We start from the raw sequence: 45797 nt of genomic DNA, 5'->3' as shown, positions 1-45797 counted from the left end.
CAAGTAGTGAAGCTGACACTCACATCATCGGGTTTCCCCTAGTGAGCCGATATGCTAGCGATTGCGACGCCGATGCGCGACAGACCGCCCGCATATCCCTTCATGAACCAATCATGTCAAAGAGCCATCGTCAGACAAAAAACGTGTGATCCGCCAACTTCCTGGCGTATCCCCTCGCGCCTTGCCTTCAGATTTTCCAGAGTTCCGCGTCGTCTTGCCGCCGCTTCCGTCCGTCACCGTCACGTTCCCGCTTCGGTGAGGGGGTATTTACGCAGCCGACCCGGAACCCGCAAGAGCAAAAAGTGCCTCCGTCACGAAAATTTTGCATTGCGCAGAAAAACTCGCAAAATCTGGTGGTTGGCGCAACAAACCCCACAACGGACGCGGCGTCGCGGCAATTTTCTTGCAGGCGCAGCAGGGCCGGACCGGCTTCAGGCCGAGGCGCGGCGCGCGGCAGAGGCCTTCGGGACCAGCCGCAGCGCCAGAAGCGCCAGCGCAAGGACCACATAGACCAGCACCTCGGTGGTCCAGACCTTGGACAAGAGCGCCAGATGCGCCACTCCAGCCAGAATCGCCACATAGGCCAGCCGGTGCAGCCGGCTCCAGGCCGCTGCCCCCATCCGCCGGATCGCCCCGTTCCACGAGGTCGCCGCCAGGGGAATCATCACCACGAATCCCACCATCCCCAGGATCACATAGGGCCGCTTCACCAGGTCCGCCGCCATCTCGGACCAGCGCAGGCCCATGTCGAGCCAGACCCAGGCCACCAGGTGCAGCGCCACATAGAGGAAGGCCAGGAGGCCCAGCGCCCGGCGGAAGCGGATCAGGTTCAGCCCGGCCCGGCGCAGGGGTGTGATCGCCAGCGAAGCCAGCAGGAACTGGAGGCCCAGCTCGCCCAGCCGATGCTCGATCGCCTTCACCGGATCGGGGCCGAGCGTGTTGGCCACCGCCCCCCAGACCAGAAGGCCCAGCGGCACCAGGCCCAGGAGATAGACCACCCAGGTCGGCAGGGCACGGGCCAGCCGGTTCAGCCGGTCCATCAGTAGTTCGCCTTCAGGTCCATCCCGGCGTAAAGCCCGGCCACCTCGGCCTCGTAGCCGTTGAACATCAGCGTGTCCTGCCGCCCGCCGAAAAGGCCGGATCCGATCACCCGTTCCGAGGCCTGGCTCCAGCGCGGGTGGCTGACGTTGGGGTTCACGTTGGAATAGAACCCGTATTCCTGCGGTTGCAGCATGTTCCAGGTGGTCGGCGGCATCTCGGCCGTCAGGCTGATCCGAACGATCGACTTGATCGACTTGAATCCGTATTTCCAAGGCACCACAAGGCGGATCGGCGCGCCGTTTTGCTTTGGCATCTCCTCGCCGTAAAGTCCGGTAGCCAAGATCGTCAGCGGATGCATCGCCTCGTCCAGGCGCAGCCCCTCGCGATAGGGCCATTGAATGAACGGCGAGGCCTGGCCCGGCATCTCCTCTGGCCGGACCAGCGTCTCGAAGGCCACGAACTGCGCCCCCGGCTGCACGCCGACCCGGTTCAAAAGGCCCGCGAGTTCAAAGCCGATCCAGGGCACGACCATCGACCACGCCTCGACGCAGCGGAAACGGTAGATGCGTTCCTCCAGCGGCTGCCCCTTGATCACATCGGCCAGATCATAGGTGCCGGGACGCTCCACCAGCCCGTCGATCACGATGGACCAGGGGTCCACGGTCAGCCCGCCCGCATAGCGCGCCGGATCGCCCTTGCCGGTGCCGAACTCGTAGAAGTTGTTGTAGCTGGTGATGTCCTCCAGGCTCGTGGGCGCGGCATCGGTGGAATAGCGGCTGGGCGCGGCCTCGATCCGGGCCAGGGCGGGGCTTGCGGCAAGGGCCGCGGCCCCCGCGATCAGCTGGCGGCGGTTCAGCCACTGGGCTTTCGGCGTGACTTCGGACCAGGTCAGGCGCATCGGCGGGCTCCATCAGGGTTTCGCCAAAGATGCGTCATCCTGCATGAAAGGCAAAGCAATCCGCGTCACGACTGCGGGACGGCGTTGAAACATGACGCGCAGATGTTCACGGTCGATGAACATTCCTCACGCCAGTTTGACTGGAAAACTGAGAACGGCGCGGCTTAGCGCAAGTCGCCTTCCGGTCAACCGCCCCTCACACGAATTTACCTCTGATCCGATGTCGCATCCCGGGCCTATCAGCCCGTGCCAATGACGGCATACCGATCATAACGGGAGTGACACCACATGATCCGCAGAACCTTTCTTGCGCTGACCGCCGCCACCGCCTTCGCCCTGCCTGCCTTTGCCGACGGCCACTCGAAGGACATCGTCGATACCGCCGTCGCGGCGGGCTCGTTCAACACGCTTGCGGCGGCCCTGACCGCTGCGGGCCTGGTCGAGACGCTGAAGGGCGAAGGCCCGTTCACCGTCTTCGCGCCGACCGACGCCGCCTTCGCCGCCCTGCCGGCCGGCACCGTCGAGGACCTTCTGAAGCCCGAGAACAAGGACAAGCTGACCGCGATCCTGACCTACCACGTCGTCCCGGGCAAGGTGATGTCCACCGACCTGACCGAGGGCATGAAGGCCGCCACCGTGAACGGAAAGGAGATCACCATTACCCTCGAAGGCGGGCCGAAGGTGAACGGTGCGGTGATCTCGGGGCCGGACGTCGAGGCCTCGAACGGCGTGATCCACGTCATCGACAGCGTGATCCTGCCGCCGGAAGGCTGACGCATCGGATCGGGGGCGCCAAAGGCGCCCCCGTCTTCATTGATCCAGCAGAGGGACAACACATGAACCGCCGCACGCTTTTCCGCCTTGCCGGGGCCGTCTCGATCGCCTCGCTGATCGCCGCCTGCGTTCCCGCGCCCAAGGAACCCGACATCATCGACATCGCCGCCTCGAACCCGGACTTCTCGACCCTGGTCGCCGCGGTCAAGGCCGCCGGGCTGGTCGAGACCCTGAAGGGCGATGGCCCCTTCACCGTCTTCGCGCCCACCAATGCCGCCTTTGCCGCCCTGCCGAAGGGCACGGTCGAGAACCTGCTCAAGCCCGAGAACAAGGACCAGCTGGTCAAGGTGCTGACCTACCATGTCGTCCCCGGCGCCGTGACTTCGGATCAGCTGGCCGGCAAGCGGATGGACGTGGCCACCGTCCAGGGCCAGACCGTCCACATCGACGGCCGCAACGGCGTCAAGGTCAACCGCTCGCGTGTGACGACCGCCGACATCATGGCCTCGAACGGCGTGATCCATGTCATCGACCGGGTGCTGCTGCCGAAATGACGAAAGGCCGCCCTTCCGGGCGGCCCCTTGCTGCACGGATCGGGGCGGGCCCACCGGCTCGCCCCGTTTCGCTTAGTGCACCACAGCCTCGGCCGGGCGTTCGCGGCGGCTGGCCACCACGCGCTCGCCGATGATCAGACCCTCGGGGCCTGCCGTCACGCGGATGGTCGAGCCGTCCATGACCTCGCCGGCCAGCAGCATCTCGGCCAGCGGATCCTGCAACTGGCGCTGGATCACCCGCTTCAGCGGCCGCGCCCCGAAGACCGGGTCGTAGCCCTCGTCCGCCAGCCAGGCCTTCGCGTCCGCATCCAGATCGAGCGTGATCTTCCGCGCGGCAAGCCGCTGTTCCAGCCGCTTCAGCTGGATCTCGACGATGCCCGCCATGTCCGCCCGGTTCAGCCGGTCGAAGATGATCTGCTCGTCCAGCCGGTTCAGGAACTCGGGCCGGAAATGGCTGCGCACCGCCTCCATCACCTCGGCCTTGGCCGCGCTGGAATCGGCACCTTCCGGCAGTTCCGACAGGGCCCGCGCGCCCAGGTTCGAGGTCAGGATGATCAGCGTCTGCTTGAAGTCCACGACCCGGCCCTGCCCGTCGGTCAGGCGACCGTCGTCCAGGACCTGGAGCAGCACGTTGAACACGTCGGGATGCGCCTTTTCCACCTCGTCGAACAGCACGACCTGGTAGGGCCGGCGCCGCACCGCTTCGGTCAGCACCCCGCCCTCGTCATAGCCGACATAGCCCGGAGGCGCGCCGATCAGCCGGGCCACGGAGTGCTTCTCCATGAACTCCGACATGTCGATCCGCACCATCGCACTGTCGTCGTCGAAGAGGTATTCGGCCAGCGCCTTGGTCAGCTCCGTCTTGCCGACGCCGGTCGGGCCGAGGAACAGGAAGCTGCCGAGCGGCCGGTTCTCGTCCGACAGCCCTGCCCGCGCCCGGCGGACGGCACGGCTGACGGCTTCCACCGCGGCCTTCTGCCCGACCACGCGCTTGCCAAGCTCCTCTTCCATCTTGAGCAGCTTTTCCTTCTCGCCTTCCAGCATCTTCGAGGTCGGAATGCCCGTCCAGCGTTCCACCACCTCGGCGATCTGCTCGGGCCGGACCGATTCCGACACCAGCGCCTCGCCCTCGCGGCCCTCGGCCTCGCCCAACTTCTTCTCCAGTTCCGGGATGCGGCCATACTGAAGCTCGCCGGCCTTGGCGAAGTTGCCCTCGCGCTTGGCCTGCTCCAGCTCCGCCCGGGCGGCGTCCAGCTGTTCCTTCAGGCTGCGCGCCGCCTCCAGGCTCGCCCGCTCGGCCTGCCACTTCGCCGTCAGTTCCGCCGATTGCTGTTGCAGGTTGGCAAGCTCCTTCTCCAGCTTCTCCAGCCGGTCCTTCGAGGCAACATCGGTCTCCTTCTTCAGGGCCTCGGCCTCGATCTGCAACTGCAGGATCTGGCGATCCAGCGCGTCCAGCTCCTCGGGCTTGGAATCCACCTCCATCCGCAGACGGCTCGCCGCCTCGTCCACCAGGTCGATGGCCTTGTCGGGCAGGAAGCGGTCGGTGATGTAGCGGTGGCTCAGCGTCGCCGCGGCAACCAGGGCCGAGTCGCTGATCTTCACCCCGTGGTGCAGCTCGTACTTCTCCTTGATCCCGCGCAGGATGCTGATCGTGTCCTCGACCGTCGGCTCGCTGACGAAGACCGGCTGGAAGCGGCGGGCAAGGGCCGCGTCCTTCTCCACATGCTTGCGATATTCGTCCAGCGTGGTCGCGCCGATGCAGTGCAGCTCACCGCGCGCAAGGGCGGGCTTGATGAGGTTCGCCGCATCCATCGCGCCTTCGGATTTGCCCGCGCCGACCAGCGTGTGCATCTCGTCGATGAACAGGATGATCTCGCCGGCCGCGGCCTCGATCTCCTTCAGAATGGCCTTGAGGCGCTCCTCGAACTCGCCGCGATACTTGGCGCCGGCGATCAGCGCGCCCATGTCCAGCGCCATCAGCCGCTTGTTGCGCAAGGACTCCGGCACGTCGCCGTTGACGATGCGCAGTGCCAGCCCTTCCGCGATCGCCGTCTTGCCGACGCCAGGCTCGCCGATCAGCACCGGGTTGTTCTTCGTGCGACGCGACAGCACCTGCATCGCGCGGCGGATTTCCTCGTCGCGGCCGATGATCGGGTCGATCTTGCCGTCGCGCGCCTGTTCCGTCAGGTCACGGGCGTATTTCTTCAGGGCCTCCATCGTGTCTTCCGACGAGGCGCTGTCCGCCGTCCGCCCCTTGCGGATGTCGTTGATCGCGGCGTTCAGGCCCTGGGCCGTCACCGCCCCCGCCGTCAGCGCATCCTTGGCGCGCGTGTTCACCAGCGCCAGCGCCGTCAACAGGCGCTCGACCGGCACAAAGCTGTCCCCGGCCTTCTTCGCCACGGTCTCGGCCTCGTCCAGCACCCGCACCAGCTGCGGGTCGATGTAGGTCTGGCCGTCGCCGCCCGAAACCTTCGGCAGCTTGGCGATCGCGGCATTCACCGCCGCATTGACCTGCTCGGGGCTGCCGCCCGCCTTGCGGATCAGGTTCGCCGCAAGTCCCTGGTCGTCATCCATGAGTGCCTTCAGCAGGTGATCGGGCAGCACGCGCTGGTGGCTTTCCCGCATCGCGATGGTCTGGGCGGCCTGAAGGAAACCGCGCGACCGCTCCGTGAATTTCTCCAAATTCATTGGTCATTCTCCTCTCGTGAAGCGCCCTGCCTGCGGTGCCCGGAACCCCAGCCCACCGCGTGAAGGCCTTGCCTCTCATCTGGGCAGGCCCGACAGTCTTTGCAATCCCCGGCTGCGCAAAAACCACAGGTTCGGAAAACCTGTCGCAGACACGGGCCTTCGGCCTTTCCTTGCCGATGCCCCGGCCGGCCATCGGCGACATCGGGCCGCCCCGTCCGGGGCCGGGTCCGGCAGCTCTTGCATCGTGCGGGCGCGGTCTCACATGGTCAGTGCTTCCGAACCCGAAAGGTGCCGCCATGAGCGACGCGAAACTGCCCCTGATCCACAAGGCCCCGGTCGAGGGCCTTGCGATCCATGTCGCCCGCACCGGCCTGTCCATCGGCGACCAGGCCCGTCTCGACCGGCTGTCGGACGGGCGGATCGGCGTCTTCGCCCGACTGCGGAAACCGATCCTGGGCCTGATCCCCCATCACCGCGAAGGCCTGGTCGGCCATCTCGGCCCGGTCGCCGAAGAGATCGTCTCCCCCAGCCTCGCCCATGGCGACGAGCTGCGCGTGCGCATCATCGACCTCGTGCCCGAGCATCTGGCCAACGGCTACCCGCCCGAAGTCTACATCTCGGTCTGGGGCGACCCGCGCCACCTGCACAGCAGCCTGCCCCCGATCGACCTGCCGCCAGCCCCGGACCCCAAGCCCCGGTCGCCGAAGGGCCTCAGCGGTCTGAGACCGGCCTAAGGTTCATAGCGCACATAGGCGAAGGCACTGCCGTCGGGCGCCCAGCAGGGCACGTTGATGGTGCCCTGCCCGCCGGTGAACTCCCGCACCCGACGCCGGTCGCCGCCCTCGGGGTCGCAGAGGACCAGGGCCACCTCAAGGTCGGCCGGATGGCCGGTCGTCCCCGGCGGGTAGGCCAGATACAGAAGATGCCGCCCGTCGGGCGAGGGGTGCGGGAACCAGTTGACGAACCCGTCCGCGAACAGCTGCCGCTGCCCCGACCCGTCCGCCGCCATCACCCAGATCTGCGCATGGCCCGTGCGGTCGCAGTTATAGTAGATGCGGCCGCCGTCCGGGCTGAAGTCCGGCCCGTCGCAATGGCCCTCTCCGCGGGTCAGCCGCCGCTCCGCCTGCCCCGGCACCACCGTGTAGACATCGATCACCCGGCTCCCGCCGCGCGCCGCGACATAGGCCAGCACCCGCCCGTCCGGCGAGACGCCATGCCACCAGCTCGGCGCCTCGGCGGTGATCCGCTCCGGCGCGCCGCCAGTCACCGGCACCACATAGATCCGGCTGCCCTCTCCCTCGTGATGCGAGGACAGGATGATCGTCGTCCCGTCCGGGCTGATCCCGTGATCGTTGTTGCACTGCACCGCCGCGCCCGTCTCCACCGGCTCCAGAGCCGGGGCATCCAGCGGCACCCGGAACAGCCGCCCCTCCCCGTTCACCAGCAGCCAATCGCCCGAGGGCGCCCAGTTCGGCGCCTCGATCCGCCCCTCGACCGCCAGCACCTCGCGCACCCGGCCGGTCGCCACCGCATAGGTCTCGATGATGCTGCGCACGACGGAAGCCCCTCGAATTCGATTCAAACCTGCACTTGCCCTTTCGGAAATACTCCGCAGGGGGTCCGGGGGACGCGAAGTCCCCCGGCGGCCTGCCAGTGGCACTTACCCCCGGTCCTTCGCGACCAGAAGCTTCCTCGGCCGCAATGCCTCCGCCGCCTTGAACAGGCTGAAGGTCTGGTTGACATAGTTCACCACGCCCGAGACCTTCTCCAGATAGGCCTGCAACTCCGCCGTCCGCTCGGCCTCGACCAGCTGCACCGGGCGCGAAGGGTCCATGCCCTCGAACTGCACATAGAACAGGGGCTCTCCCCGCCGCAGGATCAGGTCCTTCTGCGGCTCGTGCCATTCGAAGGCCCACATCAGCGGCCGCGGCCAGATCGAGATCGGGAAGCGACCGCCGAAGATCGTGCCGGGCAGGGGGTCGGACCGGTAATGCGCGAAGGCCGACAGCTGGCTCAGATAGACCATCTCGTCGGCGATGAAGTAATAGGGCAGGTGCAGTTGCACCGTCGGCCGGTCGGGAAAACGCCACTCGGCCTCGCTGACCAGCGTCAGCACCTCGTTCAGCTTCGACGACCGGATGGGCGAGGAGGCCCCGGCCTTGTTCACCAGCACCGGCTTGCCCTTCTCGTCGCGCTGAAAGCCTATGTGCAGGTCGAAGGGGCATTTCACCATGAAATACCGGCTTTCCAGCTGGATCACCGCCGGACAGCGGCTCGCCGACTTGGCATGCGCCTTGTTCGGCGGGCGGATCTGCACCCGCTCGGGCGGATCGTAAAGGACGGCCCCCTTGTCCTGCGCCAGGAACCAGCCCACCACCAGGGGCCCGGAGTCCGGCCCCTCCTCGGGCCGCTCGTAACTCAGGGTGATGTCCATCGCCTGCTCCTATTCCAGCGCCCTGCGCAGGGCACGCACCGCCTCCGCATCGGTCCGCCGCAGCACCGGCGGGGCAAAGCCCATCTCGACCGCCCGGCCCGCGACAGGGACCGAGGCCGAACATGAGGCATGAATCTCGGCAATGCCAAGCCCCTTGAAGAGCGCCGCATTTGCCGGCGTGACACCCGACCCCGGCATCACCGTGATCCGCCCCTCAGCCCTTGCCAGCAGCGACGCGATCCGCGCCGCCCCGGCCTCGGCCGTGACCGCGCCGCCTGAGGTCAGTATCCGGTGAAAGCCAAGGCCCACCGCCTGCTCCAGGGCCTCCTCCATGTCCGGCGCCAGATCGATGCAGCGGTGCAGCACCAGTTCCATGCCGCGCGCCGCCGTCACCAGGCGCCTCAACACCGGCACATCCAGCCGCCCGTCCGGCAGCGACGCGCCCAGCACCACCCCCGCCAGCCCCGCCCCCCGGACGGCGGCGATCTCGGCCTCCATCATCGCGACCTCGGCCGCCGACCAGACGAAATCGCCTGCCCGAGGCCGGACCATCGCCACCACCGGCACGCTGCAGCGCGCCGCCGCGGCGATCAGCCCTGCCGACGGCGTCAGACCGCCCAGGGCCAAGGCGGCGCAGAGCTCGATCCGGTCCGCGCCACCCGCGACGGCCTCGATCAGGCCCTCGGCGCTGTCCACACAGACCTCCAGCGTCACCCCCAAGCCGCCACCCCCGCCATCGCCGCGCCCAGCAACCCCGCATCCGCGCCACACTCCGCCGGCACCAGCAACGGCCTGCGAGAGCGCCGCAGCACGCGGACCCGAACCGCCTCGTCCAGGTACTCCACCAGCCCCGGAGCCTTCGACAACCCACCGCCCACCGGCACCACCTCCGCGCCGACCACATTCACCACCATCGCCAGCGGGCCTGCCACCAGCTCGCGCCACAGGGCCATCGTCTCGCCAGCCTCCGCCTCGCCCGCGATCCAGCCCGCGACGATCGCCTCGGCGCCGAGGAGCTCGGCCGTCCGCTTGCGGTGCAGGCGCTCGAGACCCCGCGCGCTGCCCACCGTATCGATACAGCCCACCTGCCCGCAGCCGCAGCGGAAGGCGAACTCTCCCCGGATCACGGGTCCATGCCCCCATTCCCCGGCATAGCTGCCCGCTCCGGTCATCACGCGCCCGCCGACCACCAGCCCGCCGCCGACCCCCGAACCCAGGATCACCCCGAAGACCGTGGACCGACCGCGCCCGGCCCCCATTTCCGCCTCGGCCAGCGCAAAGCAGTCGGCGTCGTTCAGAACCCTGACCGGACGCCCGGTCGCCGCCCCGATCCGGCATTCCAGCGAAATGCCGTCGATCGCCGGGATGTTCGCAACCCTGCCAATCCCGCTGACCGGGTCCACGACTCCGGCGATCGAGATCGCGATGCCTTGCTCATGTCCGGTCACGAAACCCGTTACGGCCGCCAGGAAGGCACCCGGATCGTCACCGGGGGTCGGCACCTCGCCCAGGGGCCGCAAGGCCCCATCCCAGGCGGCCGCCCGGATCCGGCTGCCGCCGATGTCGAATGCCAGGATCATTCTGTCCCCGTTCTGACGCCGTTCCGGCCCCGTTTGCCGCCAGTCTTGACAGCCCATCCCCGCCCCGTCAAACCGCCTGCAACGCAGGAGACCCCGATGACCGCAGATGATCGCCTGATCGTGGCGCTGGACGTTGCAAACGTGGTCCAGGGTCTGGACCTTGTGGCCCGGATCGGCGACGCGGCCAGCTTCTACAAGATCGGCCTCGGGATGCTGACTGGCGGCGGTCTGGCACTGGCCAACGAGCTCAAGCACGAACAGGGCAAGCGCGTCTTCCTCGACATGAAACTCTTCGACATCGGCGCCACGATCGAGGCCGCCGTCCGGGGCCTGGCGCAATACGACCTCGATTTCCTCACCGTCCACGGCGACCCGCAGGTCGTCACCGCCGCCGCCACCGGCAAGCGCGGCACGGACCTGAAGATCCTTGCCGTCACGATCCTCACCTCGCTCGACCGCGCCGATCTGGACGCGAACCTCATCAAGCCCGGTGACATCCACGAGATTACCCTGGAACGCGCTGCCCGCGCGCTGGCCGCCGGAGCGGACGGCGTCATCGCCAGTCCGCAGGAGGCGGCGATGATCCGCGCGCTACCCGAAGCGGCGGGCAAGCTGATCGTCACCCCCGGCATCCGCCCCGCCGGGGTAGCCACCGGCGACCAGAAGCGCATCGCCACCCCGCGCCAGGCCATCGCCGACGGCGCGGACCACATCGTCGTCGGCCGCCCGATCTGGCAGGCCACCGATCCCGCCGCCGCCGCCCGCGCCGTGATCGCCGAACTGCCCTGATCGCGCCAAGGGACTACCTTGCCAGAGGGCCCGATCTGCTCTTGCCCTTTTCGGAAATACTCTCGGGGGGTCTGGGGGGCGAAGCGCCCCCAGCGCCCGCCCAGCAGCATGCCCGATTCCTTTCGGAATCCTTTACGAAAATTTTCAACGTATTGATTTTCAAGTATTATCGGCTCTTGTCCACCGTGGACAGGTCAGGCCAGCAGCCGCGCCCCGTCCCGGCTGGTGATCCGGACCTCGAGGATCGCCCCCTCCGGCTGGTCCGCGGCGAAGGCCACCTCGGCGAATCCCTCGGTCCGTCCGATCCGGGGTCCCTCGGTCAGCACGCGGTGGACCTGCCCCACCTGCGCGGCGAGATGGGCGGCCAGCACCGCTTCGCCCAGCGTCCGCAACCGGGCGGCGCGCTCGCGGATCTCGGCCCCCGGCACCTGCGGCATCCGGGCGGCCGGGGTGCCCTTGCGGGGCGAGAAGGGAAAGACATGCAGGAAGGTCAGCCCGCAGTCCGCGACCAGATCGAGGCTCTGCCGGAACATCGCCTCGGTCTCGGTCGGAAAGCCCGCGATGATGTCGGCCCCGAATACGATGCCGGGCCTCAGCCGCCGCGCCTCCTCGCAGAAGCGGATCGCGTCGTCGCGCAGATGCCGCCGCTTCATCCGTTTCAGGATCAGGTCGTCCCCGGCCTGCAGCGACAGGTGCAGGTGCGGCATCAGCCGCGGCTCGGTCGCGATCGCCTCCATCAGCGCCGGGTCGGCCTCGATCGAATCGATGGAACTGATCCGCAGCCGGGGAATCGCCGTCAGCTTCAGGATCCGCCGCACCAGATCGCCCAGGCGCGGCTGGCCGGGCAGGTCGGCGCCCCAGGAGGTCAGGTCCACCCCGGTCAGCACCACCTCGTTGAAGCCGCGGTCCACCAGCCGGCTGATCTGCTCGACCACCACCCCCGCCGGGACCGAGCGCGAATTGCCCCGGCCGTAGGGGATGATGCAGAAGGTGCAGCGATGGTCGCAGCCGTTCTGGACCTGGACATAGGCCCGATGCCGGCCGAACCCGTCGATCAGATGCCCGGCCGTCTCGCGCACCGACATGATGTCATCGACCTGCACCTTCTCGGTCGCGCCGATCAGGTCCGGCGCGGCAAGGCCCTTCCAGGTCTCGGGCTGCATCTTCTCGTGGTTGCCGACGACACGGGTCACCTCGGGCATGGCGGCGAAGGTCTCGGGCTCGGTCTGCGCGGCGCAGCCGGTCACGATGATCGGTGCGCCCGGATTCTCGCGGGACAGACGGCGGATTTCCTGCTTGGCCTTGCGCACCGCCTCGGCGGTGACGGCGCAGGTGTTGACGATCACCGCGTCCGACAATCCCGCCGCCGTGGCCAGTTCCTTCATCGCCTCGGTCTCGTAGGCATTCAGCCGGCAGCCGAGCGTGGCAAAGACCGGAGGTTTCACCGGATGGGCGGGCGCGTTCATCGGTGGGCCGCCAGGTAGTCGGGCGACAGCACCCCGTCGAAGACCCGCGCTACCGGGCCGGTCAGCCAGACGCCATCCTCGCGCCAGTCCACCTCCAGCGTGCCGCCGTCCGCCTCCAGCACCACACGCCGCCCGGTCAGCCCGCGCAGATGCGCCGCGACCGCCGTGGCGCAGGCGCCGGAGCCGCAGGCGAGCGTGATCCCCGTCCCCCGCTCCCAGACCCGCATCCGCAGGTGGTCGGGGCCAAGCGGGCTTGCGAACTCCACATTCGTGCGCTGTGGAAACAGCGGGTCATGCTCGATGCCGGGGCCGAGCGTGGCCAGGTCCACCGCCTCGGCATCGGCGACGAAGTGGACGCAATGGGGGTTCCCCATGCCCATAGCCGCTGGATCGCCCGGCAGGGGCAGGTGCAGCGGATCGACCGCGCGTGCCAGCGGGATCGCAGCCCAGTCGAGTTGCGGCGGCCCCATGTTCACCGCAACCCGGCCGTCCTCCAGACGCTCCGCCCGCAACCCGCCGCGCGCGGTGACCAGCGAGACCCGGTCCCGCCCCAGACCGCGCATCACATGGTCCGAGACGCAGCGGGTCGCATTGCCGCAGGCCCCGGCCTGGCTGCCGTCGCTGTTCCAGAACACCAGCCCGAAATCGGCGCCGGGCGCATCGGTGATCTCGGCCAGCTGGTCGAAGCCCACGCCCCGGTGCCGATCCCCCAGCGCCCGCGCCAGCGCAGGCGTGACCACCGCCCCGCGCCCGCGCGAGTCGATCACCACAAAGTCGTTGCCCGCGCCATGCATTTTCATGAACGGCAGGCCGGTCTGCGCCCAGGTCTCCATCATGCCCCGGCATATACGCCCGCACCCGAAGATTTGCCAGTGCCGCTCGTTTTTGCCCTTGACCCTGTGGGCGGGCTTGCCTAATCAGCCGCCTCGTGGGGCCGGTAGCTCAGTTGGTAGAGCAGCTGACTTTTAATCAGCGGGTCACAGGTTCGAATCCTGTCCGGCTCACCACCACTTCCTGAAAGCCGTGGACTGTATTGCGGGTGGACCCGACGGACCGGGCTTTACCCATCTGGCACGGCATGGCCTGCTTTTGGTCAAAGTTGTGCTCCAATTCATCGGCTCTGCTTTCGATTGTAACCGTGCAAGGAGTTCCCGATGAACCGTCGCCAGATCCTGTTGTCCTTTCCCGCAGCCCTGATCCTGCCGGCGCCGCTGCTCGCCGAGGGCGACGCGCTGCAATCCGCCTTCGAGGGCCTGTCCCCCGCCGCCCGCCGCGCCGCGCAGGAGCAGCTGGCCATGGCCGGCTTCTATTCCGGTGGCATCGACGGCGCCTATGGTCCGGGCACGCGCCGCGGTCTGGTGCAGGCGGCCGCGTTCATTGAGCAGAACAGCTATGGCCGCACCCGATTCGATCTGGGCTCTGCCAAGGGCGCTGCGGCCTTTGTCCAGGCGCTGGCAAGCGGGGATCTGGGCAAGTATCTCTGGGGCGAGGGCGACGAAAGCGACGGCGGCTGACGGTCGGATGCGGCGGGGCAAGGCCGGTCAGATCATCTTGATCGTGTCCTTGCCCACCGCCAGCATGTAGCCCCGCCGGGCGATGGTCTTGACCAGCAGTTCCGACACAAGCTGGTTGCCCAGCGCGTCGCGCAGCCGCTTCACGCGGGTCGCCCCGGCGGCCTCGTCGCAGTCGGCCTCGTTCCGGCCCGAGATCACCGCCTCGATCTGGGCGCCGGTCAGGACCTCGTCGTCCATCCGCGCCTCGGCCAGGACCGACAGCGTTTCCAGCGCCGCCTCGGTCAGCTGGAATTCCATGTCGTTGATGTAGACCGCCCGCGCCTCGCGGGAAATCATCAGGCTTGCGACCTGGATCCCCGACCGCTGGATCGCCGAGATGCGGCGGTTCAGCGCGATGATCATGACCAGGAACACCAGCGCCGCGATCAGGAGCGCGGTCGAGAACACCAGAAGCACGAAGATCACGCTGCGATAGCTGACCAGCACCTCGGAAAAGGCGGTGCCGGATTGCGCGAGGATCTCCAGCAGCTTGATCTCGGCGCCCGAGCGCAGGTCGTCGTTCTCGACGAATATGCGTTCGACACGCGCATTGAAGGCGTTCGCGTCCGGCAGGTTCAGGAACAGGAACAGGGCCGCCGCCAGCAGGATCAGGACGATGGCTGCGATACCGAAGGCGACGACGCGGTTGCCCGCCTTGAGACTCTCAGTAACGGAGGAAGAAGTCTCCGGCACTCGCTTTCCTTTCCTCAAGCCCTTCGGGCCCGAATGTGGACAGAACGGTCAGCAAGGTCCAGCCACCCGATGCAAGCCTCGGCGCGAGTTCGCCTTCGGCCGCGCCGGGGCTGCAATTGCCGTCCGACACCTGCGAGACACCGTAGATCAGCTTGAGCGGTTCGTCACGCTTGGCCTTGTAGTCGGCATAGCATTCGGCCGAGGCCGGCCCGGCTAGGGCCAGGGCAAGCGCAACTGCGACAGAAGCGGTCAGTCTTTTCATTTTTCCGGCTCCGGAAAGGAGGCTGCTCGATTTGCCCTCGGACAATGCGCGCGGGCGCGCTGATATTCAATATCAGGCAAGAAGTTGCGGCCTTGTTATCGGATAGCAAGTCAGGTCTGCCGCACCGCTATGGCCTAGCAGGCGGACGATATTGCTTACCCGGGAGGCATGGGTCGAGCGTGGGTCATCGAGGTCGCGGACCATCGGCAGCGACCGCAAAGACCAACAGACCCCCAGCAGGAGGCACGCATGTCCGTCGAATTCAGAAGCAAGTCGCATCGCATCGCGTCGCATGGCATATCGGAAAGCACGCTGACCGGACGCCGCTTTGCCGCAATGCTGACCGGCGGCGCCGCGGCGCTGGCGCTGGTGCTGGCCACCGCGATCCCGGCCAAGGCCGACAAGAAGGACGACCTGGCCAAGGCGCTGATCGCGGCTCTTGTCGTCGGCGCCATAGCACATGAACTGAAGGACCGCGACCGGCCGGCGCCGGCGCCAGCCCCCGCACCCCTGCCCGAGCCGGTGTCGTCCAGGCGCGTTCCATCTGTCTGCGCAATATCGATCGACGGGGCGGACCGTTCGGTCTCGCTCTACCCCGAAAGCTGCCTGCGTGCGGAAGGCTTTCGCCACCGCCTGCCGCGCGGCTGTTCCAATGGCGCGACGATCTTCGGCGAACGGGACCGGGTCTATTCGGCGAAATGCCTGCGCGACGCCGGTTTCCGCGTGCAGGGCAACTGACATCCGGGCCGCCGAGGCGGCCTTGACCGAGACGGGACCGCCCTGATCCCGTCTCCTGCTGGGGGTGGGAGGGTGAGCAGCTCCCGCCCCCTTTTTCCGGCGCCGGTTCCGCGCTAGGTGGACACATGGCCCGCAACCTTCCCGATTTCCTGCACGAGACCGAGGCGCTCTGCACCGGCGCCCTGCGGGTGGTCGGCGTGGACGAGGTTGGGCGCGGACCCCTGGCCGGCCCGGTGACCGCCTGTGCCGTGCGGCTGGACCCCGCCCGGATCCCGGCGGGCCTGCGCGATTCCAAGATGCTGACGGCTGCGCGGCGCGAGGCGTTGTTCGACGAGATCATGGCGCTGGCCGAGGTCTCGGTCGCGCATGCCAGTGTCGAGGAGATCGACAGCCTGAACATCCTTCGCGCCAGCCACCTGGCGATGGAGCGGGCGGTGGCGGGCCTTGACGCGGACCACGCCCTGATCGACGGCAACCTGGTCCCGCGCGGGCTGGCCTGTCCGGCGACGGCCATCGTCAAGGGCGACGCGCGCTGCCTGTCGATTGCGGCGGCATCCATCGTGGCCAAGGTCACGCGCGACCGGATCATGGTGGATTTGGCGCAACAGCACCCCGGCTACGGCTGGGAAGCCAATGCCGGCTACCCGACCAAGGCGCATCTGGAGGCGCTGCAAACTCTGGGCGTCACCCCTTGGCATAGACGTTCGTTCCGCCCCGTCCACAACATATTGTATCAAGCGAATTCTGTAAGTTCTTGATTCAAAAAAGAATTTGACGACGAATCGGCTGTGACTCATGATTCCCTGCAACATCGGCACGCAAGATGCCGGGGGCAGAGGCAGAGACATGACGACCAGGAATACCGCGGCGGAAGGGGCGCTTCCGCTGAACCAGATCCTTGCCGGCGACTGCGTGGAGGTGATGAATTCCCTCCCGCCTTCCTCCGTGGACCTGATCTTCGCCGACCCGCCCTACAACCTGCAGCTCAAGGGTGAGCTGCACCGGCCCGACAATTCGAAGGTCGATGCGGTGGACGATCACTGGGACCAGTTCTCCAGCTTTGCCGCCTACGACGCCTTCACCCGCGACTGGCTGGCGGCCGCAAGGCGCCTGCTGAAGCCTCACGGGGCGATCTGGGTGATCGGCAGCTACCACAATGTGTTTCGCCTGGGGGCCGAATTGCAGAACCAGGGTTTCTGGCTGCTTAACGATGTCATCTGGCGCAAGTCGAACCCCATGCCGAACTTCAAGGGCAAGCGGCTCACCAACGCGCACGAGACGCTGATCTGGGCCAGCCGCGACGAGGCGGCGAAATACACCTTCAACTACGAGGCGCTGAAGGCGCTGAACGACGGCGTGCAGATGCGGTCGGACTGGGTGATCCCGCTCTGCACCGGGCACGAGCGGCTGAAGGACGAGAACGGCGACAAGGCCCATCCGACGCAGAAGCCCGAGGCGCTGCTGCACCGGGTGCTGGTCGCCACCACCAATCCCGGCGACGTGGTGCTGGACCCGTTCTTCGGCACCGGCACCACGGGTGCGGTCGCCAAGATGCTGGGCCGCGACTTCATCGGCATCGAACGCGAAGCCGCCTATCGCAAGGCTGCCGCCGAGCGGATCGCACGGGTCCGCCGCTTCGACGCCTCGGCGCTGGAGGTCTCGGGCTCGAAACGCGCCGAGCCGCGGGTGCCCTTCGGCCAGGTGGTCGAACGCGGGATGCTGCGGCCGGGGGAAGAGCTTTTCAGCCTGGGCAACCGCTTCAAGGCCAAGGTGCGGGCCGACGGCACGCTGATCGGCAATGACGTGAAGGGCTCGATCCACCAGGTCGGCGCGGCGCTGGAAGGCGCGCCCTCCTGCAACGGCTGGACCTACTGGCACTTCAAGCGCGACGGCAAGCTGGTCCCCATCGACATCCTGCGGCAACAGATCCGGGCCGAGATGGAGGCCGACGGCAGCCGCACGCACTGAGATTTCGGAACACGCCTGTCCCCCGGTCCGCCTGGGGGACACCTTCACCCCGCCGGGATGTCCTGGCGGGGTTTTTTCCGTTCCTTGGCCTCGAGTTGGTTGATCCCGGCCCCCAGGTTTCCTATCCCGGTTCTGATATCGGGATGGAACACGGATGGTCTTTCGCCGACGCAAGCCACTCAGCCTCTGGCAAAAGCTGCGCGCCCTGGTGCTGCCGCGAGGTGGCTGGGGCCGGGCGTTCCGCTATCTGCGCCATCGCGCCAGCCGCATCCCCGACGCACCGCACCGGATCGCGCGGGGGATCGCCTGCGGGGTCTTCGCCTCCTTCACGCCGCTGTTCGGGCTGCATTTCTTCCTGGCGGTGTTCCTGGCCTGGATCATCCGCGGCAACATCATCGCCTCGCTGATCGGCACCGCGGCAGGCAACCCCCTGACCTTCCCGTTCATCGCGATGCTGTCGATCGACCTCGGCCAGACGATCCTGGGCACCAGGGCCGATGGGGTTCCCATGTCGCAGGTCATGACGGCCTTCGGACAGGCGGGCGACGAGATCTACCGGAATGTCCGTGCGATCTTCACCGCAGAGGAGATGCGCTGGGACCGGCTGGAGCGGTTCTTCCGCGGCGTGTTCCTGCCCTATCTGGTCGGTGGCATGGGCCCCGGCCTGGTCGCGGCGATCGCGTCGTACTGGCTCAGCCTGCCGGCCCTGAACGGCTATCAGAAACTGCGGGCTGCCAGGCGCGAGGCGCGGGCACAGAAGCTGTCGGCGAAGGCCGAGGCGACAGATGAAGGGAACGGGAAATGAACGGTGCGAATGCCCTGGTCGAGACGCTGCTGGCCTCGGGTGTCAGGGTCTGCTTTGCCAATCCCGGAACGTCCGAGATGCATTTCGTCGCGGCGCTGGACCGCCACCCCGAGATGCGCTGCATCCTCTGCCTGTTCGAGGGCGGAGTGTCCGGCGCGGCGGACGGCTACTACCGAATGGCGGGAGAGGTGGCAGCGACGCTTCTGCATCTGGCGCCCGGCTTCGGCAACGCCTTCGCCAACCTGCACAATGCCCGAAAGGCGCAGTCGGGTGTCCTGAACATCATGGGCGACCATGCCGACTATCATCTGCGCTTCGAGGCGCCGCTGAAGGGCGACACGGTGGGCGTGTCGCAGGCCGTGTCGCACTGGACGCGCGTCTGTTCCGAGGCAGGCAAGGTTGCGCAGGACGCTGCCGAGGCGGTGCAGGCCGCACGGGCGAAGGGTGGGCAGATCGCCACGCTGATCCTGCCGGCAAACACCGCCTGGGAGCCGGCCACGGGCCACGCGGTCGCCGCCCCTCCGCCAGCGCTGCGCCGGCCCTCCGAGGCCGAGGTGAAGGCCGCCGCCAGGGCGCTGCGCCAGCCGGGGGCGGTGCTCCTGGTCGATGGGCCGGTGCTGTTCACTGACCTTGGCCTGCTGGCGAAACGGCTGACCAAGGCGGCGGGGGCGCGGCTGATGCAGCCCTTCTTCGTCAGCCGTTTCCGCCGTGGGGCGGGCGCGGTGAGGATCGAGCGCATGGCCTACCGGATCGAAGAGAACCTGAAGCTCTTGCAGGGCGCCCCGGCGCTGGTCCTCTGCGGCACGACCCGTCCGGCGGGCTTCTTCGCCTATCCCGGGCTTCCCTCCACCCCGGACGACCCCGACACCCGGCTGATCGACCTGTGCAGCCGCGACATGGACATCGCCTGGACCCTTCAGGCGCTGGCCGCCGAACTGGGCGAGGCCGCGCTTGGGTCGGAGGATTTCGTGTCCCTCGACCTGCCCGCCCTGCCCGAGGGCGAGCTGACCGTTACCAAGGTCGGCGAGGCGATCGCCGCGCTTATGCCCGAGGACGCGGTGGTGGTGGACGAGGGGATCTCGGCCTCCTACTTCCTTGCGCCGGGGCTGAAGCGGGCGCGGGGGCATGATGCGCTGACGATCACCGGCGGCTCGATCGGCTTTGGCCTGCCCAATGCCGTGGGCGCGGCGGTGGCCTGCCCGGACCGCAAGGTCGTGGTGCTGGAGGGCGACGGGTCGGGGATGTACACGCTGCAGTCGCTGTGGACCATGGCGCGCGAGGGGCTGGACGTGACCGTGGTGATCTTCGCCAACCGCGGCTACCAGATCCTGCGCGACGAGCTGGCGGCGATGGGGGTGAACGAGGTCGGTCGCAACGCGCAACGCATGTTCGATGTCGAGGGGCCGGCGCTGGACTGGGTGGCGCTGGCGCAGGGGCATGGCGTGGCGGGAGTGCGTGTCGCCGACATGGCCGGCTTCAACACCGCCTTTGCCGAGGCAATGGCCCAGCGCGGCCCGCGGCTGATCGAGGTCGTCTGCTGAGCCCGCTCAGCCTGCGACCGGGTTCAGCGCCTTGTTGTAGGGGTGCCAATCGCCGATGTCGGGGTAATGCCGACGCCGCCAGGCGCGGACGCGGGGGTTCATGATCCGCTTCCACAAGGGCGGGACCATCGCTGCCATGGTCATCAGCGGATAGCCGAAGGGCAGCTGCGGCGCCTCTTCCGGCGGGTAGGTCTGCAGGACCGGAAAGCGCCTATCGGGTTTGTAGTGATGGTCGGAATGGCGCTGGAGATTGATCAGCAGCCAGTTCGAGGCGCGCTGGTCCGCGTTCCAGCTGTGGCGCGGCAGGACATGTTCATAGCGTCCCCCGCCGAGATGGCGGCGCGTCAGGCCGTAGTGTTCGATGTAGTTCACCAGCTCCAGCTGCCAGATCGCGGTGACGGCCTGGACCAGGAACAGCCCCAACCCCTCCCAGCCGCCCAGCCCCAGTGCAAGCGCGAGAAACCCTGCCTGCAAGGCGGCATAGCGCCAGAACGGGTTTGTCCGGTGCCACCAGGGCAGGCCGCGCCGGGCCAGCATCACCACCTCGGCCCGCCAGGCCGAAGGCGGGCATTGCCGCAGCACGCGGGGGAAATAGCGATGGAAGCCCTCGTTGTAGCGCGCGGTCACCGGATCGCGTGGAGTGCCGACATGGATGTGGTGGACGCGCAGATGTTCCGACCGGAAATGCGAATACAGCACCGAGGCGAGGAGCAGGTCGGCAAGCCAGCGCTCCAGCCGCGACCTCTGGTGCATCAGCTCATGCGCATAGTTGATGCCGATGGTGCCCGAGACGACCCCCATGCCGAAGAACAGCGCCAGCTTCTCGCCGGCGTCCAGGTGGTCGGCGCGCGGGACGAACCAGAGCATGGCCACCAGCAGCGCAAGCTGGATCGGGAACCAGACCAGCGTGACCATCCGGTAGGCGCCCAGCTGCGCCTCTGGCGTCTGCGGATCGGGATTGGCTGTGTTGTGGCCGGTGATTGCATCCAGCAGGGTGAAAAGCCACCAGGTCGAGAGAGGCAGGAGCGCGATGGTCCAGCCGCCGAACCAGAGCCCGATGACCGCGAGCGGCGGCAGGGCAAGGGACAGCCAGAACGGCAGGACGGCGGGCAAAGGGCTCATGCCGGCAGTCTAGATCAAGCTCGACCGGCATCAAAGTCGCCAACGGGCGGGTGGCCAAGATTTTTCGTCGAAGAATCTTGGCTTTGTTCCGGATCATCCTGAAAGCTGACCCCGGGCGAGATCCCAGGCCTTGCGCATGACCGTGGGCAGGTCGGCAGGGCGGAACTGGTGGTGCGGGATCATCTCGCCCCGGTCCGGGGGGCCGTCCAGCCGGGCGACCCGGACCGACAGGATCAGGTGGAAATGGGTGAAGGTGTGGCGCACCTCGCCGATATCCTGCCAGTCGGCGACGGCCGGTGCCGGCCCCCCCTGCCCGTCCCAGCCGTCCCCGGGAAAACCCAGCATCCCGCCGAGGAGGCCCTTCTCCGGGCGGCGTTCCAGGAGGATGGCGCCGTCCCCGTGACCAAGCCAGAGCGTGCCGCGCCGGATGGGCTTGTCGGGCTTCGGGGTCTTGCGGGGAAGCTCGGCCTGGACGCCCCTTGCCCGTGCGCGGCAGGCATCCGACCACGGACAGATCCCGCAGGCCGGAGAGCGGGGGGTGCAGATGGTGGCGCCGAGGTCCATGATGGCCTGGGCATAGTCGCCGGGGCGGGAGGTCGGGGTCAGCCGGGCGGCTAGCGCCGTGAGTTCCGGCTTGGCGGCGGGAAGCGGGGTCTCGACCAGGTGAAGGCGCGCGATCACGCGCTCGACGTTGCCATCGACCACGGTCGCGGGTTCGTCGAAGGCGATGGCCGCGATGGCGGAGGCCGTGTAGGGCCCGATCCCGGGCAGTGCCAGAAGGGCGTCGCGGGTCGCGGGGAACCGGCCACCATGGTCCGAGGCGACCGCCCGGGCGCATCTGAGCAGATTGCGGGCGCGGGCGTAGTAGCCCAGTCCCGCCCATTCGCCCATCACCTGCGCATCCTCGGCGGCGGCAAGGTCGTTTACCGTGGGCCAGCGCGCGGTGAAGCGGTGGAAGTAATCCTTCACCGCCGCGACGGTGGTCTGCTGCAGCATGACCTCGGACAGCCAGACGCGGTAGGGGTCGGGGCGGATGCCCGCTGCACGGTCCTGTGGCGGGACCCGCCAGGGCATCGCGCGGGCGAAGCGGTCGTACCAGGACAGGAGCCGGGCGGAAAGGGATTCGGGGGCCTGCATCGGGGCGAAGATAGCGGACGCGACGCCGGCGGCCAGAGGGCGCGGCCGCGCCGGGCGTCCGGGCACCGGGTAACCATCCGCTGACGCAATGTTTATTCCTGTTTCAGCCTTGCCTCTGGCGAGGGGCCGCGCATCAGGTAGAATGGGCGCAAAGGACAGGAGCAGATGAGCCGCCAGCCCCTCCCCTCACCCAGTGCCGAGCACCGGATGCGCGGGTTCGAGCCTGCCTTCGGACTGATGAAGGACGCGCTGCGCGTGGCCGGAGAGTCGCGCGGCTTTGCCGTCGCGCGTCTGCTGACCCACTGGGCCGAGGTCGCGGGCGAGGACATGGCGCGCCGGACCCGGCCGGTGAAGATCGGCTATGGCAAGGGCGGGTTCGGGGCGACGCTGACCCTTCTGGTCAAGGCCAGCGAGGCGCCGATGGTGCAGATGGCGCTGCCGCAGTTGAAGGAACGGGTGAATGCCGTCTATGGCTATGCCGCCATCCAGCACATCCACCTGACCCAGACCGCCGCCACCGGCTTTGCCGAGGGTCAGGCCGAATTCACCCCTGCGCCCAAGGCAGCGAAGCCCGCCGATCCGGCCGTGGCCGCAAGGGCCGCTATCGTGGCCGAAGGTGTCTCCGATCCGGGCTTGCGCAGCGCGCTTGAACAGCTGGCGCAAAACATCTTAACTCGCCCCCGACCCAGAACTTCGGGCTGAAAAGGACGCCGACCGATGATGAAACTTAACCGCCGGGCCATGATCGCCCTTGCCGCTGCCGCCACCGCGGCCATGACCCCGGCGCTGGCCCAGGAAACCACCACCGAGGCCGCCGCCCCCGCAGTCAGCGACTATTCGCTGGGATCGCCCGACGCCAAGGTCAAGATCGTCGAATATGCCAGCTTCACCTGCCCGCATTGCGCGGATTTCCACGACAACGTCTTCACCCAGCTGAAGAAGGACTACATCGACACCGGCAAGGTGCATTTCACCCTGCGCGAGGTCTATTTCGACCGCTATGGCCTCTGGGCGGCTCTGATCGCTCGCTGCGGCGGCGAGATGCGCTATTTCGGCATCCAGGACATGCTGTTTTCCAAGCAGAAGGAATGGGCGGCCGCAGAAAGCCCGCAGGCCGTGGTCGAACAGCTCAAGACCATCGGCCGCGCGGCGGGGCTGGAGGATGCCGCGATGGACGCCTGCCTGAACGACGCGCCCCATGCCGAGGCGCTGATCAAGCAGTTCCAGACCAATTTCGAGGCCGACGGGGTGCAAGGCACGCCCACGCTGTTCATCAACGGCACCAAGCATTCCAACATGACCTACGCCGACCTCAAGGCGATCATCGACGCCGAGCTGGCCAAGGAATGACCACACCTCTGCAAGGGATCCGTGTCATCGAACTGGCGCGGATCCTGGCCGGGCCCTGGGCAGGCCAGACGCTGGCCGACCTCGGGGCCGAAGTCATCAAGGTCGAGGCGCCCGAGGGCGACGACACCCGGCGCTGGGGGCCTCCGTTCCTCGAGGTGGAAGGGGAACGCTCCGCCGCCTATTTCCACGCCGCGAACCGCGGCAAGCGCGGCATCACCTGCGATTTCCGCACACCCGAAGGGCAGGAGACCGTGCGCCGCCTGGTCGCTGACGCCGATGTGGTGATCGAGAACTTCAAGGTCGGGGGCCTGGCGAAATACGGGCTGGACTACGACAGCCTGCGCAAGGTGAACCCGCGGCTGATCTACTGTTCGATCACCGGCTTCGGCCAGACCGGCCCCTACGCGCATCGTGCGGGCTATGACTTCATCATCCAGGGCATGTCCGGGTTGATGAGCGTGACCGGCCCCGCCGACGGCCAGCCACAGAAGGTGGGCGTGGCGGTGACGGACGTGTTCACCGGGGTCTATGCCGCGACCGCGATCCTTGCCGCCTTGATCCAGCGTGGACGGACGGGCGAGGGCCAGCACATCGACATGGCGCTGCTGGACGTGGCGACCTCGATCATGGCGAACCAGGCGATGAACTACCTCGCCTCGGGCAAGCCGCCGGGTCTGATGGGCAACGCGCATCCGAACCTCGCGCCTTACGCGGTGTTCGACTGCAAGGACGGCTGGATCATCCTCGCCACCGGCAACGACGCGCAGTATCAGCGGCTCTGCGCGATCCTCGGGCTGCCGGAGCTTGCGACCGATCCCGCCTTCCTGACCAACGCCGACCGCGTGACCAACCGCGCCGCGCTGACGGAAAGGCTGACCGCCGCCACGCGCCGGTTCGCCAAGGCCGACCTTCTGGCCGCCTGCGAGGCCGAGGGCGTCCCCGCCGGGCCGATCAACGACATGGCCGAGGTCTTTGCCGATCCGCAGGTCATAGCGCGGGGCATGCGGATCGCGCCAGAGGGCGTGCCGGGCGTGCGCAGCCCGATGACCTTCTCGGCGGCCGAACTGGCGCTGGACCGCCCCGCGCCGCGTCTGGGCCAGCACCAGGCCGAGGTGCTGGGCAAGAAGGGCTGACAGCCAGGCTCAGGCCTCGCCCGCTGGCACCGCTTCCAGGATGTCGCCGGGCTGGCAGTCCAGCGCGGCGCAGATCGCGGCAAGCGTCTCGAAGCGGATGCCCTTGACCTTGCCCGATTTCAGCAGCGACAGGTTCTGCTCGGTGATCCCGATCCTCTCGGCCAGCTCGCGCGAGCGCATCTTGCGCCGGGCCAGCATCACGTCCAGACGGACGACGATCTGCATGCTGCGGGGAGGCATCAGACGAAGCCCTCGTTCTCGGCCTTGACCCGCGCCGCCTCGCGCATTGCCCAGCCGATCACGGTCAACAGCCCGGCCGCCATCAGGAAGCCCAGCGTGCCGCCGTCAAGCCCGATCGCGAGCACCTTGTCCGGCGCGGCCCAGCTGAGGATCAGGGTCTGCGCCGTGGGCACCAGGATGGTGAACAGCGCCACCAGGACCAGCGCGCGGCCGATCCGCAGGATCGTCTCGGCATTGCCGGCCTCCAGCACGGTGCCCTCGGCATAGCGGCCGAACAGCCGCGCCATCCCGCGCAAGGCTGCGACCATCGGCAGGACCGAGAGGATGCCCAGCGCCCCGACCAGCCCGGCCTGAACCTGGCTGACCGGCGTCCCCGCCGGCACAAGGGGCGCCTGGGCCAACAGCGAGGACGGGTCCGTCACCCCCTTGCCAGCATAGATCAGCACCACGACCGGCAGAATCGCCGACAGGGCCAGCGCGACCCCATACAGGATGCCCGACAGTTTCCGCAGACGCGCGATTTCCTCCATTGACATTCTCCCTTTGCGACGATGTTTTATCGTAAAATAGTAAAATCTGGCTGTCAAAGGTGACTCTCATGCTCTCTGCCCTGCGCGCCTTCCTTGGCCTTCTTGCGCTCTCCGCCTGTGCCTCGGTCGTTCCCTCCACGGCGGCGCGCCTTGCCGCGTTCGACCCGCTGACGGCCGATCCGGCCGCGCTGGAACTGGTCGTGATCCTGCCGCCCGGCCTTGCAGTCACGCCCGGCAGCGCCCGGCTGGATCTCTCCGCCTCCCGGGGGAAAGATCGGCTCTCGGGCAGCTTCCGCCTTGCGGACCGCCCCGCTCCGCCCGGCGTCGCCCTGCCGGCTGGCGCCACCGCCCGCGGCTTTGCCATCGCCGAGGCCGAGGTCGCCCGGATGCGCGCCTTTCAGGCGGAAATCGCGGGGTGGAAGCGCGAAGGGGCGGCGCGGGGGCAGCTCGGCCTCGGGATCGGCGGCTGCGCGATCGGCGATGGACCCGCGCCAGAGGCCCGGGGCTCGGTCCTGCTCCGGGTGGCGGCGGATGGCCCCTTCCTGCCGCTGGTCGCCGACGGGCGGCTGTCCGACCTGCTCGGTCCCGAGGTCCTGCGCGCGATCAAGCCTTGCCAAGCCGCCGAATAGCGCGTAGGCGCCCGCCTTCGGTTGAGATTGCGCGTCCCGGATGCTACTCTTTTCCGAAGCCCCGGCGCGGGGGCCATCGGCCGCGCCTGTCTCTGGAGGACCCGGTCCTGTCGCATTCTGATCCCGCCACCGGCCTGCCGGTCGGTCCGCGTCTGAAACCCGCCGATGCCCAGCAGGACCATGCGTCCGAGGATGTCCTGGCCCTGGTGCTGAAATCCGTCGATGACGACAAGGCCGAGGACATCGTGCAGATCGACCTGCGCGGCCGGTCGGACGTGGCCGACTACATGGTGATCTGCTCGGGCCGGTCGTCGCGCCAGGTCGCCTCGATCTCGGAAAAGCTTGCCGACCGGCTGAAGCAGGAGATGCGGATTTCCGTCCGCATGGAGGGGAAGGAAACCGGCGACTGGGTGCTGATCGACGCGGGCGACGTGATCGTCCATGTCTTCCGCCCGGAAGTGCGCGACTTCTACCAGCTGGAAAAGATGTGGCTGCCCATGGGGGCGGGCGCGGCCCGCGCGGCCAAGGCCTGATGCGGCTGCACCTCTGCGCCGTCGGCCGCCTGCGGGCGGGGGCAGAGCGCGATCTGGTGGACGACTACCTGCAAAGGCTCGACCGCAGCGGGCGGCCCCTCGGCCTCGGCCCGGTGGCCGAGCACGAGGTCGAGGACCGCAAGGGCGGCGGCATGGCGGCCGAGGGCGCGCTGCTCGCGCGCGCGATTCCCGAGGGTGCGGCGCTCTGCGTGCTGGACGAACGGGGCAAGCTCCTCACCAGCCCCGAGTTCGCCGCGCAGCTTGCCGGCTGGCGCGACGGGGGGCGACAGGATGCGGCCTTCGTGATCGGCGGGGCGGACGGGGTGGACCCGGCACTGCGCGCCCGGGCCGACCTGGTGCTCAGCTTCGGCCGCATGGTCTGGCCGCACATGCTGGTCCGGGTCATGCTGGCCGAACAGCTCTACCGCGCCGCGACCATCCTTGCGGGTTCGCCCTATCACCGGGTCTGACGGCAGCCTCCTCGCTTCATCCGGTCGCTCCTCGGCCGGGCGCAGGCGAGGAGTGCCCGAAGGGCTTCGACGAGCCGCCCCTACAAGAGCGCCCGTTCCGCCGCAGCACCCAGCCGCAACAGCCGCGCCTCCTGCCCCGGCCCGGCCATGAGGCCGATACCGCAAGAGGGCTGAGAGGTCGGCAGGCTCAGCGCGCAGCCTCCCATCAGGTTGCCGATCCGGGTGTTGCGCAGCGCCAAGAGGTTCTCGGTCACATAATAGGCGTCGTCGGTCATCAGCCGGTTCGCATCCGGCGGCAGGATCGGCGAAGAGGGCAAGAGCACCGCATCGAACTCGGCCACCCGGTCGGACCAGACCCACCGGATCTCCTCCAGCCGGCGCCAGGCAGCGATGTAGTCCGTGGCCGGAACCCCGGCACCCGAGCGGAAACGTTCGAGGATGCGCGGAAACATCTTCTCGGGCGCGCGCTCGATCGTCTCGCGCCAGATGGCATAGGCTTCGGGGGTGAACAGAACCCCGGCCAGACCCATCGCCTCGGCCACTTCGGCCAGGGCGAATCGCTCGATCCGCGCCCCGGCCCGCGCCAGCCGCGCCACCGCATCCTCGAAACCCTGCGCCGGCCGCGCGCGCATGTCGTCCAGCGCGACGGTCTCCAGCACCGCCAGCCGCATTCCGGCCAGCGTCGCACCACCCAGGTCGGTCCGCGCCCCGCCCATGGCCTCGAGCAGGAGGGCGCAGTCCTAGACCGAATGGGCCAGCGGCCCGATCGTGTCGAAGCGTTCGCAGAGCGGCACCACCCCTTCGGTCGGCAGGCTGCCGAGCGCGGTCTTCAGCCCCACCAGGTCGTTCCAGGCCGCCGGGATCCGCACCGAACCGCCGGTGTCCGACCCGATGGCCGCCGGCGCCAGCCCGAAGGCCACCGAGGCCGCCGCGCCCGAGGACGACCCCCCAGGCACCGCGCGGTCGTCGTTCAGGCAGGGCGGCGTCGCCGTTACCGGGTTCAGGCCCAGCCCGGAAAAGGCCAGTTCCGACATGTGCGTCTTGCCGAGGCACACCAGCCCGTTCAGAGTCACTGTCGCCAGCACCGCCGCATCCCGCTCGGGCACCCGGCCCTTCAAGAGCGCCGACCCCGCCTCGGTCGCCACGCCCGCCGTGTCGAAATTGTCCTTCCAGCTGAGCGGCACCCCGTCGAGCGGCCCCCGGCGCAGGCCCGCCTTGGCGCGGGCGGCGGCGGCCATCGCCTCGCCCCGCGCCCGGGCCGGCGTGGCACGGGCATAGATCCGGGCGGCGAGGGGATGCGTGTCGATCTCGTGCAGGAAGGCTTCGGTCAGCTCGACCGGATGGATGCGACCCGCGTCGATCTCGCGCCCGAGTTCGGCTGCGGTCATGTGCGCCCAGGTTCCGGTCATGGCATCCCCCGTTTTCCGGCGACCGTAGCGGCTTGGCGACGCATGGACAATCCGTCGGCGCGGGGTATGTAGGGGGGCATGGAACGGGACGCCGACATCCTGATCGCGGGCGGAGGGCTGAACGGCACCGCGCTGGCCCTGGCGCTGGCACAGGGCGGCTTCCGGGTGACGGTGATCGACGCCCGCCCCGCGCCGGCCCGGGCCGAGGCGGGGTTCGACGGGCGCGCCTATGCGCTGGCCATCGCCTCGGTCCGCCTGCTCACCGCCATCGGCATCTGGCCTGCGGTCGCCGACCGGGCGCAGCCGATCCTGCAGATCAAGGCCTCCGACGGCCGCCCGGGCGAGGGGGCGGCGCCCTTTTTCCTGCAGTTCGACGCTGCCGAGATCGAGGAAGGCCCGATGGGCCACATGCTGGAGGACCGCCACCTCTACGCGGCCTTCCTTGCCGCGATGCAGGCCGCGCCGGGGGTGACGCTACTCTCGGGCGAAAGCGTCGTCGCGCAAGAGGCCGGGCCGGCGGGGGTGACGGTGACGCTCGCCTCGGGGCGCCGGCTGACGGGGGGACTGCTGGTCGGCTGCGACGGGCGCGGCTCGGGCGTGGCCGCCCGCGCGGGGATCCGCCGGGTTGGCTGGGGCTATGGCCAGACCGCGCTTGTCACCGCGATCCGGCACGAAGGCGACCACCAGGGCATCGCGCATCAGTTCTTCATGCCCTCGGGTCCGCTGGCGATCCTGCCCCTGAAGGGCGGCCACCACTCCAGCATCGTCTGGAGCGAGACCGACGCCACCGCCGCCGCGATCCAGGCCCTGCCGGATGACGCCTATCTCGAGGCGTTGCGCCCCCGCTTCGGCGATTTCCTGGGGCAGATCGCGCTGGCCGGGGACCGCTTCACCTATCCCCTGTCGCTGTCCCTGGCCGAACACTTCATTGCCCCCCGCGTGGCGCTGGTCGGCGATGCGGCACATGGGGTGCATCCGATCGCCGGGCAGGGGCTGAACCTCGGCCTGCGCGACGTGGCGGCGCTGGCCGAGGTGCTTATCCTCGCCCGCCGCCGGGGCGAGGACCCGGGCAGCCCCGCCGCGCTGGAGGAATACCAGCGCTGGCGCCGGTTCGACGCGACGGCGCTGGCCCTGGGCATGGACGGGGTCAACCGGCTGTTTTCCAGCGACAATCCGCTGTTGCGCCTGGCGCGCGACCTCGGGATGGGGGTGATAGGCGCCCTGCCCGGCCTGCGCCGCGGCTTCATCCGGCAAGCGGCGGGGCTGACGGGCGAGCTTCCGCGCCTTCTGACGGGGCGTCCGGTGTAGGTTCCGCCGAAGGCTCGTCGATGCCTTCGGCACTCCTCGCCGCCGCCTCGCGAGGAGGAGCCGAAGGCGAACGAGGAGCCGCCGCCTTGCGCGCCTCGCGCCGGTCGAGCAGGTGGAACAACAGCGGGTTGGCCAGGATCGACAGGATCGCGCCCGCCACCACAAGGTCGCGCGCCTCGGGCGGGACGATGTCCAATTTCGCGCCCATGGTGATCAGGATGAACGAGAATTCGCCGATCTGGGCGAGACTTGCCGCGATGGTCAGCGCCATGTCGCGGCCCTCGCCCAGAAGCCGGACCAGATAGAACCCGGCCGCCGCCTTGACGCCGACGATGATCGTCACCGTGGCCAGCAGCGCCAGGGGTTTCGACATCAGGATCGCCGGGTTGAACAGCATGCCCACCGAGACGAAGAACAGCACCGCGAAGGCATCGCGCAGCGGCAGGGTTTCCCGCATGGCCTGCTGCGACAGGGTCGAGGAGGACATCACCATCCCGGCGAAGAAAGCCCCCAGCGCGAAGGAGACGCCGAAGAAATGCGTCGCGCCGTAGGCCACGCCCAGCGCGATGGCGAGGACCGCCAGCCGGAACAGTTCGCGCGACAGGGTATGGGCCACGAAATGCAGGATCCAGGGGATGACCCGGCGGCCGATCACCAGCATGAGGGCCACAAAGGCCGCCGCTTTCACCAATGTTATCAGTACTGTAGCCGCGATCGGGCCGATACCGATGTTCTGGGTGACTTCGGCGACGATCTCGGCATCCTCGCTGACCGGCATCGCCGTCCCGCCCAGGAGGCCCGCCAGCGGCGGGATCAGCACCAGCGCCAGCACCATCACCAGATCCTCGACGATCAGCCAGCCCACGGCGACGCGGCCCTTGTCGGTCTGGATCAGTTCGCGGTCCTGCAACGCGCGCAGCAGGACGACGGTCGAGGCGACCGACAGCGCGATGCCGAAGATCAGCCCGGCCCCGAGGCTCCACCCCATCGCCCAGCCGACCCCGGTACCGGCGAGCGTCGCCACCGCGATCTGGCCCAGCGCGCCGGGCAGCGCGATGCCCTTCACCGCCATCAGGTCGCGGGGCGAGAAATGCAGGCCGACCCCGAACATCAAGAGAATGACGCCAAGCTCGGCCAACTCGCCCGCAAGGTCGGTATCGGCGACGAAGCCGGGGGTGAAGGGGCCGATCACCACTCCCGCAAGCAGGTAGCCCGCGATCAGCGGCAGCTTCAGCCGCTGGGCCATCAGGCCAAACAGGAAGGCCAGCCCGAAGCCGGCGACAAGCATGGTGATCAGGGGCGTTTCGTGCGGCAAACCTTCTGCATCCTTTCCGGCCGGCAGCCCCGAGCCACGGGGTCCGGCCAGTCGCCAGTCGGGAAATCCTGTCAGGAGACAACAGGATAGTAGGCAAGGATCGACGCGATGCAATCGGCTGAGCCGTTCCGGAAGGTCACGATTCGCGCATTTGCCGAAACAGTTTGCAATGTTACGCCTTGGGAATGACTCCGCTGATCCCGAACCCCCGCGCCCGCCGCCTGTTCCTGCACCGTCATGCGCTTGCCGAGCCGCCCCGGGGTCCAGCCTCGGGTCAGGCGCTGCACGACCTGATCGCGCGGATCGGGTTCGTCCAGGTGGACAGCATCAACACCGTCGCGCGCGCCCATGACATGATCCTGTGGTCGCGCCGGCAGTCCTATCGCCCCGCGGCGCTGAAGCGTCTGCTGGAACGGGACCGGGCCCTCTGGGAGCACTGGACGCATGACGCCTCGATCCTGCCGGTGGCCTTGCACGGGGTCTGGCAGCATCGCTTCCGGCGCGATGCGGTGCGGCTGGAGGCGAACTGGAAGCGGTGGTTCCGCGAGGGGTATGAGGCGCAATTCGACAGCATTCTCAATCGGATAGCCAGAGATGGGCCGGTCGGCACCGCCGATGTCGGCGAGGGGGAGGAACGCGGCAAGGGTGGCTGGTGGGACTGGCATCCCTCGAAGACCGCGCTGGAATGGCTGTGGCGGACGGGCAAGCTGGCGATCACCCGGCGCGATGGCTTCGCCAAGATCTACGACCTGACCGAACGGGTGATCCCCGAGCCGCATCGCGCCCCCGTCCCCGCCGAGACGGTGACGGACTGGGCCTGCCGCTCGGCGCTGCGGCATCTGGGCTTCGGCACAAGCGGAGAGATCGCGGCCTACTGGAACGCGGTCGGGCCGGAGGCCGCAAAGGACTGGTGCCGCACGGCGCTCGGCCAGGGCGAGATCATTGCGGCCGAGGTCGAAGGCGCCGAGGGTCAGCGGCGCAAGGTCTTCATTTTCCCGGAGATTCTGGAGGAGACCCCGCCAGAACCCACCCCCCGCCTGCGCATCCTGTCGCCCTTCGACCCGGCCTTGCGCGACCGCGACCGGGCCGAGTTCCTGTTCGGCTTCCACTACCGGATCGAGGTCTTCGTGCCCGAGCCGAAGCGGGTCTATGGCTATTATGTCTTTCCGGTCCTGGAGGGCGACCGGCTGATCGGGCGGATCGACATGAAGGCCTTCCGCGATGTGGGCAGCCTGCGGGTCAAGGCCTTCTGGCCCGAGGCCGGGGTAAAGCTGACCAAGGGCCGCCGGGCGAAGCTGGAGGCAGAGCTGGACCGGCTGGCGGCTTTCGCGGGCTGCGAGAGGGTCGAATTCGCGGATGGATGGGAAAGGGAGACCCTGATCCGGTCAAGCCTTTGAGAACGCTGTGTTAAATCAGGCCATTTCGAACAGGTTGACGGTCTGGCATCCGTCTGGCATGCGTCGGCTTTTCGTCCCGACGCGAAGCGGGCAGATGCGGGATTTACCATGCCGGGCGAATCGGCTGTGCGCCGCTTGGCAGACGACATCGCGCGCGGCTAGACTTTGCCAATCAGCGCGTTGCGGACCCTGGAAGATTGACAGACGACACGATCCTCTACCTCGCCCTTCTTGCTGCGGCCCTTGCGGCAACGTTTCTGGTCCTGTGGCTGCGACGCCCCAAGGGCGAGCGGTCGCAAGTCGGGCCGGAAGCCTGGGTCCTGATCGACGGGTCGAACGTCATGCATTGGCGCGAGAACGCACCCGACCTTGGGGTGGTGCAGGAGGTGGTGCGCGCGGTGGCCGGCCAGGGCTTCGTGCCGGGCGTCGTCTTCGATGCCAACGCGGGCTGGAAGCTGTTCGGCCGCTACCTGCATGACGGCGAGTTCGCACGCCTTCTGGATCTGGAGGAGCGGCAGGTCCTGGTGGTGCCGAAGGGCACGCAGGCCGACCCGTTCCTGTTGCAGACGGCGCGCGAGTTCGAGGCCAGGATCGTGACCAACGACCGGTTCCGAGATTGGGCCGAGGCCCACCCCGAGGTGCGGGAGCCGGGGTTCCTGATCCGGGGCGGGGTCCGCGAAGGGAAGGTCTGGTTGCAGGGGCTGGCCGGGGTCGGTGCGCTGTAGCGCACCCTACGCTGGTAACGGGGTCAGGTCGGCACCTCCCAGCCGTCGATCACCGCGACCGCCTCTTCCGCCGTCTCGACCATGGCGAAAAGCGACAGGTCCTCGGGGCTGATGACGCCGGCATCGGCAAGCTGCTGCCAGTTCACCACGCGCTCCCACCAGTCGCGGCCGAACAGGAGGAAGGGGACCGACTTCATCCGGCCGGTCTGGATCAGGGTCAGGCTTTCGAACATCTCGTCCATCGTGCCGAAGCCGCCGGGAAAGACCACGACGGCCTTCGCCCGCATCAGGAAATGCATCTTGCGGATGGCGAAGTAGTGGAAGTTGAACGACAGGTCGGGCGTCACGAAACCGTTCGGGGCCTGTTCGTGCGGCAGGACGATGTTCAGGCCGATCGACTGGCCCCCGGCCTCGTCCGCGCCGCGGTTGCCGGCCTCCATCACGCCGGGGCCGCCGCCGGTGCAGATCACCCATTCGCGGCCATAGCTGGCAAGACTGCGCTCCGTCATCAGCCGGGCAAAGCGGCGCGCCTCGTCGTAGTAATGCGACAGGCTCGCCAGGACCGGGGTCGCCGCCCGGTCGCGGTGCTCGGGGGCCGGGATGCGGGCGCCGCCGAACATGACCACGGTCGATTCGATCCCGCGTTCGTCCATGACCATCTGCGGCTTCAGAAGCTCCAGCTGAAGCCGCACCGGGCGCAGTTCGTCGCGCAGCATGAAGTCGCGGTCGAGGAAGGCGAGCCGATAGGCCGGCGCGCGGGTCTGGGCCGTCTCGGGGATGCGGTGGACGGCGGCGGCGTCCTCGATCGAATCGCGGAAGGGGTGGCTGCGGTGGTCTTCGGTCATCAACTCGCTCGGATTGCGTGGCACTGGTGCAAGGCTTATAGGGTCGGCTGGCCCGTGACCAACCGAAAAGGGAATTTCGCATGACCCATGCCGAGCTTGAAGCCGCCATCGAAGCCGCCTGGGAGGCACGGGAGACCATCAGCCCGGCCACGCGGGGCGAGATGCGCAATGCCATCGAGGCGACGCTGGCCGCGCTGGACGCCGGCACGCTGCGCGTGGCCGAGAAGCGCGGGCAGGACTGGCATGTGAACCAGTGGGCGAAAAAGGCGGTGCTGCTGGGCTTCCGGCTGCGCGACATGGCGCAGCAGTCGGGCGGGCCGCAGGGCGGGTCCTGGTGGGACAAGGTGGACTCGAAATTCGCCGGCTGGGGCGACAGCGAATGGCGCGCGGCGGGGTTCCGTGCCGTGCCGAACTGCGTGGTGCGCCGGTCGGCCTTCATCGGCAAGGGTGCGGTGCTGATGCCCTGCTTCGTCAACCTGGGCGCCTATGTCGATGAGGGCACCATGGTCGATACCTGGGCAACGGTCGGCAGCTGCGCCCAGATCGGCAAGAACGTGCACCTGTCGGGCGGGGTCGGCATCGGCGGGGTGCTGGAGCCGATGCAGGCGGGCCCGACGATCATCGAGGACAACTGCTTCATCGGCGCGCGGTCCGAGGTGGTGGAGGGCTGCATCGTCCGCGAGGGGTCGGTCCTGGGGATGGGCGTGTTCATCGGGAAATCGACGAAGATCGTGGACCGCGAGACCGGCGAGGTCATGTATGGCGAGGTGCCGGCGGGGTCGGTGGTCGTTGCCGGGTCGATGCCGTCGAAGGGGGGCGTGAACCTCTACTGCGCGGTGATCGTGAAGAAGGTCGATGCGCAGACGCGCGCCAAGACCAGCATCAACGAACTTCTGAGGGACTGAGGATGCGCGGGATCGTGGCGGTGTTTCTTCTGGCGGTGTCGGCGGGTGCGGTGGCGGCCGGGCCGTTCGACGGGGTGTACCGGCCCGATGGCGCGGACAGTTGGGACTGCCGGACCGTGGGTTCGGATGGGGGTGCCCTGATGATCCGGGACGGTCAGTTCCACGGGGTCGAGAGCCTGTGCCGGCTGACGAACCCGGTCGAGGTGCGGGGGATGTCGGCGGTGCTGTATGATGCCGAGTGCGACGGCGAGGGCGAGAGCTACAGCTACCGGATGATGCTGATGCGGGTGCCGAAGGGATTGGCGATGGTCGAGGACGGCTATGTCAGCCTGCTGGAGCGCTGCGAATGAGCGATGCACCCGAAGACGCCGGCAAGGCGAAGCGCCCGCAGCAGGTCTATTCGCTGATCGTCCAGGTCGGGCGCAAGGAGGGCGACGGGCTGCCTCCGCGCGCCACGGGGGCGGCGCTTCTGTGCTATGCAAGCGGCGTGGACGAGGCCGAGGCGGTGCGCGAGACGGTGGCGATCCTGAAGGAGGCCGACATGGCGCCCCTGGAGGTGCAGGGGCTGGGCAGCCTCGACGAGCGGACGAAGGCCGGGGACGAGATCGACGACGAGGAGCGCTTCCTGATGGAGCGCGCGCTGAAGGAGAACTCGGTCATCGTGGCCGAGGTCACGCCGTTCTTCGACTGAGGCCGGGGCGTCGCCTTGCGGTTGCAGGACCGGGGGCAAGCGGATAGGGATGCCTTCCGATCCCGCGCCAGTGGACCTGACCATGACTTTCGTACCTCTCGACCCCGTGGACCTGACCGCAAGGCTGATCCGCTGTCCTTCGGTGACCCCCGAGGACGGCGGGGCCATCGGGCTTCTGGCCGAGGTGCTGGGCGCGGCGGGGTTCAGCTGCACGCGGGTGGACCGGGGGGGTATCGCCAACCTCTACGCGCGCTGGGGCAAGCCGGGCGCGAACCGGGCCTTCGGGTTCAACGGGCATACCGATGTGGTGCCGGTGGGGGATGCGGCGGCCTGGACGCATGATCCGTTCGGGGCCGAGGTCAAGGACGGGGTGATGTACGGCCGGGGCGCCTGCGACATGAAGTCGGGCGTGGCGGCTTTCGTCGCGGCGGCGGTGGATTTCGTGCGCGAGACGCCCCCCGACGGCGCGGTGATCCTGGCGATCACCGGCGACGAGGAGGGCGAGGGCAAGGACGGGACGGTGGCGATCCTGGACTGGATGGCCTTCAACGGCGAGCGGATGACGCATTGCCTGGTGGGCGAGCCGACCTGTCCCAACCAGATGGGCGAGATGATGAAGATCGGCCGGCGCGGCAGCCTGACGGCGAAGATCACCGTCACCGGGGTGCAGGGCCATTCCGCCTATCCGCACCGGGCGAAGAACCCGCTGTCGGCGCTGGTGAAACTGCTGGCGAAGCTCGACGCCGAACCGCTGGACCGGGGCACGCAGCATTTCGACCCCTCGACGCTGGCGATCACCACCATCGACTGCGGCAATCCGGCCGGAAACGTGATCCCGGCGCAGGCGACGGCCACGGTCAACATCCGGTTCAACGACACCCATTCCGGCGACACGCTGTCGGCCTGGCTGCGGCACGAGGCCGAGGCGGTGGCCGAGGCGACGGGCTGCGAGATCGGGCTGAAGATCGGCGTTTCGGGCGAGGCCTTCCTGACTCCGCCGGGCGAACTGTCGGCGCTGGTGGCGCGCGCGGTCGAGGCCGAGACCGGGCGGAAGCCGGTGGCCTCGACATCTGGCGGCACGTCGGATGCGCGCTTCGTCAAGGACCATTGCCCGGTGATCGAGTTCGGCCTGGTCGGCAAGACCATGCACCAGGTGGACGAGCGGGTGGAGATCGCGCATATCCACCAGCTGAAGGCGATCTATGGGCGCATCCTGCGGGATTACTTCGCATGACCGCGACCGGCAGTTTCAGGATCGAGATCACACGGGACATCCCGACCTGCCAGGCGCTGCGCCGGGTGGTGTTCATCGACGAGCAGGGCGTCAGCGAGGCGGACGAGCTGGACGGGATGGATGACCGCGCGATCCATCTTCTGGCCTGGGACGGGGACTGCCCGGCCGGGACGGCGCGGATCCTGGTGAAGGGGGCCGAGGGCAAGATCGGCCGGGTCTGCGTCCTGCCCGAGATGCGGGGCCTGGGGCTTGGCGCCGCGCTGATCGGGGCGGCGCTGGAGGTGCTGCGCGATCAGCCGGGAGTGACGGAAGCCCGTCTGGGCGCGCAGTCGCACGCAACCGGCTTCTACGAGAAGCTGGGGTTCGTGATCGAGGGCGAGGAATTCCTGGACGCGGGCATCCCGCACCGCCACATGCGCCGCGCCCTCTGACCGGCGGTCACCGTGCGGTGCGCCTTGCGGCGCGCGCCTTTCCTCTCGTCGTCGGGCCTGCGCCCTCCTCCTCGGGCGCCGGGGGTTTTCCACCCCCGGACCCCCGGAGAGTATTTCTGGAAAGGGCAAGGGGAAGCGGGATAGTCTTGGGCAGGGTGGCGTGCTAGGTCTGGGGCATGAAGACTTTGCCCTCCAAGGACGAGATCCGGCAGTGGATTTCGGATAATCCCGGCCTTTCGGCCAAGCGCGACATTGCCAGGGCCTTCGGGATCAAGGGCGATGGACGCATCGAGTTGAAGCGTCTTCTGCGCGAGCTGGAGGCGGAGGGCGTGGTCGAGAAGAGCGCGCGGCGGTTCCGCGAGCCGGGGGTATTGCCGCCGGTGGCGGTGCTGCAGGTGCTGGCGCCGGATGCTCAGGGCGACCTTTACGCGAAGCCGCTGGAAGAGGGCGTGGACGACAGCCCCCGCATCCTGGTGATCCCGAAGAAGGGCGATCCGGCCCTTGGCGCGGGCGACCGGATCCTGGCGCGGCTGGCGAAGGTGGACCTGGACGACCACGCCTACGAGGCCCGGTTGATCCGGCGGCTGGGCTCGAACCCGAGGAAGGTGCTGGGGGTGTTCCGGCAGGGAAGCCAGGGCGGGCGGATCGTGCCGATCGAGAAGGGCGACGACAAGGAGTGGCGCGTCCCGGCGGACATGACGATGGGCGCGAAGGACGGGGAACTGGTCGAGGCCGAGGCGGTGGGCGGCCGGCGGCTGGGGCTGCCCGCGGCGCAGGTCGTGGCGCGGCTGGGCGATCCGGCGGGGCCGCGGGCGGCGAGCCTGATCGCGATCCATCAGCATGGCATCCCGGATGTCTTCCCCGATGCGGTGATCGCCGAGGCCGACCGGGCCGAGCCGGTGGGGATGAAGGGCCGCGAGGACCTGCGCGACCTGCCCCTGGTGACCATCGACCCGATCGATGCGCGGGACCGTGACGACGCGGTCTATGCGGAGGCGGACAAGGACCCCGGCAATATCGGCGGCTTCGTCATCTGGGTCGCGATCGCCGACGTGGCGCATTACGTCACGCCCGGTTCGGCGCTGGACCGCGAGGCGCGGAAGCGGGGCAACTCCACCTATTTCCCCGACCGGGTGGTGCCGATGCTGCCGGACATCCTGTCGGGCGACCTCTGTTCGCTGCACGAGGGTGTGGACCGCGCCTGCATTGCGGTGCGGATGGTGATCGACGCCGGGGGGCACAAGCGGAGCCATCGCTTCACGCGGGGGATGATGCGGTCGGTGGCTTCCCTGCATTATGCGCAGGTGCAGGCGGCGGTGGATGGGGCGCCGGATGAGAAGACCGCGCCGCTGGTCGAGCCGGTGCTGAAGCCCCTCTATGCCGCTTATGCCGCGCTGAAGCAGGCGCGCGAGGTGCGGCAGCCGCTGGACCTGGAACTGCCGGAGCGGAAGATCGAGCTGGATGCCGAGGGCCGCGTCACCAGTGTGGCGTTCAAGGAGCGGCTGGAGGCGCACAAGCTGATCGAGGAGTTCATGATCCTCGCCAATGTCGCGGCGGCGGAGGAGCTGATCCGGTTGAAGCGGCCCTTGCTGTTCCGGGTGCACGAGGAACCCTCGCCGCTGAAGCTGGAAGGCCTGCGCGAGGTGGCGGAAGGCGCGGGGATGACGCTGGCCAAGGGGCAGGTCCTGCAGACGAAGCATCTCAACCGGCTTCTGGCGCAGGCCGAGGGGACGGAGTTCGACGAGCTGATCAACCTGTCCACCCTGCGGTCGATGACGCAGGCCTATTACCACCCGGAGAATTACGGGCATTTCGGGCTCGCGCTGCGGAACTATGCGCATTTCACCAGCCCGATCCGGCGCTATTCGGACCTGATCGTGCACCGCGCGCTGATCTCGGCGCATGGCTGGGGCAAGGATGGGTTGAGCGCGTGGGACGAGGAGAACCTGGAGGAGACGGGCAAACTCATCTCCGAGGCCGAGCGGCGCAGCATGGCGGCGGAGCGGGACACCAACGACCGCTATCTCGCGGCCTATCTGGCGGACCGGGTGGGGGCGGAGTTCGCCGGGCGCATCTCGGGCGTGCAGCGGTTCGGGGTCTTCGTGCGGCTGGACGAAACGGGGGCGGACGGGTTGATCCCGGTGCGGGCGCTGGGACGGGAGTATTTCCACTATGACGAAGGCAGCCAGACGCTGATGGGGTCGGAGACGGGCCTCACGCTGGGGATCGGGCAGAAGGTCATGGTGCGGCTGGCCGAGGCGGTGCCGGTGACGGGCGGGTTGATCCTGGACCTCTTGTCGGTGGAAGGGGCCACGGTTCGCCCGCCGCGGCGGGCGGGGGGGAAGTATCACCCCCGGAAGCCCGCGCAGGCGGCAGCGAAGCGGCGGGTGGTGCGGAAGCGGCGATGAAAGAGCGGGGATTTCACACCCCCGCACCCCCGTGGAGTATTTCTGAAAGGGCAAGCACAATTTGAGTCAAATGCTTGCGGTTTGGTGAGGCAGGATGCGGGCAGTTGCGGGGTTGATCGGCGTGTTCATGGCGCTTGGTGTGGCACAGGCCCAGACGATCCTGCCCGATCCGGTGGCGGGGGTGGAGGATGTGATGGGGTCTCAGGCGGGGCTTGATGCCTGGGTGCGGGACTTCCGGCCCCGGGCGCTGGAGGCAGGCGTCCCGGCGGCGACCTTCGATGCGGCGATGCGCGGCGTGGAGTTCAACCCGAAGGTGGTGGAGCGGGACCGGAACCAGAACGAGTTCGCCAAGACGATCTGGGATTACCTGGATACCGCCGTCTCCGAGGACCGGGTGGCACTGGGGTTGAAGGCCATCGAGAAGAACCGGGCCCTGCTGGAGCGGATCGAGGCGGAGTTCGGGGTCGAGAAGGAAGTCGTCGCGGCGGTCTGGGGGTTGGAGAGCGCCTATGGCACCTATCGGGGCGATCTGCCGGTGCTGGGGTCGCTGGCGACGCTGGCCTACGAGGGGCGGCGCGGGGCCTTCTTCGAGGCGGAGCTGATCGCGGCGTTGAAGATCGTCGCGGGTGGGCATGTCGAGCGGTTCACCGGGTCATGGGCGGGGGCGTCGGGTCACACGCAGTTCATGCCGTCGAGCTGGGAGAGGTTCGCGGTCGATTTCGACGGGGACGGAAAGCGGAACCTCTGGGGCGATGACCCGACGGACGCGCTGGCGTCCACGGCGAACTACCTGCGGCACTGGGGCTGGACGAAGGGGCAGCCCTGGGGGATCGAGGTGCGCCTGCCGGAGGGGTTCGACCATGACCAGACCACCGAGCGGGTGGTGAAGCCGGTGGCCGAGTGGCAGGCGATGGGGGTCCGGACGGTCTTCGGAGCGGACCTGCCGGATCACGGGCCGGGGTCGATCCTGTTGCCGGGCGGGCACCGGGGGGCGGCCTTCCTGATCTGGCCGAACTTCCAGGTGATCGAGCACTACAACACGGCGGATGCCTATGTGGTTGCGATCGGGTCGCTGTCGGACCGGTTGGCCGGGAGGCCTGCGATCCAGTCAGGCTGGCCGCGCGAGTTGCGGGCGCTGACGCTGGAGGAGCGGATGGAGTTGCAGGACCGGCTGGGCCGCGCCGGGTTCGATCCGGGGGGCGTGGACGGGCGGATGGGGCCGAAGACGGTGGCAGCCGTCAAGGCCTTCCAGAAGGCGCGCGGCATGGTGCCGGACGGGTATCCGAGCCTGGAGGTGCTGGAGGCGCTGCGGTAGCTGTCCACGGTGGACATTTCCGGTTCATCCAGTCTTTTCAGTATCTTGATCGTGGACGTCAGGGATTTCTTAACCACTGGCGCGGCCCCGGTCGGCGGCCTGTTTCCATGCCTGCCGGAGGACCACGGCGACCGCGTGGCCGGCGGTTTCCCCGACCTGTTCGGGTCGGCGCGGAGTTGGGGGTTTTCCACCCCCAAACCCCCGAGAGTATTTGGAAAAGGGCAAATGTGATGGTCAGGCGGGCCTGCGCAGGCGGACCATGAAGAAACCGTCCATTCCCCCTTGATCCGCCCAGAGGTCCGGGCGGAGACGAAGGCCGCCTTCCGGGGTCCACCAGGCCGGGTCGAGTCCGTCGAGCGCGGGGCGTTCCACGGCGAGGTCCGGTTGGCGGGAGAGGGCGGCGGTCAGTTGGGCCTCGCCTTCCTCGGGCAAGAGCGAGCAGGTGGAGAACACCAGCCGCCCGCCGGGAGTCAGCCAGCCAAGGGCGCGATCGAGGAGCCGGGCTTGCAGGGCGGTGAGGGAAGGAAGCTCGGAGCCGTCCTTGACGAAGGGCAGGTCCGGGTGGCGACGGATCGTGCCGGTGGCCGAGCAGGGGGCGTCGAGGAGGATGGCGTCGAAAGGGGCCTCGGGTTGCCAGTGGAGCGCGTCCGCGGTGACGAGGGTGGCGGCGAGGCCGGTGCGGGCGAGATTGGCCTGCACGCGGGCCATCCGCGGGGCAGAGATGTCGAGCGCAACGACTTCGGCCCCTTCGGCAGCGAGTTGCAGCGTCTTGCCGCCCGGCGCGGCGCAGAGGTCGAGGATGCGTTCGCCGGGCCGGGGTTGCAGGAGTTTCGCGGGGAGGGCGGCGGCGACGTCCTGCACCCACCAGCCGCCTTCCGCATAGCCCGGCAGGGTGGAGAGCTGGCCCGGCGCGCGCAGGCGCAGGCTGCCGGTTGGCAGAGGCTCGCCGTCGGGGTGGGGAAAGCCCGCACGAAGCGTAAGGTCGAGCGGCGGTTCCTGCGCGTGGACGGCCTCGATGGCGGCGACGGTGTCGCGCCCGTAAGTGTGGACGAGGGGTTGGCGGAGCCAGCGCGGCAGTTTCTGGACCGGAAGGACGACGGGATCGGGCAGCGCCCGCAGCACGGCATTGACGAGGCCGGCCAGATGCGCGGTGCGCCTTCCGCCCCGCCGCGCGATCTCGACCGCGGCATTGACGACGCCATGGGCCGGGGCGCCCTGGGAACGCTCGGCGACGGCGAGGCGCAGGATGTTGCGCACGGTCAGGGTCGGGGCCTTGCGCAGGTGCCGGTCCAGAAGCCTGTCGGCGCCTTCCAGGTGGCGCAGCGTGGTTTCGGCGAGGCGCAGCGCCCGGGCGCGGTCGGCGGGGGCGAGCTGGTCGCCCGAGAAGTCCGACAGCATCCGGCCCTCGCCGAGCACGCCGTCGAGAATTGCGACTGCGGTGGCGCGCGCCGCGATGCCTTCGGCCATGACCGTCCCCTTGCTGGCTCGGGATGCGGGTTATATCACGAAGGGAGGCCAGACAAGGAAGGGTCCAAGGATGGAAGGGTCGGACAGGAACGACGATCTGCCGCCCGCCGCAAGGCGGGCGCTGGCCGAAGCCGAGGCACGCCGGAAGGCTGCAGCGGCGCAGGCCCCGCTGCCGAAGGAACTGGGCGGTAGGGACGGGCCCGAGCCGGTGCGCTATGGCGACTGGGAGAAGAAGGGCATCGCGGTCGATTTCTGAGCGGGAACCGCGTTTGCGCCCGTCCCTAGCGCAGGCGGAAGGTGGCGCTGTCACCCTTGCCCTGATCGACGGTGAAGCGGAGCCTGTCGGCCCCCTGCGCCTCGACCAGCTGGCAGTTGTAGCGGATGGGCGTGCCGCTCCAGTCCATCTCGCGGCAGAAGTAGCCGTCCTTCCACGACCAGTTGCCGGTGATCTTCCAGCCCAGCGCCGTGCCATCGATGCGGCCGTCGGGCAGGACGCTGATCGACAGGTCGTAAAGACCGATGCGCAGCGTGCGGTCCTTGACCAGGCTCAGGAAGCGGTCCTTGTCCTTGACCGGCTCGAACCCGTTGGCAGCGGCCGGGACCGGGACGGAGAGCATGAAAAGAACGGCGGCCAGACGCAGCATGACATCCCCCGATGACATCGTCGGGCGGATTACGCGCCCGACGCCGGATCGGATCACCCGTCAGATGCCCAGCACATCCATCATGTCGTATTGCCCGGGCTTCTGGCCCTGACCCCAGAGCGCGGCACGCAGGGCACCCCGCGCGAAGATCGCCCGGTCGGTGGCGACGTGGCGCAGGATCACCCGTTCGCCCTCGCCGGCGAAGATCACGTCGTGTTCGCCGACGATGTCGCCGCCGCGGATGGCCGAGAAGCCGATGCTGCCCCTTGTCCGCGCCCCGGTGATGCCGTCGCGGCCGGAGACGCGGGCGTCGTCGAGGCTGACGCCGCGGCCTTCGGCGGCGGCCTGGCCGAGCATGAGCGCGGTGCCCGAGGGGGCATCGACCTTCATGCGGTGGTGGGCCTCGACGATCTCGATGTCCCAGTCGGCGTCGAGGGCGGCGGCGACCTTCCGGGTCAGGCGCACGAGCAGGTTGACGCCAAGCGACATGTTGCCGGCACGGATGATGACGGCGTGGCGGGCGGCGGCCTCGATCCGGGCGAGGTGCTGCGGTTCGAGGCCGGTGGTGCCGATGACATGGACGGCGCGGGCCTGGGCCGCGAGGGCTGCGAATTCCACCGTGGCGGCGGGGGCGGTGAAGTCGATCACCGCCTGGGCCTTGGCAAAGGCCTCGAGCGCGTCGTCGGTGACCTTCACCCCGAGAGGTGCGCCGCCCATCGCCTCGCCCACGTCGCGGCCGATCCAGGGGTGGCCGGCGCGTTCGACGCAACCGACGAGACGCAGCTTGTCGGTGCCCTGCACCAGGCGGATCAGCGTCTGGCCCATGCGCCCCGAGGCGCCTGTGACCACAAGTCCCGGACCATCGCTCATGTCGCCCCCCTTGCCGCTCGCCCTTCCCTAGCGGGTTCGCGCGAGCGTGAGAAGCCCGGCGTTGCGGGCCGGGCCGAAAGGGCCTATGTGGACGCGCATGTCCAAGCGCCATGATACCGGGTCCGGCCCGTCGCAACGTCAGCTTCGGGTGGGGGAACTGATCCGCCGCACACTGTCGGATGTGCTGAACCGGGCCGAGATCCACGACCCCGAACTGAATGCCATGTCGATCACGGTGGGCGAGGTGTCGTGCTCGCCCGACCTGAAGGTGGCGACGGTCTATGTCATGCCGCTGATGGGGTCGGTGCCGGTCGAGGCGGCGATCGCGGCGCTGGCGCGCAACAAGGCCGAGCTTCGGCACCGGGTGGCCGGAGAACTGACGCTGAAATACGCGCCCGACCTGCGGTTCCGGCCCGACGAGACCTTCGACCGGCTGGACGAGACGCGGCGGCTGTTCGCCGACCCGGCGGTGCAGCGCGACCTCGGCGCGACGGACGACACGGAATGAAGTGGCTTGCCCTGGCCCTTCTGCTGGCCCCGGTGGCGGCAGAGGCGGCAGATTGCCGGGACACCAGCTTCGAGGGCGCCTCCTACACGGTCTGCGAGGTCGGAGCGGACGAGGACCTGCGGCTGTTCCATTCCGGGCCGGACGGCGCCTACGGCAGTTTCCGCAACGTCGATCTGGCGCTGGCGGCCGAGGGCAAGGCGCTGGGCTTCGCGATGAACGCCGGGATGTACCACCGCGACCTGTCGCCGGTGGGTCTCTATGTCGAGGACGGGGTGGAACGCTCGGCCATCGTGACCAGCGACGGGCCGGGAAACTTCGGCCTTCTGCCGAACGGTGTGTTCTGCATCGGCGAGACCTTCCGGGTGATCGAGAGCCGCGCCTTCAAGAAGGCTAAGACTGCGTGTCGCCACGCCACGCAATCGGGGCCGATGCTGGTGATCAAGGGCAAGCTGCATCCGAAACTGCTACCCGGCAGTGACAGCCGCTATGTACGCAACGGCGTGGGCGTCAGCGAGGACGGCAGCCGGGCGGTGTTCGTGATCTCGAACGAGGCGGTGAACTTCCACACCTTCGCGCGGTTCTTCCGCGACGGGCTGGGCCTGCCGGATGCGCTGTATTTCGACGGCAACATCTCGCGGCTCTATGCCCCCTCGCTGGGGCGGCATGACGGCGGGTTCCCGATGGGACCGATCGTCGGCACCGTGGTCGCGAAGGGCTGAGCGATGGGCCGCACGCGCAAGGGGCGGGAGATCAGCGGCTGGCTGGTCGTGGACAAGCCGGCGGGCGTGACCTCGACCGCCGTGGTCAACAAGGTCAAATGGGCGTTGTCGGCGCAGAAGGCGGGCCATGCCGGGACTCTGGACCCGGATGCGACGGGCGTGCTGGCCGTGGCGCTGGGGGAGGCGACCAAGACGATCCCCTACATCACCGATGCGCTGAAGTGCTACCGGTTCCGGGTGGTGCTGGGCGCGGCGACGGAGACGGACGATGCCTCGGGTCGCGTGATCGCGACCTCGACACTGCGGCCGACGGACGCGCAGATCGAGGCGGCGCTGGGGGCGTTCCGGGGGGAGATCCTCCAGGTTCCGCCGCAGTATTCGGCGGTGAAGGTGGATGGCGAGCGGGCCTATGACCTGGCGCGCGAGGGTGAGGTGATGGACCTTGCCGCCCGGCCCCTCTGGGTGGAGCGGCTGGTCATGCTGGGCCGCCCCGACGCGGACCATGTCGATCTGGAGATGGTCTGCGGCAAGGGCGGCTATGTGCGGTCGATCGCGCGCGATCTTGGGCAGGTGCTGGGGTGCCTCGGGCATGTCGAATGGCTGCGGCGGGAGTGGTCGGGGCCGTTCGAAGCAGGTCAGGGCGTCTCGCTGGAGGTGATCGACGCCGAGGCCAAGACC

50 protein-coding genes, 1 tRNA gene and 1 pseudogene (1 of these 52 running past the window's edge) are annotated in these 45797 nt (G+C 68.6%); 31 read left to right on the top strand and 21 right to left on the bottom strand.

Features of this window, described 5'->3' with window-relative positions:
• Positions 1–431 precede the first annotated feature (431 nt).
• Positions 432–1040, bottom strand: a complete 609-nt coding sequence (gene msrQ, locus FL625_RS10420; protein WP_149588597.1) for a protein-methionine-sulfoxide reductase heme-binding subunit MsrQ — start codon at positions 1038–1040, stop codon at positions 432–434.
• Entirely contained in the window at positions 1040–1939 is a 900-nt protein-coding gene (msrP, locus tag FL625_RS10415; RefSeq protein WP_149588596.1) for a protein-methionine-sulfoxide reductase catalytic subunit MsrP, read from the bottom strand. The genes msrQ and msrP overlap by 1 nt, the downstream gene beginning before the upstream one ends.
• A gap of 288 nt (positions 1940–2227) precedes the next feature.
• On the opposite strand from msrP, the gene FL625_RS10410 reads away from it, so the two are divergent.
• On the top strand, positions 2228–2713 hold the full coding sequence (locus FL625_RS10410; RefSeq protein WP_149588595.1) for a fasciclin domain-containing protein: 486 nt from the start codon (positions 2228–2230) through the stop codon (positions 2711–2713).
• A 62-nt stretch (positions 2714–2775) separates the two neighbouring features.
• Positions 2776–3267: a fasciclin domain-containing protein gene (locus FL625_RS10405; RefSeq protein WP_149588594.1), complete on the top strand. Its 492-nt coding sequence runs from the start codon at positions 2776–2778 to the stop codon at positions 3265–3267.
• Positions 3268–3339: 72 nt separating this feature from the next.
• On the opposite strand, the gene clpB is transcribed toward FL625_RS10405, so the two are convergent.
• Entirely contained in the window at positions 3340–5955 is a 2616-nt protein-coding gene (gene clpB, locus FL625_RS10400; RefSeq protein ID WP_149588593.1) for an ATP-dependent chaperone ClpB, read from the bottom strand.
• 296 nt (positions 5956–6251) lie between these two features.
• Between clpB and FL625_RS10395 the strand changes: the two genes are divergently transcribed.
• Positions 6252–6689, top strand: coding sequence for a hypothetical protein (locus tag FL625_RS10395; RefSeq protein WP_149588592.1), 438 nt, complete (start codon positions 6252–6254; stop codon positions 6687–6689).
• Here the strand turns inward: FL625_RS10395 and FL625_RS10390 are convergent.
• The 4 genes from FL625_RS10390 to FL625_RS18230 all read right to left on the bottom strand — a co-directional run bounded on the left by FL625_RS10390 (position 6686) and on the right by FL625_RS18230 (position 9969).
• A complete protein-coding gene (locus FL625_RS10390) occupies positions 6686–7510 on the bottom strand; it encodes a TolB family protein (RefSeq protein WP_149588591.1) in 825 nt (274 codons plus the stop codon). The genes FL625_RS10395 and FL625_RS10390 overlap by 4 nt on opposite strands.
• A 105-nt stretch (positions 7511–7615) precedes the next feature.
• Positions 7616–8389, bottom strand: a complete 774-nt coding sequence (locus FL625_RS10385; RefSeq protein ID WP_149588590.1) for a hypothetical protein — start codon at positions 8387–8389, stop codon at positions 7616–7618.
• Between the two features lie 9 nt (positions 8390–8398).
• Complete coding sequence (locus FL625_RS18235) at positions 8399–9103, bottom strand: copper homeostasis protein CutC (protein WP_200833923.1); 705 nt, start codon at positions 9101–9103, stop codon at positions 8399–8401.
• The gene (locus FL625_RS18230) at positions 9100–9969 is read right to left on the bottom strand and encodes an ROK family protein (RefSeq protein WP_200833921.1); all 870 of its coding nucleotides are present in this window, start codon (positions 9967–9969) and stop codon (positions 9100–9102) included. Before FL625_RS18230 ends, FL625_RS18235 begins: the two co-directional genes overlap by 4 nt.
• A gap of 96 nt (positions 9970–10065) precedes the next feature.
• On the opposite strand from FL625_RS18230, the gene pyrF reads away from it, so the two are divergent.
• Positions 10066–10758, top strand: a complete 693-nt coding sequence (gene pyrF, locus FL625_RS10375; RefSeq protein ID WP_149588588.1) for an orotidine-5'-phosphate decarboxylase — start codon at positions 10066–10068, stop codon at positions 10756–10758.
• A gap of 194 nt (positions 10759–10952) precedes the next feature.
• Here pyrF and mtaB read toward each other — a convergent pair whose 3' ends face one another.
• Together mtaB and dapF are read right to left on the bottom strand one after the other, a co-directional pair.
• Complete coding sequence (mtaB, locus tag FL625_RS10370) at positions 10953–12203, bottom strand: tRNA (N(6)-L-threonylcarbamoyladenosine(37)-C(2))-methylthiotransferase MtaB (RefSeq protein ID WP_149588613.1); 1251 nt, start codon at positions 12201–12203, stop codon at positions 10953–10955.
• Between the two features lie 17 nt (positions 12204–12220).
• Entirely contained in the window at positions 12221–13060 is an 840-nt protein-coding gene (gene dapF / locus FL625_RS10365; RefSeq protein WP_149588587.1) for a diaminopimelate epimerase, read from the bottom strand.
• Positions 13061–13155: 95 nt separating this feature from the next.
• Here dapF and FL625_RS10360 point away from each other — a divergent pair.
• A tRNA-Lys gene (locus FL625_RS10360) sits at positions 13156–13231 on the top strand.
• Positions 13232–13378: 147 nt separating this feature from the next.
• Positions 13379–13738, top strand: coding sequence for a peptidoglycan-binding domain-containing protein (locus FL625_RS10355; RefSeq protein WP_149588586.1), 360 nt, complete (start codon positions 13379–13381; stop codon positions 13736–13738).
• Between the two features lie 27 nt (positions 13739–13765).
• Here the strand turns inward: FL625_RS10355 and FL625_RS10350 are convergent, their stop codons facing one another.
• On the bottom strand, positions 13766–14470 hold the full coding sequence (locus FL625_RS10350) for a winged helix-turn-helix domain-containing protein (RefSeq protein WP_149588585.1): 705 nt from the start codon (positions 14468–14470) through the stop codon (positions 13766–13768).
• Positions 14442–14732, bottom strand: coding sequence for a hypothetical protein (locus FL625_RS10345; RefSeq protein ID WP_149588584.1), 291 nt, complete (start codon positions 14730–14732; stop codon positions 14442–14444). The genes FL625_RS10350 and FL625_RS10345 overlap by 29 nt, the downstream gene beginning before the upstream one ends.
• A gap of 249 nt (positions 14733–14981) precedes the next feature.
• Between FL625_RS10345 and FL625_RS10340 the strand changes: the two genes are divergently transcribed.
• The 5 genes from FL625_RS10340 (at position 14982) to FL625_RS10320 (ending at position 19784) form a co-directional block, all read left to right on the top strand.
• Complete coding sequence (locus tag FL625_RS10340) at positions 14982–15470, top strand: hypothetical protein (protein WP_149588583.1); 489 nt, start codon at positions 14982–14984, stop codon at positions 15468–15470.
• A gap of 125 nt (positions 15471–15595) precedes the next feature.
• A complete protein-coding gene (gene rnhB, locus FL625_RS10335; RefSeq protein ID WP_149588582.1) occupies positions 15596–16228 on the top strand; it encodes a ribonuclease HII in 633 nt (210 codons plus the stop codon).
• Positions 16229–16316: 88 nt separating this feature from the next.
• A complete protein-coding gene (locus FL625_RS10330; protein ID WP_149588581.1) occupies positions 16317–17438 on the top strand; it encodes a site-specific DNA-methyltransferase in 1122 nt (373 codons plus the stop codon).
• A 154-nt stretch (positions 17439–17592) separates the two neighbouring features.
• A complete protein-coding gene (locus FL625_RS10325) occupies positions 17593–18243 on the top strand; it encodes a DUF2062 domain-containing protein (RefSeq protein ID WP_149588580.1) in 651 nt (216 codons plus the stop codon).
• Positions 18240–19784, top strand: coding sequence for an acetolactate synthase large subunit (locus tag FL625_RS10320; protein ID WP_149588579.1), 1545 nt, complete (start codon positions 18240–18242; stop codon positions 19782–19784). The genes FL625_RS10325 and FL625_RS10320 overlap by 4 nt, the downstream gene beginning before the upstream one ends.
• A gap of 6 nt (positions 19785–19790) precedes the next feature.
• On the opposite strand, the gene FL625_RS10315 is transcribed toward FL625_RS10320, so the two are convergent.
• On the bottom strand, positions 19791–20906 hold the full coding sequence (locus tag FL625_RS10315) for an alkane 1-monooxygenase (protein ID WP_149588578.1): 1116 nt from the start codon (positions 20904–20906) through the stop codon (positions 19791–19793).
• Positions 20907–20999: 93 nt separating this feature from the next.
• The gene (gene mutY / locus FL625_RS10310) at positions 21000–22043 is read right to left on the bottom strand and encodes an A/G-specific adenine glycosylase (RefSeq protein ID WP_149588577.1); all 1044 of its coding nucleotides are present in this window, start codon (positions 22041–22043) and stop codon (positions 21000–21002) included.
• 165 nt (positions 22044–22208) lie between these two features.
• Between mutY and FL625_RS10305 the strand changes: the two genes are divergently transcribed.
• Genes FL625_RS10305 through FL625_RS10295 form a run of 3 tightly spaced genes read left to right on the top strand, consistent with a single transcriptional unit; the run spans position 22209 to position 24526 of the window.
• Positions 22209–22745, top strand: a complete 537-nt coding sequence (locus tag FL625_RS10305; RefSeq protein WP_149588576.1) for a DUF721 domain-containing protein — start codon at positions 22209–22211, stop codon at positions 22743–22745.
• 39 nt (positions 22746–22784) lie between these two features.
• Positions 22785–23393 (top strand): DsbA family protein, encoded by a 609-nt coding sequence (locus tag FL625_RS10300; protein ID WP_435532707.1) that lies wholly within the window; start codon positions 22785–22787, stop codon positions 23391–23393.
• A complete protein-coding gene (locus FL625_RS10295) occupies positions 23390–24526 on the top strand; it encodes a CaiB/BaiF CoA transferase family protein (protein WP_149588574.1) in 1137 nt (378 codons plus the stop codon). The genes FL625_RS10300 and FL625_RS10295 overlap by 4 nt, the downstream gene beginning before the upstream one ends.
• Positions 24527–24535: 9 nt before the next feature.
• On the opposite strand, the gene FL625_RS10290 is transcribed toward FL625_RS10295, so the two are convergent.
• A complete protein-coding gene (locus FL625_RS10290; protein ID WP_149588612.1) occupies positions 24536–24751 on the bottom strand; it encodes a helix-turn-helix domain-containing protein in 216 nt (71 codons plus the stop codon).
• Between the two features lie 14 nt (positions 24752–24765).
• Positions 24766–25296 (bottom strand): DUF2975 domain-containing protein, encoded by a 531-nt coding sequence (locus FL625_RS10285; protein WP_149588573.1) that lies wholly within the window; start codon positions 25294–25296, stop codon positions 24766–24768.
• Between the two features lie 68 nt (positions 25297–25364).
• On the opposite strand from FL625_RS10285, the gene FL625_RS10280 reads away from it, so the two are divergent.
• The 3 genes from FL625_RS10280 (at position 25365) to rlmH (ending at position 26928) form a co-directional block, all read left to right on the top strand.
• Positions 25365–25925: a hypothetical protein gene (locus FL625_RS10280; RefSeq protein WP_149588572.1), complete on the top strand. Its 561-nt coding sequence runs from the start codon at positions 25365–25367 to the stop codon at positions 25923–25925.
• 152 nt (positions 25926–26077) lie between these two features.
• Entirely contained in the window at positions 26078–26458 is a 381-nt protein-coding gene (rsfS, locus tag FL625_RS10275; protein ID WP_354001250.1) for a ribosome silencing factor, read from the top strand.
• Positions 26458–26928, top strand: a complete 471-nt coding sequence (gene rlmH / locus FL625_RS10270) for a 23S rRNA (pseudouridine(1915)-N(3))-methyltransferase RlmH (protein WP_149588571.1) — start codon at positions 26458–26460, stop codon at positions 26926–26928. The genes rsfS and rlmH overlap by 1 nt, the downstream gene beginning before the upstream one ends.
• Positions 26929–27008: 80 nt before the next feature.
• On the opposite strand, the pseudogene FL625_RS10265 reads toward rlmH, so the two are convergent.
• A pseudogene (locus FL625_RS10265) lies at positions 27009–28337 on the bottom strand (amidase).
• A gap of 78 nt (positions 28338–28415) precedes the next feature.
• Between FL625_RS10265 and FL625_RS10260 the strand changes: the two are divergent.
• On the top strand, positions 28416–29645 hold the full coding sequence (locus tag FL625_RS10260; RefSeq protein ID WP_149588570.1) for an FAD-dependent monooxygenase: 1230 nt from the start codon (positions 28416–28418) through the stop codon (positions 29643–29645).
• Here FL625_RS10260 and FL625_RS10255 read toward each other — a convergent pair.
• Positions 29581–30933: a cation:proton antiporter domain-containing protein gene (locus FL625_RS10255; protein WP_235019373.1), complete on the bottom strand. Its 1353-nt coding sequence runs from the start codon at positions 30931–30933 to the stop codon at positions 29581–29583. The genes FL625_RS10260 and FL625_RS10255 overlap by 65 nt on opposite strands.
• Before the next feature lie 212 nt (positions 30934–31145).
• Between FL625_RS10255 and FL625_RS10250 the strand changes: the two genes are divergently transcribed.
• On the top strand, positions 31146–32357 hold the full coding sequence (locus tag FL625_RS10250) for a winged helix-turn-helix domain-containing protein (RefSeq protein WP_149588568.1): 1212 nt from the start codon (positions 31146–31148) through the stop codon (positions 32355–32357).
• 197 nt (positions 32358–32554) lie between these two features.
• Positions 32555–33082 carry an NYN domain-containing protein gene (locus FL625_RS10245; protein WP_149588567.1) on the top strand — a complete coding sequence of 176 codons (528 nt, stop codon included), beginning with the start codon at positions 32555–32557 and terminating at the stop codon, positions 33080–33082.
• Positions 33083–33105: 23 nt separating this feature from the next.
• On the opposite strand, the gene FL625_RS10240 is transcribed toward FL625_RS10245, so the two are convergent.
• A complete protein-coding gene (locus FL625_RS10240) occupies positions 33106–33927 on the bottom strand; it encodes an LOG family protein (RefSeq protein ID WP_149588566.1) in 822 nt (273 codons plus the stop codon).
• A gap of 80 nt (positions 33928–34007) precedes the next feature.
• Between FL625_RS10240 and dapD the strand changes: the two genes are divergently transcribed.
• The 7 genes from dapD to FL625_RS10205 all read left to right on the top strand — a co-directional run bounded on the left by dapD (position 34008) and on the right by FL625_RS10205 (position 40911).
• Positions 34008–34832, top strand: a complete 825-nt coding sequence (gene dapD / locus FL625_RS10235; RefSeq protein WP_149588565.1) for a 2,3,4,5-tetrahydropyridine-2,6-dicarboxylate N-succinyltransferase — start codon at positions 34008–34010, stop codon at positions 34830–34832.
• 2 nt (positions 34833–34834) lie between these two features.
• Entirely contained in the window at positions 34835–35182 is a 348-nt protein-coding gene (locus tag FL625_RS10230) for a hypothetical protein (protein WP_149588564.1), read from the top strand.
• Entirely contained in the window at positions 35179–35523 is a 345-nt protein-coding gene (locus FL625_RS10225) for a DUF8846 family protein (RefSeq protein ID WP_149588563.1), read from the top strand. The genes FL625_RS10230 and FL625_RS10225 overlap by 4 nt, the downstream gene beginning before the upstream one ends.
• 82 nt (positions 35524–35605) lie before the next feature.
• Positions 35606–36757, top strand: a complete 1152-nt coding sequence (gene dapE, locus FL625_RS10220) for a succinyl-diaminopimelate desuccinylase (RefSeq protein ID WP_149588562.1) — start codon at positions 35606–35608, stop codon at positions 36755–36757.
• The gene (locus FL625_RS10215; protein WP_149588561.1) at positions 36754–37188 is read left to right on the top strand and encodes a GNAT family N-acetyltransferase; all 435 of its coding nucleotides are present in this window, start codon (positions 36754–36756) and stop codon (positions 37186–37188) included. The genes dapE and FL625_RS10215 overlap by 4 nt, the downstream gene beginning before the upstream one ends.
• A 176-nt stretch (positions 37189–37364) precedes the next feature.
• A complete protein-coding gene (gene rnr / locus FL625_RS10210; protein ID WP_149588560.1) occupies positions 37365–39596 on the top strand; it encodes a ribonuclease R in 2232 nt (743 codons plus the stop codon).
• Positions 39597–39690: 94 nt separating this feature from the next.
• Positions 39691–40911 carry a lytic murein transglycosylase gene (locus tag FL625_RS10205; protein WP_149588559.1) on the top strand — a complete coding sequence of 407 codons (1221 nt, stop codon included), beginning with the start codon at positions 39691–39693 and terminating at the stop codon, positions 40909–40911.
• Between the two features lie 234 nt (positions 40912–41145).
• Here the strand turns inward: FL625_RS10205 and FL625_RS10200 are convergent, their stop codons facing one another.
• Entirely contained in the window at positions 41146–42378 is a 1233-nt protein-coding gene (locus tag FL625_RS10200) for an RsmB/NOP family class I SAM-dependent RNA methyltransferase (protein ID WP_149588558.1), read from the bottom strand.
• A 70-nt stretch (positions 42379–42448) separates the two neighbouring features.
• Here FL625_RS10200 and FL625_RS10195 point away from each other — a divergent pair, with 70 nt between their 5' ends.
• Positions 42449–42634 (top strand): DUF1674 domain-containing protein, encoded by a 186-nt coding sequence (locus FL625_RS10195; protein WP_149588557.1) that lies wholly within the window; start codon positions 42449–42451, stop codon positions 42632–42634.
• Between the two features lie 25 nt (positions 42635–42659).
• Here FL625_RS10195 and FL625_RS10190 read toward each other — a convergent pair whose 3' ends face one another.
• Both FL625_RS10190 and dapB read right to left on the bottom strand, forming a co-directional pair.
• Positions 42660–43022, bottom strand: coding sequence for a dihydrodipicolinate reductase (locus FL625_RS10190; RefSeq protein ID WP_149588556.1), 363 nt, complete (start codon positions 43020–43022; stop codon positions 42660–42662).
• Positions 43023–43082: 60 nt separating this feature from the next.
• Entirely contained in the window at positions 43083–43892 is an 810-nt protein-coding gene (gene dapB / locus FL625_RS10185) for a 4-hydroxy-tetrahydrodipicolinate reductase (RefSeq protein WP_149588555.1), read from the bottom strand.
• Positions 43893–43989: 97 nt separating this feature from the next.
• Here dapB and rbfA point away from each other — a divergent pair, with 97 nt between their 5' ends.
• The 3 genes in view from rbfA to truB are tightly spaced (at most 3 nt apart) and all read left to right on the top strand, a layout consistent with a single transcriptional unit that may run on beyond the window.
• The gene (rbfA, locus tag FL625_RS10180) at positions 43990–44400 is read left to right on the top strand and encodes a 30S ribosome-binding factor RbfA (protein WP_149588554.1); all 411 of its coding nucleotides are present in this window, start codon (positions 43990–43992) and stop codon (positions 44398–44400) included.
• Positions 44397–45119: a phosphodiester glycosidase family protein gene (locus tag FL625_RS10175; protein ID WP_149588553.1), complete on the top strand. Its 723-nt coding sequence runs from the start codon at positions 44397–44399 to the stop codon at positions 45117–45119. The genes rbfA and FL625_RS10175 overlap by 4 nt, the downstream gene beginning before the upstream one ends.
• Before the next feature lie 3 nt (positions 45120–45122).
• On the top strand, positions 45123–45797 hold the 5' portion of the coding sequence (gene truB, locus FL625_RS10170) for a tRNA pseudouridine(55) synthase TruB (protein WP_149588552.1). Its footprint extends 228 nt past the window's final position; the window shows 675 of its 903 coding nt (coding positions 1–675); it begins with the start codon at positions 45123–45125; its stop codon lies beyond the right edge, outside the window.

It is taken from the genome of Tabrizicola flagellatus (assembly GCF_008271465.1).
GTDB lineage: Bacteria > Pseudomonadota > Alphaproteobacteria > Rhodobacterales > Rhodobacteraceae > Tabrizicola > Tabrizicola flagellata.
This window is presented reverse-complemented; position numbering and strand designations above follow the sequence as displayed.

Excerpts from the sequence above, each read along its gene's own strand:
- dapE (WP_149588562.1), top strand. The coding sequence starts at position 35,606 with ATGACTTTCGTACCTCTCGACCCCGTGGACCTGACCGCAAGGCTGATC.
- msrP (WP_149588596.1), bottom strand. The coding sequence starts at position 1,939 with ATGCGCCTGACCTGGTCCGAAGTCACGCCGAAAGCCCAGTGGCTGAAC.
- FL625_RS10305 (WP_149588576.1), top strand. The coding sequence starts at position 22,209 with ATGAGCCGCCAGCCCCTCCCCTCACCCAGTGCCGAGCACCGGATGCGC.
- FL625_RS10410 (WP_149588595.1), top strand. The coding sequence starts at position 2,228 with ATGATCCGCAGAACCTTTCTTGCGCTGACCGCCGCCACCGCCTTCGCC.
- FL625_RS10320 (WP_149588579.1), top strand. The coding sequence starts at position 18,240 with ATGAACGGTGCGAATGCCCTGGTCGAGACGCTGCTGGCCTCGGGTGTC.
- FL625_RS10195 (WP_149588557.1), top strand. The coding sequence starts at position 42,449 with ATGGAAGGGTCGGACAGGAACGACGATCTGCCGCCCGCCGCAAGGCGG.
- FL625_RS10395 (WP_149588592.1), top strand. The coding sequence starts at position 6,252 with ATGAGCGACGCGAAACTGCCCCTGATCCACAAGGCCCCGGTCGAGGGC.
- FL625_RS10240 (WP_149588566.1), bottom strand. The coding sequence starts at position 33,927 with ATGACCGAAGACCACCGCAGCCACCCCTTCCGCGATTCGATCGAGGAC.
- FL625_RS10330 (WP_149588581.1), top strand. The coding sequence starts at position 16,317 with ATGACGACCAGGAATACCGCGGCGGAAGGGGCGCTTCCGCTGAACCAG.
- FL625_RS10345 (WP_149588584.1), bottom strand. The coding sequence starts at position 14,732 with ATGAAAAGACTGACCGCTTCTGTCGCAGTTGCGCTTGCCCTGGCCCTA.
- FL625_RS10285 (WP_149588573.1), bottom strand. The coding sequence starts at position 25,296 with ATGGAGGAAATCGCGCGTCTGCGGAAACTGTCGGGCATCCTGTATGGG.
- dapF (WP_149588587.1), bottom strand. The coding sequence starts at position 13,060 with ATGATGGAGACCTGGGCGCAGACCGGCCTGCCGTTCATGAAAATGCAT.
- FL625_RS10200 (WP_149588558.1), bottom strand. The coding sequence starts at position 42,378 with ATGGCCGAAGGCATCGCGGCGCGCGCCACCGCAGTCGCAATTCTCGAC.
- FL625_RS10250 (WP_149588568.1), top strand. The coding sequence starts at position 31,146 with ATGACTCCGCTGATCCCGAACCCCCGCGCCCGCCGCCTGTTCCTGCAC.
- FL625_RS10295 (WP_149588574.1), top strand. The coding sequence starts at position 23,390 with ATGACCACACCTCTGCAAGGGATCCGTGTCATCGAACTGGCGCGGATC.
- clpB (WP_149588593.1), bottom strand. The coding sequence starts at position 5,955 with ATGAATTTGGAGAAATTCACGGAGCGGTCGCGCGGTTTCCTTCAGGCC.
- FL625_RS18230 (WP_200833921.1), bottom strand. The coding sequence starts at position 9,969 with ATGATCCTGGCATTCGACATCGGCGGCAGCCGGATCCGGGCGGCCGCC.
- FL625_RS10385 (WP_149588590.1), bottom strand. The coding sequence starts at position 8,389 with ATGGACATCACCCTGAGTTACGAGCGGCCCGAGGAGGGGCCGGACTCC.
- rlmH (WP_149588571.1), top strand. The coding sequence starts at position 26,458 with ATGCGGCTGCACCTCTGCGCCGTCGGCCGCCTGCGGGCGGGGGCAGAG.
- FL625_RS10325 (WP_149588580.1), top strand. The coding sequence starts at position 17,593 with ATGGTCTTTCGCCGACGCAAGCCACTCAGCCTCTGGCAAAAGCTGCGC.
- FL625_RS10260 (WP_149588570.1), top strand. The coding sequence starts at position 28,416 with ATGGAACGGGACGCCGACATCCTGATCGCGGGCGGAGGGCTGAACGGC.
- FL625_RS10355 (WP_149588586.1), top strand. The coding sequence starts at position 13,379 with ATGAACCGTCGCCAGATCCTGTTGTCCTTTCCCGCAGCCCTGATCCTG.
- pyrF (WP_149588588.1), top strand. The coding sequence starts at position 10,066 with ATGACCGCAGATGATCGCCTGATCGTGGCGCTGGACGTTGCAAACGTG.
- FL625_RS10405 (WP_149588594.1), top strand. The coding sequence starts at position 2,776 with ATGAACCGCCGCACGCTTTTCCGCCTTGCCGGGGCCGTCTCGATCGCC.
- rnhB (WP_149588582.1), top strand. The coding sequence starts at position 15,596 with ATGGCCCGCAACCTTCCCGATTTCCTGCACGAGACCGAGGCGCTCTGC.
- FL625_RS10215 (WP_149588561.1), top strand. The coding sequence starts at position 36,754 with ATGACCGCGACCGGCAGTTTCAGGATCGAGATCACACGGGACATCCCG.
- FL625_RS10190 (WP_149588556.1), bottom strand. The coding sequence starts at position 43,022 with ATGCTGCGTCTGGCCGCCGTTCTTTTCATGCTCTCCGTCCCGGTCCCG.
- FL625_RS10225 (WP_149588563.1), top strand. The coding sequence starts at position 35,179 with ATGAGCGATGCACCCGAAGACGCCGGCAAGGCGAAGCGCCCGCAGCAG.
- rnr (WP_149588560.1), top strand. The coding sequence starts at position 37,365 with ATGAAGACTTTGCCCTCCAAGGACGAGATCCGGCAGTGGATTTCGGAT.
- FL625_RS10315 (WP_149588578.1), bottom strand. The coding sequence starts at position 20,906 with ATGAGCCCTTTGCCCGCCGTCCTGCCGTTCTGGCTGTCCCTTGCCCTG.
- FL625_RS10230 (WP_149588564.1), top strand. The coding sequence starts at position 34,835 with ATGCGCGGGATCGTGGCGGTGTTTCTTCTGGCGGTGTCGGCGGGTGCG.
- FL625_RS10300 (WP_435532707.1), top strand. The coding sequence starts at position 22,785 with ATGATCGCCCTTGCCGCTGCCGCCACCGCGGCCATGACCCCGGCGCTG.
- FL625_RS10290 (WP_149588612.1), bottom strand. The coding sequence starts at position 24,751 with ATGCAGATCGTCGTCCGTCTGGACGTGATGCTGGCCCGGCGCAAGATG.
- FL625_RS10255 (WP_235019373.1), bottom strand. The coding sequence starts at position 30,933 with ATGCTTGTCGCCGGCTTCGGGCTGGCCTTCCTGTTTGGCCTGATGGCC.
- FL625_RS10280 (WP_149588572.1), top strand. The coding sequence starts at position 25,365 with ATGCTCTCTGCCCTGCGCGCCTTCCTTGGCCTTCTTGCGCTCTCCGCC.
- dapB (WP_149588555.1), bottom strand. The coding sequence starts at position 43,892 with ATGAGCGATGGTCCGGGACTTGTGGTCACAGGCGCCTCGGGGCGCATG.
- FL625_RS10205 (WP_149588559.1), top strand. The coding sequence starts at position 39,691 with ATGCGGGCAGTTGCGGGGTTGATCGGCGTGTTCATGGCGCTTGGTGTG.
- mutY (WP_149588577.1), bottom strand. The coding sequence starts at position 22,043 with ATGCAGGCCCCCGAATCCCTTTCCGCCCGGCTCCTGTCCTGGTACGAC.
- FL625_RS10340 (WP_149588583.1), top strand. The coding sequence starts at position 14,982 with ATGTCCGTCGAATTCAGAAGCAAGTCGCATCGCATCGCGTCGCATGGC.
- FL625_RS10175 (WP_149588553.1), top strand. The coding sequence starts at position 44,397 with ATGAAGTGGCTTGCCCTGGCCCTTCTGCTGGCCCCGGTGGCGGCAGAG.
- rbfA (WP_149588554.1), top strand. The coding sequence starts at position 43,990 with ATGTCCAAGCGCCATGATACCGGGTCCGGCCCGTCGCAACGTCAGCTT.
- dapD (WP_149588565.1), top strand. The coding sequence starts at position 34,008 with ATGACCCATGCCGAGCTTGAAGCCGCCATCGAAGCCGCCTGGGAGGCA.
- msrQ (WP_149588597.1), bottom strand. The coding sequence starts at position 1,040 with ATGGACCGGCTGAACCGGCTGGCCCGTGCCCTGCCGACCTGGGTGGTC.